We start from the raw sequence: 57050 nt of genomic DNA on the forward strand, positions 1-57050 counted from the left end.
CAGGCACATTACACCACGCAGGAGAGTGAGGTGGCGGAAACGGGAGACGCGCCGCTTCAGGCCGGGGAGCAGGGCGTTGAAAGTCCGGTTTCCGGCAACCTTTGGCAGGTTCAGACGGCAGCAGGGTGCCGCGTGAAGGCGGGCGATACGCTGGTGGTGCTGGAGTCGATGAAAATGGAAATTCCGCTGCTGGCCCCCTGTGACGGGGTGATTCAGCAGGTCAGCGTGCAGCCGAGCAGCGCCGTGCGGGCAGGACAGCGGGTAGCCATCATTCTTGAAGATCGGTCTTAACAGTCCTGCGTGACAGGGTCACCTGTCACGCAGAACACTTCTTAGCCTGCGCCCGCTTCACGCAGCCAGCCGATCAGCGCCTCGCTGCCCGGCTGACTCAGCGTGCGCTGCGGCCAGGCAAGATAATAGGGTTTGCTCAGCGGCAGACTGAAATCGTCGACAATCACCAGTTCGCCCCGCGCCAGTTCCGCCGCGATCAGGCGGCGCTGCCCCAGCAGCAGACCGGCCCCCGCCACGGCAGCATCAATTGCCAGCGAGGTCAGATTGAAACTGAATGCGGGCTGCGGAGCCGGTTCATCCACGCCTCTGGCCTGAAACCAGCTTCGCCAGTCCGGCAGGAACCGGCCCTCATTGCCCCAGTCGAGGTGAATTAAAGGTGCCTGACGGAAGATCGTTTCTGACGTATAGCGCTGGAGTAAGGCGGGGCTGGCAACCGGCAGCACCTCATCATGGAATAACCACTGTTTGTCCAGCTGCGGATAGCGATCTTCGCCAAAGCAGATGACGAAGTCTGCAGGCATCGCTGTGAAATCAACCTGCGCGTGCGTGCCGTGTAACGACAGATCGCTATCGGGGCAACAGGCGCGCCAGCTCGCCAGCCGGGGCAACAGCCATTTGGACGCCAGCGCTGGTAAGGCATAGAGCGTGAGTGTCGGCGCTTTCGCCGCATGGCGGATATTCTGCTGACCCAGGTGCAGGATATCAAAGGCTTCGGTGACGTAACGCAGATAGGCCTTGCCGGTGTCAGTCAGCATCACGCCACTCTGGGTGCGTAAAAAGAGCGCACTGCCGAGCTGCTCCTCCAGCTGACGAATCTGCTGGCTCACCGCCGCCGGCGTCAATGCCAGCTGGGCCGCCGCTTTCGCCAGGCTGCCCAGTTCGGCGGCCACTTTAAAGGACTGGATAACACTGATTTTGGGCAACCGGGGTGAGTGGGCAGGCATTAACGCTTCCTTATCAGGGTATTAAGTTTTTATCGTTTCACAGGCTTAGCAGGCGACAGGTAGAGTAGCATCACTCCTGCTCATGATGAGAACTGTTGCTATGACTGACTCCCTGGTTCGTCTCGATCTTCATCCGCTGGCCGATCGTGGCTGGCGTCACCGCTGTCGTGAACAATTGAACCACGCTGGCGCGCTGGTCCTGCGTCAGTTCTTACAGACCGCCGCTCTGGAAGCGATAGTTCAGGAGGGCAACGCGCAGCGTCACCTGGCTTATCACACGCTCAGCAAACATAACGTTTATCTGATGAAACCTGATGCGGCCTTCAGCGCCGATCATCCGCGCAATCGTGACGTAATCAGCACCAAAGGCTGCATTACCGATGACGCTATTGCGACCGACTCCCCGCTGCGTCAGCTTTATACGGATGAGCTGTTCAAACAGTTCCTGTGCGACGTGCTGGGAGAGGACGCGCTCTATCCCTATGCCGATCCGCTTTCGTCGATCAACCTGCATTATGCGCCTCACGGCCAGGAGCTGGGCTGGCACTTTGACAACTCCTCTTTTGCTATCACCCTGCTGGTGCAAAAACCGCAGGCGGGCGGAGTGTTTCAGTATGTGAAGGATCTGCGGGATGCCGATGCCGGTGAGATGAATTATGCAGGCGTCGCGGCGGTGCTGGATGAACGCCAGCCGGTCGAGGCCCTGGCGATTGAGCCCGGCGATCTGGTGCTGTTTCGCGGGCGCAACGCCCTGCACCGCGTGACCCCGACCGAAGGTGAGGTGACCCGCATGCTGGCGGTGCTGGCTTACAACACGCAGCCCGGCATTGCGCTATCCGAAACCGCGCGGATGACTTTTTACGGCAGACTGTGAAATCAGGGCACGCCAGCCGCGCTCAAAGATTTGTTGCGTGCGGAAAGCCACTAACGCCCGCCAGTCTGCATCGCAGGGCAAGAATCCTTCGACAAGGTTTGCTTTGATCCTCTGGCCCTCTGCACTGGCGGTGTCGCCAGAGAGATGAAGCCAGTGATCGTCCCGCACCCGCCGATGCATCTCTTCTGCTTCATAAGTTACCCTCTGACGGACGTGAACCGCTGATGCAGAAAATCGATAAACAACGTACAGGATGCAAACGAACCTGAGAGGTTCGTCTGAAGCGCATGACTGCCTGTTAATTCAAACGCTGTTATGAAATGATTGCCAGAATTGATGAATTAAAAGGAAGGTGGCCATTGATACATGAACTCTGGGTCGAGCCTGATGGATGTCAGACCTTTTGTCTGAAAGGCGTTCGGGGAAACGATGCAAGATCGTTATTAGAATCAGGTGCAAAACTTGTATGGGAAGTTGATGCTGTCAGCCATTATGAAGCAATGACACGCTATTATGAATATATGGGCTGGGGTCGATATAGCACGTCTTTTCCTGACGTGGATAGCAGAAGTTATCATGAATTGGGCTGGGAATAGAGCAACTCAGCCAGCCATCATTATTTCCTTCCTGTTACTTCCTGACTTTGGCTGGCTTAATCACGATAAAAAACACCCTTGATGTGCCTGAGCAGGTACTTAACCTTACCGACACTCATATGCGCATAATCTATCTTATGTTAAATAAAGTCTCTAAGACATTCAGGGGGGGCGATGCGACATCAACTCACCTCCTGTTCAGGTTCTTTAATCACATGGAGGCAGTAGCGTCACTACTCCGGAAGAGTTTTTATGATTAATTTCAGCGGTGATGTACTCAGTTAGTCCGGTCAAAATTAGCTTTCTGGCGGCTCCCGCTCAGATAAGAGCGTAATAACATCCCGTGAGCTATGCAGAAATCTTTCTATACGTACTTCGCAATCCATCACCCTGAACACAATAAGATATCGTCCGTAAGCACAGCTTCTGACGCTCTGACCCAGTTCCGGTCTTTCCCGGTAGATAGCTGGTGACTCCGCTATCAGCAGACACTGCTGATACAGTTCTTCCATAAAACTTATCGCACGAATCGGGTTATCCTGCGCAATATAGTCACCGATGGCCTCCAGATCCTGTTCTGCCAGAGGCGACAGACCCAGTTTCATTACGCTTTACCACCTTCGGCCTGCCGCCGATATTTCTGCGAAAGGCGACTAAACACCTCTTCGGCGTTTTTACTCTCGCCGCTCTCTATGCCAGCGCTGACTGCTTTTTGCAGAGCATCAAGTTTCATCTGTTGCTCACGTTCTTCAAGCGCTCTGAGTCCAGCACGGATCACTTCACTGGTGTTGTTATATCGCCCGCTTTCTATCTGGTCTCGTATAAATGCTTCAAAATAAGGGCTTAGGGCTACGCTTGTTGGCATGATGACACTCCCTCCGGGTTACTATCAGTTAATAACTATTAGTATTTCAGAGTTATCTTTCCCCATCAACTTTCGGCTTCATGAGTTCCGGCAATTTTGCCGAATAAGTAACTTTGCATCGGCCAACGGTGTGCTCTCGCAATGGCACTGCTGATACATAACGTTAAACCCCGGCAATTTAGCCGGGGTCAGAATCACGCGTTACTCTTTCGCGATCGGCGTCTCACTCTCGTCAATCTTCGTCTCGCCCTGAATGCTCCTGATGCGTTTCTCAACGTCAGTGACCTGCTCGCTGCTGTGCAGCAGGGTGTAAGTCAGATCAAACGCGGTGCTGGCACCCGGCTGCAGCTGCTTCACGCGCTTCTGCTCACGTTCAATCGTCACCGGATAGGCATAACTGGTACCAGGTTCAATGCCGGTGACATAACCCTGTTTCAGGGTGTCGGTATTTTTCCACAGGGTCAGCAGCGGCAGCTGGCGGGTATCAAACTGAATTGAGGCACCGCCCGTCCCGGCTTTATTGATGACTGCGGCAACGGTCTGGTGATTGCTGTCCGACAGCGGCTTAATGTTAAACACCATCTCATCAAAATCTTTGGTCGGACCTTTATAGGTCTGCCACTCTTTTAATCCGGCTTTGGCATAGTCGTTGAACGGACTGATGCCGGACATCGGTGCCAGGAAGCGTGCGCCCTCTTCCAGAATCGGCGTGCCGAAGTTGCTGTGATAGATGATCTGATAGTCATGCGGATAGTCAGCATGGTTGGTCAGCACATCATGCAGGCTGAAGCTGTTACTGCCCGGCACATAGCGCAGTTCGGTCAGGGTCTGCAAATCGGCTTTCTTAAAAGTGCTCTCTTTAATCAGACCCCGAATGCGGATCTCATGGGGTGCCGCATCAGCCACTTCAACTTCCAGCTGAGAGACAGGTGTGTTACCGGCTTTGCCGTGCAGCGTATAAATGCGCCCTTCGTCCGTCACCGGATGACCGGTCCATTCATAGCCGCAGCGCACCATCATCTCATTAAAGCCATCCAGCCAGCCCAGGCCATTACGGCTTTCAAGGTTGATGTAAGCCGGGTTGACCACCTCTTTCACGGGAGAGTCCCAGCCCATACGGGAACCAAATCCTTCCACGCGCAACAGATTCATCCCGCGGGTCGGACTCAGCGTAATGGTCAGGCCATCCTGACTGCGAATCGTCAGGATCTTACTGCCCTCCTGCTTACCGCCATGAAGCACTTTCTGTTCGATGCTGAACGGTTTGCCCTGCAACTTCAGCTCACCGCTGGAAATCTGCCAGTTTCCCTGCTCAGTGCCCTGTTCAGCACTCGTCAGCACCCAGGTTTTTGCCGCAGCAGAACCTGAAACCAGCACCGCCAGTACCGTTAACGCCAGTTTAATCTTCATTCATCGCTCCGTTAGCTGAATCGTTTTTTCATAACATAAGTAAAATTTACTGACTGAAGGTTAAAAGAAACGTGACGATGCTCACCTGACGTGAAATGGCTCTGTTTTAGCGACAGTAATGCGGGCTGAATCACATAAAAAGCGTCCGGAAATGAATAATCACGACGGATTTTGTGAAACAGAACAGGCCTGGCTTTACTCGATTCAGCGAATGAAACCCACTGTTCGCATAACCGGCAGATAACAGTGGATTAAAAAAACGATAAAAAAATTTTCAGACGCCGCAACTTTTTCCGTTTTTGAACGAACCTGTTAACAGGGACGTCAGACAACCCCGTCTGATCGTCAATGGAGAGAGTAAAGCCAATGAAAAAGACCCTGAAAACCCTGGCTGTCGCGACGCTGCTGGCCCTGAGTGTTCCGGCAACCTCCGCCTTTGCGGCATTACAGGCTGGAGAGAAAGCGCCAGATTTTAAGCTGGATGCGGCCCTGGCGGGTAAATCCACCACCTTTTCACTGCAACAGGCCCTGAAAAAAGGCCCGGTTGTGCTCTACTTTTTCCCTGCTGCCTTCAGTGCGGGCTGTACGCTGGAAGCGCACGATTTTGCTGAAGCGACCGACGAGTTCAGTAAACTGGGTGCGACCGTCATTGGCGTGACCGCGGGTAACACCGATCAGATTGCGAAGTTCTCTCAGCTTGAGTGCCGTGACAAGTTTACCGTTGCCGCCGATCCGGGTGCAAAAGTGGCCGCAGAGTATAAGAGCACGATGGAGATGAAGGGGCAGAAGGTGTCAGACCGCACCTCTTACGTCATCGCGCCAGATGGGAAAATCCTGCTGAGCTACACCGATAAAAACCCTGACGCGCATATCCAGAAAGCCATGGATGCCGTTAAGAAATATCGTCAGGCCAACCCGGCATAACTTCATCATCTGAGCAGGTAAATCATGCTGACTGCGATTGCAGCCGCCTTTCTGGGCGGCATTATTCTGAACCTGATGCCCTGCGTGTTTCCGGTGATTTCACTGAAAGCGCTGAGCCTGATCCGCCATCACGCCACCCCTTCGCACGCCAGGGCGGAGGGCGTGGCGTTTCTGCTGGGCGTCGTGGTGACCATGGTTGCCCTGACGGCGGTGCTGCTGCTGGCACGGGCAGGCGGTGCATCGGTGGGCTGGGGCTTTCAACTGCAATCGCCACTGGTCATCGCTGCCCTGATTCTGGTGATGCTGGGTTCGGCGCTGAACCTGCTCGGACTGTTTGAAGTCGGGCTGTCGATACAGCGGGTTGGCGGCGTGGGAAGCGACCGCGGGGGTCTGGTGGGGTCGGCACTGACCGGCGCGCTGGCTATTATCGTCGCCACGCCCTGTAGCGCACCTTTTATGGCGAGTGCAGTAGGCTATGCGCTGACGCAGCCCCCGCTGGTCAGCCTGGTGATCTTTATCGCGCTGGCGCTGGGCTTCGCTGCCCCCTTCACCCTGATCTCCTTTTTCCCGGTGCTGGCGCGGATTCTGCCAAAACCGGGCGCCTGGATGAACACGCTCAAACAGGGCCTGGCCTTCCCGATGCTCGGCGCGGTGGGCTGGTTGATCTGGGTGCTGGAACGTCAGGCAGGCTCAGCCGCTCTGGCCGCGATCCTGGCCTGCTGCCTGCTGCTGAGTTTTGCAGCGTGGCTGTATGGCATGGCGCAGAAACGCCGTATGATGGGTCAGCGTCACGGGATGCTGCATGTTGCCACCGCGTTTTTCCTCGCGCTGGTCGTGGTGCCTTTGATGAACCTCAACAGTTTTGCCGCCGCGCCTGCCGACACAGATACCGCCTCACAGGCGGCCGCTGCCGTTGCCTGGTCACCGCAAAACGTTGACGCGATCAAAGGCCAGGGCAAGCCTATTTTAGTGAACTTCACGGCCTCCTGGTGTATCACCTGTCAGGTCAACGACCGCACCTCGCTGTCGACGCAGGCGGTAAAAGCCGCGATGGCGCGCACCAGTACGATCTACATGGTGGCGGACTCCACCCAGTACAATCCTGATGTGGAACAGGCTCTGAGCGACTTTGGTCGTGGCGGACTCCCGCTCTACGTGGTCTACCCGGCTGACGGGGGGAAACCGGAAGTGCTGCCACAGGTGCTGACGCCGGGAATTGTCATATCAGCGCTGGATAAGGCGACGGAAAAAGGAAAGAAAACCTGAAACGACTGAACCAACACGCGCCTGGGGCGCTGACCGGCTGATGTCCGATGCCAGAAACTGATCGGCGCGCCCAGCAGTGGCCAGCGCTGATGGCACGCGCACAGGCAGGCGACAGAGCGGCCTATAACCAGTTACTGAAAGCGATGGTTCCGGCCATCCGGGCACTGGTGTGCAAAAAAATCCGCGACGAGGCCCTGGTTGAGGATGTGATTCAGGAGACGCTGCTGGCGATCCACCGGGTGCGGCATACCTACGATCCGCAGCGGCCTATCCTCCCCTGGATAGCGGCTATCACCGCTGCCCGGACCATTGATGCGCTGCGTCAGCACGGCCGACGTCAGGAAGTCCAGGATGAGGAGGTGCTGCACCGCCAGCCTGCTGCCGGGGCTGACAACGCCGCCGATGCCGATATCCTCTCGGGTTATCTGGACACCCTTCCGCTGCGTCAGCGGGAAATTGTTGAATCCGTACATCTGCGTGAGCAGAGCCTGGCGCAGGCGGCCGCTGAAACGCATCAGTCGCTCTCTGCGGTTAAATCCCTGTTGCATCGCGCAATGGTTAATCTTCGTAAATATGGACGGGGTCATCATGAAAAATCATGACCAGTTAATCAATCAGCTCAGCGCCTCTGCACAGCCGGTACGACGGGTGTGGCCAACACCCTGGCGGGTGGCGGGCTGGATCGCGCTGGCCCTGCCATGCGGTGCGCTGAGCAGCTGGGCATTTCACACCAGGCAGACAGACTGGTCACAGCCCGGCGCGTTACTGGCGCTTGCCGGCCTGGTGCTGTCACTTATCATCGCGGGCAACATGCTGGCGGCAGCCTTTACACTGAGCATTGCGGGAAGGAAACCTCTCAGCCTGCGCGGTTCGGCGGTGCTGACGGCGATCTGGCTGGCGCTGAATCTGATTAACATGTCATCGTCAGAACCGCCAGCGGCAGCAGGCCGGTTTGGTGAAGGGATACACTGCTATCTGTTTATGCTCTCTGCCAGTGTGCCGATGATGCTGATCTCCGTGGTTGCCCTGCAGCGTACCCGATCACTCCATCCGGCGCGCAGTCTGGCCCTGACCGGCTGTAGCAGCGCATTCACCTCATCTATGCTGCTGTCGCTATGCCATGAAACCCATCTGCATGCCATCGACTTTTCCATGCATCTGGCCGCAGGCCTGACCATCGTGGCTCTGACGGTGCTGGCGGGCCGCCGCTGGGTCAGGCTGCAAGACTGACGGGTTCAGAGATGCGCGGTGAACCACGCAATCTGCGCCTTGATGACTGAAGCGAAGTGGTCGCCACTGTAGAGATCATAGTGACGGGCATGCTCAGCGACAAAAAATTCTTTTTCCGCTGCCCCGGCGGCTTCAAAGAGTGCGCGCCCCTGTTCAGGGGGATTTACGCTGTCCTGACCGGCAACCACCACCAGTGTCGGACAGTTCACTTTTGCCGCATTGACGGCAGGCTTATAGCGCAGCGTTTCCAGCACGGTTAAAAATGGGATTTTGATATCCATTGCGGGAAACTGCTGCCGGTTCTCCTCAAAGAACGTTTTAGATTCGTCATCATTCAGCATACGAGTGATGGCAACGAACATCTCTTTGCCACTGCTCTGGCGTTTCTGGTCCATTTTCTCCAGGGTTGCGATGAAAGCAGCCTTTTCAGCCGCATCCAGTTTCCCGGTAACAATCTCTTCTCCGTCAGCGAAGGCAAGCTGACTGACCAGACATTTCACATCAGGATTACCGGCTGCAGCACCAAAGATATGACAACCACCGAACGACGTTCCCCACAGACCTGTTCTGTTCGCATCCAGCGCCGGTTGATCTTTTACCCACGCCAGCACCGAAAGAATGTCAGCAATCTGCAGCGCCGGAACCAGGCGACCGCGTTCACCCTCGCTGTCACCAAATCCGCGATAGTCGAAGGTTACCGTCGCAAAGCCCGCCTGCGTAAACGCTTCTGCGAAGGCGGGTAACAGAATGCCCTGAATACCACAAAAGCCGTGGCACAGGATAATGACCGGGGCAGGCTTTTCTCCTGCTGGCTGACGCAACGTCAGCGCGATACCGTCAGTCAGCTTATGCGTTGATAATTCCATCATAGTTAATGCTCCTTGTTGAATGAAAGTTAACGTCATTGAAAACAGGGCACCATTTCACAGCGAAAGCATTTTTTCCCCGATCGAGATCAGGGTGATAAGACTTTTTCTGCTGATTAACAACAAATCCGACGCGAAGGCTGCCAAACCCCCGGTTCTGGCGTAGGCTGAAAGCTGGCTGGAATTACGACACGGGAGAAGGCAATGCACGAAGAACTAACGGCTCAATGCCACTGTGGCGCAGTGGCATTCAGGGTGACGCTGAAAGATGGGTTTAACACGGTGCGCCGCTGCAACTGCTCATTTTGCCGGATGCGCGGCGCAGTCGTGGTATTTGCCACCCACGTGGCGTTAACGCAGGGTGACGCGCAGCTCACCGAATATCGCTTTAACAGCAAACAGGTGGGACACTACTTCTGCTCGGTCTGCGGCATCTACACCTTCCATCAGAGCCGCTCGCAACCCGATCAGTTCGGCGTGAACGTCGCCTGCCTGGACGGGGTTTCGCCCTTTGATTTCACCGACGTGCCGGTCTCCGATGGCATGAATCACCCCAAAGATGGCGGTGCCGGTGGGATCGCGGGTCATCTGGTTTACACGCCGACCCGCTGAGCCAGCCGGGAAGCACTATTCCCGGCTCGGTTTGCCGCTGAAACGGGTGATCGGTTTCTCCTCTTCCCTGTCGATCTGCTGAGAGAAGACATCCAGCGCCGTCAGGAGAGGACGCAGGCCGCGCCACAGCTCCTCATCATTAAGCAGACGGATGATGCCGCGAATGCCCGGCGCGGCTTTTTCCTGACGTGCCTCTTCCCGCGCCGGTTTGACGGCCATTGCCGCATCACGGATCGCCTGCAACAGATGATTGAACCGCTCAGGCGGCACACTGCCCAGCGTCATCATCAGCAGCGAAATGTTCTGAAGGGCATTCTGCGTGCCGGGCTGATTAAGGCCCGACACCAGAATCTTACCCACCTCGCTATTCGACTTCACCAGATCGTTCGCCAGGCGCAGAAAACCGTGCTGGTGGAGATTTTCAATCAGCTCATCCATCGCCTCTCTGGCGGTCGGTTCGGTTCGCGCAGGCGTAACCTGATATTTTATCCGTTCAGCCATTAAAATTTCTCCGGTTTTTCAACATGTTCAGGCGGCTCACGATAGCCAGCCTGCTGCCACTTTTGCTCAATCGGCAGATGATCGAGTGGGGTCCGGCTGCCGTGCCGGAAGTTGTGAAGCGGTATCGGGTCGGGCTGCGGACGGCGGTCAATACGCTTCATATTGACGGCAATCTCTTTATAGGCGGGTGTGTTGACGTCAGGATCGTGATGTTCCCCGGTCAGGGCATTAACGCCATCCTTTCCGTGGTGGATTGGCATAAAGAGAATATGACCGGCCACGCGTTCGGTAATGACAACCGGCACATCCACCGAACCGCGCCGCGAGGTGATACGCACCCACTCCCCTTCGGTCAGGCTGCGCGACGCCGCCAGCGCCGGTGAGATCTCCACAAAGGCGTTGGGCGAGAGTGAGAGCATGCGTCCGCCCTGCCCGGTCTGATTCATCGACTGAAAATGCTCCAGCATCCGGCCGTTATTCAGCAGCAGATTATATTCCGCATCCTCCTGCTCGGCGGGAGGCTGCCAGCTCAGCGGATAGAGCCGGGCTTTGCCATCCGGGAAGTTAAACCGCTCGGTATAGAGCCGCGGAGTGCTTTCGCCCGCCGCGCTCACCGGCCAGAGCTGCGACTGCCAGCCAACCAGCTGTTCATAGCTGACGCCCGCAAAGATTTCTGCAATCCCTGCTGCCTCCGCCATGATCGCACCGGGATTTGGATAGTGCCACGGGTGGCCCAGACGGGCGGCGAGTTCGGTAAAGATCTGCCAGTCAGGTCGGCTGTCACCCAGGGGTTTCATCGCCGGAGAGAAGTGCTGGATACGCCGCTCGGTGTTGACATAGGTGCCCTCTTTTTCGACGCTCGGGCAGCCGGGTAAGACGACATCGGCAAATTCAGCGGTGCGCGACATAAAGATGTCCTGCACCACCATAAATTCCAGTTTAGTGAAGGCAGCATGCACCGACGCGGAATCGGCATCGGCAAACGCCGTATCCTCCCCGGTGATGTACATTGCTCGAATCGTGCCCTCACCGGCCTCTTTCACCATTTTAAAGTTATCGGCCCCCGCTTTGTCGGAGAGCGCATCCGGTGCCACGCCCCAGGCACGCGCCCATTTTTCACGCATTGCCGGATCGGTCACTTTCTCATAGCCAGGGTAGAGATTACTCAGACAGCCAAAGTCACTGGCGCCCTGCACATTGTTATGGCCGCGCATCGGATAGCCACCGGTGCCGGGCCGGCCATAGTTGCCGGTGACCAGCAGCAGATTCGACAGTGCCGTGCTGGTGTCAGCGCCGTGGCTGTGCTGCGTGATGCCCATCGCCCATAAAATACAGGCACTGCCCGCCTGGCCGATCATCTCTGCGGCTTCGATCAGCGCCGGTTCGCTCAGGCCACAAATCTCGCTGGCAAAAGCCAGGGTAAAGGGAGCCAGTGAAGCCCGGTACGCCTCCACCTGATTAACCCGCTGCGCCAGAAATGATTCATCGGCATAACCGTGGTCAAACATATATTTCGCCATCGCTGAGGCCCACACCAGATCGGTGCCGGGACGGATGCGCAGATAGCAGTCGGCACGCTCTGCCATTTCATGACGGCGCGGATCGACAACCAGCAGCTTCTGACCGCGATGTTTGTGACTCTGTTTGATGTGAGAGGCGATGACCGGGTGGTTTTCAGAGAGGTTACTGCCTACCAGGACTATCAGTTCCGTCTGCTGCAGGTCTGCAATCGTTCCGGCGTCACCGCCATAACCCACCGTGCGAAACAGTCCCTCTGTCGCCGGGTTCTGGCAGTAACGGGAGGAGTTGTCGACGTTGTTAGTGCCGAAGATCAGCCGGGCAATTTTCTGCGTCAGATAGGCTTCTTCGTTGCTGGCTTTACTGGAGCCGATAAAGCCAATCGCATCCCCGCCGTGACGCCGAGCCACGGCCTGCAACCCCTCCGCCACCCGTTGCAGCGCCTCATCCCAGCTGGCGGGCCGGAAACGTCCGTTCTCACGGATCAGCGGGGTGGTCAGTCGTTCAGGACTGTTCACGAAGTCCCAGCCGAATTTGCCTTTCACGCAGGTGGAAATACCGTTGGCGGGGGCCTCTGCCACCGGCTGAATTTTCAGGATGTGGCGATCGCGGGTCCAGATTTCAAAACTGCATCCGACGCCGCAATAAGTACAGACCGTTTTAGTCCGTTTGATTTCCGACTGCCGCAGTGCCACATCAATTTTTGAAACGCCGGTGATCGGCTCCATGCCGATGCTGTTCTCCAGCGCTTTGACGAAGTCGATAAGCGGGCGCTTCAGCCCTTCATCCATCGCCGTGAACGGCCCCGCATCGGGCTGCATGGTTTTTTCCAGTAGCGCATTGCAGGGGCAGACGGTGACGCAGTGACCACAGCTGACGCAGCTGGAACCGGCGATTTCGGTGCCGCCATCCCACAGCACACGCGGATGCGCCTGGGTGTAGTCAATGGAGAGCGTCTCGTTAACCTCGACATTCTGGCACGCTTCAACACAGCGACCGCACAGGATGCACTGGTCAGGGTCGTAGGTGTAAAACGGATTAGAGTGATCTTTCGCGTAGGGCTTGGGCTGATGAGGATAGTACTGAATCGGAATATGCATATCGGCCACGGCGTTATGCAGCGTGCAGTCCCCGGTATTGTGTTCGCAGACGGTGCAGTAGAGTTCATGACGGTTAAGCAGGCGATCCATCCCCTCCTGCTGCATCGCCTCCAGCACCTGGCCTTCACTCTGCACCGTTAAGCCCTCTTCGGTTCGCAGCGTACAGCCCCGCACCCGCTCACCGTTGGCTTCCACCCAGCAGACATCACAGCTCTGTAATGGCGACAGCGCCGGATGGTAACAGACATGAGGCAATTTTTTTCCCTGGGCATCCAGAAAATCGATCAGCGGCTGGTCGGCCAGGCCCTGCATCCGTTCACCATTGAAAACAATAGTGCAGTAATTTTCACTCATATAAGCCCCATGGCGACATTGCGAATAGCTTCCGGCTGGAAAAATACCCCTGAATTTATAGGGTTGCCTCACAAGCTTAGTGAGGATTAGCCACTACGCCATCTGTACGGCTACGCTTATCCGGGTTAATCACTGACAGTTAAGGCTTTTTTTAAATGTAATGACTTTTTACCGTACTCATTCAGGGGCCGATTACGCTGATCTCCTCCTGCAGGCTGCCCGACTTTTCTGCACAATGCCTCAGTGGGCTGATGATAATTTTAAAGTATGTTGTAACTAGAAACATGAAAAGCTCATATCTCCGCATTCGATGATGAATGAGAAAGGTCAACCGACTTTAGCCTGCAACAGATTGCTGCTTAATCTGCTCGTCTCTGAACTACTGAATTCAGGACAGAGTCTGCAGGGGCGAAAGTCATACAGGTGCTACCCTCTCATAATGAATCCCGAATACCGGATTACTATTGATGATGCAGAGTCTTAACCGCCGGCATACAGACTAAGAGGCGTTTTCAGCAGTTGAGCATCACGTTAAAGCTTTATCAATTGCGGGCGGAAGGCCGACCCGTCTCAGCGGGTGGTGGCCCCGGTTTAACGGGCGCATCACCGACATATCATCCATCACGTCAGACAGAGGGCAATATCATGAGCACCTTTAAAGCAACCGACGGCACGCAAATCTATTTTAAGGACTGGGGCACCGGTAAGCCTGTTTTATTCAGTCACGGCTGGCCGCTGGACGCGGATATGTGGGATAGCCAGATGAACTTCCTGGCCGGGCGCGGTTATCGCGTGATTGCCTTTGACCGCCGCGGTTTTGGTCGCTCCGATCAACCCTGGAACGGCAATAATTACGACACCTTTGCCTCAGATATCAACGATCTCATCACCCATCTGGATCTGCAGCAGGTGACGCTGGTCGGTTTTTCTATGGGGGGCGGCGACGTGACGCGCTACATCGGCCAGTATGGCAGCGATCGCGTGGCGGCGCTGGTGCTGCTGGGTGCCGTTACACCCATCTTCGGTAAAACGGCAGACTATCCGCAGGGTGTGGATATGTCGGTCTTTGAAGGTATCCGCGACGGCCTGCTTAAAGATCGCGCCCAGTTTATTAAAGAGTTTGCCACCCCCTTCTATGGCACCAACGCCGGGCAGACCGTTTCCGAGGGCGTCCTGACGCAGACGCTGAACATTGCCCTGCTGGCCTCGCTGAAAAGCACCGTGGATTGCGTGACGGCCTTTGCCGAAACCGATTTCCGTGCAGACGTGGCGAAGGTGAAGGTGCCAACGCTGGTGATTCATGGCAGCAACGATCAGGTCGTTCCGTTTGAGTCCACCGGCAAAGTGGCGGCAGAGATGATTGAGGGGGCGGAACTGAAGGTTTATGACAATGCGCCACACGGTTTTGCGGTGACGCATCAGGATCAGCTGAATCAGGATCTGCTGGCCTTCCTGAACGCACTCTGACCCACACAGGGCGCAGCCGCAACTGCGCCCTTTTCACCCGCCTGCGCGCCTTGCCAGCGGCAGCCGGTTCATGCCGGATTGTCCCCCGCTGTCGCTTCACCTCCCGTCATTGTGCCGGAATCCGCATCTTTAACCACTGGCCCGCACCACCAGCTCAGCCGGCATCACTACCCGCTGCGGCGGCACATCGGGCTGGGCAATTTTTTGCAGCAGCAGCTCGCAGGCCCGGCGCCCCATCACGCCTGAAGGCTGTGCCAGGGTCGTTAACGGGGGTGACACCATCTCCGCCAGGTCGCTGCCATCGAACCCCACTACGGCAATATCCTGCGGGATCCGCAGGCCCGCCTGCTGGATCGCCGCCATCGCCCCTGCCGCCAGCGTGTCAGACACGGCAAACACCGCATCGGGCCGCGTCTCCCCGGCCAGCAGCGCAAGCATCGCCGCTTTACCGGCGCTGAAACTCAACGCGCTGGCGCAGATGATGGTCTGCCATTCCCGCTGCTCCTCTTCCAGTTGCCGGAGGTAGCCCTGCTGCCGCAGCCGGGCATATTTGTAGCTCAGATCATGATTGATCAGCGCAATACGCTGGCGTCCCTGGGCGGCCAGATGTCGCACCACAGCCTGCGCGGCACGCTGATCGTCAATGCCGACGCAGGAGACCCACCCCTCATCATCGTGTTCGGCGCACTGCACCCAGGGCGCAGCGCCAATCAGCTGACTCAGCTCCGGCAGCTTACTGAAAGCGTCCATGGTGATGATGCCATCCACCATCTTGCCGGAAAGCAGTTGCAGACTGGAACGGGATCGGGCGATATCGGCCCCCGAATTACAGAGCAGAATGCGATACCCCTGTTGCTCCGCCTGCGCCTCAATGCCTTTCACCACTTCAGCGCAGAAGGGGTTAGAGATATCGGAGACCAGCACCAGAATCATCGAGCTGCGGGCGGTGCGCAGCTGTCGCGCCAGCAGATTGGGCTGATAGCGGCTCTCTTCTATCGCCGCCAGCACTTTCTCCCGGTTGGCCGGTTTAACCCGGTCGCTGTTATTCAGCACTCTGGAAACCGTGGCGACGGACACCCCGGCCATCCGGGCGATTTTCTGAACAGACATAGCGCTCCCTGTTTTAATCCTGTGCGGTTCCGGTTATCCGCGCACATCACGCGTCGCGATCCAGCCCCAGCTGCTGACGCACTGACGGGCGGTTTTCACCGGACGCGGCAAAATCATCAAAGGCGCGATCGGCCACCGGAATAATATGACGCTGGATAAACGCCGCACCTTCCCGCGCGCCCGTCTCACCCCCCTTCAGGCAACACTCCCACTCCAGTACCGCCCAGCCGTCATAGTCATACTGCGCCAGCTTACTGAAGATGCCGCCGAAGTCTATCTGGCCGTCGCCCGGCGAGCGAAAACGCCCGGCGCGCGTCAGCCAGGGCTGATAGCCGCCATAAACCCCGCTACGCCCGTTAATCCTGTACTCCGCATCCTTGACGTGAAAGGCTTTGATGCGTGAATGGTAGTGGTCGATGAACTGCAGATAATCGATGTGTTGCAGGTGAAGATGGCTGGGATCGAACAGGATATTGCAGCGGGGATGATGATTGACCTCAGCCAGAAAACGTTCAAACGTGACACCGTCATGCAGATCTTCGCCGGGATGGATCTCATAACAGAGATCAACACCGTGCTGGTCAAAAACGTCCAGCAGCGGCAACCAGCGGCGCGCCAGTTCGGCAAAGGCTTCTGCAAACAGCGCGGCATTGTGGGGCGGCCAGGGATAGAACCAGGGCCAGGCAAGCGAGCCGGAGAAGGTGGCGTGAGCGCGAAGGCCGAGCCTTTCCGACGCGGCTGCGGCACGTCTGAGGCTGGTCATCGCCCACTCCGTGCGCCGGGCCGGATCGCCACGCAGCGTTGCCGGTGCAAAATTATCGAAAGCGCTATCGAAGACGGGATTGACGGCAATCAGCTGCCCTTCGAGATGCGTCGACAGTTCGCTGATTTCGAGGCCAGAATCGGCCAGCACCCCCCGCACCTCATCACAGTAAGTCTGGCTCACCGCCGCCTGTTCGAGGTCAAAAATGGCGGGCTGATGGCAGGGGATCTGCAGCGCCCGGTATCCCAGTCCCGCCGCCCATTCCGCCAGCCCGGCCAGCGAGTTGAACGGAGGCTGAGAGGTAATGAACTGTGACAGGAAGAGCCCCGGCCCTTTAACTGTTTTCATCTGTCGCTCCTGCGCGCCGCCAGCGCTTATTCACGGTAACGGAATGAGAAGAAGAAAATAATCGCGATCAGCGCGGCGGCGCCCGCCGGGATCCACCAGAACAGCGCCCAGTTCTGCGCACTCACCTGACCCGCAACCAGATGGTTGTAGAGCGCGCCGGAGATTTGCGAACCCAGCAGCATGCCGATGCCATAGGTGAACATCACCACCATGCTCTGCGCCTGTCCCTTGACCTTTTCACCGGCGATGCGGTCGGTGTAGATAAAACCCACCACAAAAAAGAAGTCGTAGCAGACACCATGCAGCAGAATGCCGAGGTAGATCAGGGTGCGCGTCTCATCACTCATGCCCAGTGCAAACAGGGCATAACGTACAAACCACGCTGACATGCCAATCAGCAGCATCGCCTTCACGCCAAGGCGGCGAAACAGCAGCGGGATGATCAGCATGAAGAGAATTTCAGACATCTGGCCCAGTGACATCAGTGTGCTGACGTTGCGGACACCGGCATCCGCCAGCCAGGAGGCGGTGAAGGCGTAGTAGGTGCCCAGCGGAATCGAGATCAGGGTGGCGCACAGCGCGAAGACAAAGAAATGACGCTGTTTAAGCAGGGCAAAGGCATCCGCGCAGAAGAGATCGCGGACTTTCAACGGCAGACCTTTAGCCGGCGCTGGCGTGTGCGGCAGCGTCAGGCTGTAAAGAGCGAGCAGCACGGAACAGAGTGCGGCCAGCTGGAACACGGCCACACTGTCGGCAATCGCGGCGACGCCAATAAAGATCCCCGCCGCAATCCAGCCGATCGTGCCGAAAACCCTGACGATGGGAAAACTCTTCTCACTGCTGGCGAGGCTGTGAAAAGCGATGTTGTTTGCGAGCGCCAGCGTCGGCATAAAGCAGAGCGTGTAGCCAAATAAGAGCGCGATCAGCAGCGCCCCGTTCTCTGCCATAAGTGCCTGTGGCACAAACCAGAGAATCATCGCACCGGCCAGATTCATCACCGCCATCACCTTCTGGGAAGGGAAAAAGCGATCCACCAGCATGCCGAGCACAAACGGCGACAGAATCGAGGCGATAGGCCCGGCAGAGAAGGCATCCCCGATCAGCAACGGCATGTTGTGGCGGGTCATGACCAGGCCCAGCGTCACCGACCAGCTGCCCCAGATAAAGAACTGCATAAACATCATCAGAGAGAGGCGCGGAACCAGCAGCTTATGCTGCACCCGCTGGCCTGCACTCTCCTGCACCGTTGCAATCATAGGAACCTCACTCGTGAGTCATCGATTACCTTGTCTGAGTGTAAAAGTAATCGATTACAAAATGAGCTTCTCTCGCCGGGATCACAAATTATTAACGCTGCGTTATCATTACGCGCTTTACACACGCGCAGGACGCTGCAGATCACGAGCTGACATTTGCCATCTGCGTTTTGCGGAAACGGTAACGCTCATAGAGCACGGTGTAAAGACCCCCTGTTACCACCAGGATCGCACCGACCACGGTGGCAGAGTCCGGCAGGTTGCCCAGCAGCAGATAGCCCACCGCCACCGACCAGATCAGGGTGGTGTAGTCAAACGGGGCCAGTAGTGAGGCCTCGGCGTAGCGCAGACTCAGCGTCATCAGAATCTGGGTGATGCCGCCCAGCAACCCGCAGCCCACCAGCAACGCCAGTTGATTGCCCTGCGGCACCTTCCATCCGGCAGGCAGCGTAACCAGCGACGTTAAGGCGGTGGTGATGGCGAACCAGAAAGCAATAGCGCCCGGTTTCTCTTTGCCGTTAAGAAAGCGGATCTGAACCAGCGCGCAGGCGGTACAGAAGGCCGCCATTAACGCCAGCAGGATCCCGGCCGACGCGGAGAGCGAGAAGCTGCCCTGCTGCGTCAGCGAGAGATGCCCGGAGAACATGACCAGAATGCCGGTGAATCCCATACACACGGCAACCCAGCGGTGATGACGGACTTTTTCACGCAGCAGCAGCGCCGCCAGCAGCACGGTAAACAGCGGCGCGGCATAGTTGATCGCGGTGGCATCGGTCAGTGAGATATAAAGCAGCGAAAGATAGCTGAAATAGAGCCCACCGGTCCCCGCCAGCCCACGCACAACGTGGCCGCGAATGTTACGGGTGCGGATGCCGTCCAGCACGCTGCCCTGGATACGCAGCCAGATGAGCAGCGGCACCAGCGCCAGCAGCGAGCGAAAAAAGATCACTTCGCCAACCGGTATCGCCCCATCCAGTTGTTTCACACAGGCCAGCATCAGCGTGGAGCTCAGCGCAGCCATGACCTTCATTGCGATGCCAGCAGAGGCGTTCATAGAGCAGATAACCTTCCGGGTGGTAAACGTCAGCAGGAGAAGTTCTTTGCCTCTATAGTCGCACAGCCATAAACGGCTATCTGCCGCGATAAGCCTGCTGACGGCATTTTATCTTTTTTTCTCACCGTTTTACGGCATGAAGAGGTCAGCGGCTCATCCGCTGTCAGGAGGGAATGGCTTAATGACCGGCTTCAGAACGCAAAAAACCCGCACAGGGCGGGTTTTTTCAATCATCAATGCTCGCTTAACTGCTCAGGCTGTTGCCGTCATCGCTATCGTAAGCCGCATTGATCATCAGATGTTACATCGGGACAACGTTTGCCGCTGATGGGCCTTTAGCGCCGTTTTCAATGGTGAATTCGACCTGCTGACCTTCATCGAGGGTTTTATAATCGTTGCTCTGAATGGCAGAGAAATGAACGAATACATCTTTGCTGCCATCCTGCGGGGAGATAAAACCAAAACCTTTGCCCGCATCAAACCATTTTACTAAACCAGTCATTTTATTCGACATCGATACTTCCTTAATAATGAGCCACGAAGTGGCAGAGATGGACTGTCTTCCAGAAATAAACTTACCAGGATTTTAGGAGGAGACTCACGAAGAAGGGGTATCTTGAGATATCGCTTGCACTGAGGACTGCTTGACTAAAACTGCTTTGATAAGGTCTGTGTTCCAAACCGATGACGCTATTAAGTCATGCCTGCCCGACATTAGCAAACATTATTTTAATTTAATTTTAACATCCAGACGGCCAGGCATCTTTACTGATTTGTCTGTCCTTTTTTATTTCCCGGATGGCGGAAAAGATAACGAACGCTGCATTTTTAAAGCCGCAACCCGGTTCTGAGGCTGGCTGCACCCCGTTTCCCACAGGTCTCAGTCAGCCCCGCGCAGCGACAACCCCGGCTGCCGCTGCGCCCTGCCCGGCGGCTGTCAGGCCAGTTCAGCCTGCTGACGGGCGGCATGCCGCGCCGTCATCACAAAGACTATCAGGCCGCCGACCCCCAGCGCCACGCCAACCCACGCCGTTGACAGCCAGCCATAACCCAGCGACACCGTCAGGCCACCGAGATAGGCGCCCATCGCATTGGCGATATTCAGCGCCGAATGGTTCATCGCGGCTGCCAGGGTCTGTGACTCATTGGCAACATCCATCAGGCGGATCTGCAGTGATGGCAGCAGCACTGAACAGGTGCCGATCAGGAAGGTCGCCAGCAGGCCGGTTGCCACATGCTGGACCAGCACCGGGAAGGCCAGCATCACCAGCACGTTCCAGAGCAGTGTCCAGCCGATAATGTTCAGCACCGGCCCATCCGCCAGACGGCCACCGACCAGATTACCGATGATCATCCCCAGCCCGAACGCCACCATCGCCCATGGGATCAGTGAGGGAGAGATACCCGCAATATTGATCAGCGTCGGGGCGATATAGCTGAAGATCGCAAACATGCCGCCAAAACCGACGGCGCCTACCAGCAGAGTCAGCAGCACCTGTGCGTTTTTCAGCGCACCCAGTTCACGCAGCGGATGAGCCTCTGTATCGCCGGGTGTATAAGGCACATAGCGACCAATCAGCAGACAGGTCAGCAGACCAATCGCGCCGACAAAGGTGAAGACCACGTGCCAGCTGAACAGCTGACCTATCCAGGAGCCGAGCGGCACGCCAATCAGGGTGGCCACCGTCAGTCCCAGCATCAGCGAGGCCAGCGCACGCCCCCGCCGCGCCGGCGACACCAGTGACGCCGCGACCAGTGAGGCCACGCCAAAGTAAGCGCCGTGCGGCAGGCCGGTCAGAAAACGCGCCACGATCAGGCCGTGGTAACTGTCGGCCATCGCGCTGGCGACGTTGCCGATGCTGAACAGTGCCATCAGGATGAGCAGCAGCGATTTACGCGCCATCCGCGCCGCCAGCACCGCAATAAATGGCGCGCCAACCACCACCCCCAGCGCATAACTGGCGATGGCGTTGCCCGCCTGCGGTTCGGTGATGGCGAGCGAGCGCGACACGTCCGGCAGCAGACCCATCATGATGAATTCGCCGGTTCCGATGCCGAAGCCGCCCAGTGCAAGGGCCAGCAATGCCCAGCGGACAAAACCGGCATCGTCGGTTTTATGATCTTTTCTTAACAAAATGGATTCCCAATGGCCTGAGCTGAAAAACTGAAGTGAGCCGGAGGAAGGAAGCAGAGCGTGTTCCGTCCGGATGAAGCGGCCAGACTATAAAAAGTCAGGCCGCGCATGGCAACCCATTTTGTGATCTGGCGCACGTTCAATCCGCACAGGCGACTTCGGCATGCCGGTATTCACCCGACGGCCGATGTCTTTCAGCTGGGAATACTTCTCCAGCAGCTGAGGGCCATCATCGAGGCTCATGGCAAACATCCACATATAGGTCATCACCGAATAGATGTGACCCGCGCTGGTGCCACCCCGGCCCGCCATTAACGCGATGGTGCCAGCAAACAGCAGCGCGGCCATGCTGCCGATGGCCAGATAACCGCAGGCTTCCCGATTAGAGAGACGGATACGCAGGCTGGCTAAAACCCCATAGTGACGGCCGAGTGAAGCGGCGTTCGCATGGGTAACGAAATTCACCTCTTTCTCCAGCCGGTTGTTAAGTCGATTAAACAACGCATCATTTTTGCGGGTAAAGCCTGGCAGAAAACAGGCGAAAAACAGCAGGATCGCCAGACACCCTGCGCCAGTCCAGAACTCAATGGCCAGCAGCATCACCGCCGCCCCGGTCATCGACGCCAGCGAGGTAATCAGCACCGGCAGATGCTTCTCAAAGAAATCGACAAACTCGCGTGATAACGCCACCCTTGCCGCAATCGTCGACGCGCTCTGATTTTCGCTGCGCTGCGCCACAATCACTGGCACCGCCAGCTCCGCATAGATGCGGGCAAAGGTGTGGGTGTCGACGCTGCGCCGGGCTGCGCCAATCGCCCACATGGTAAACACCATCGCCGCATAGAGTATCGCCTGCCAGGTTCTGCCGGAGAGGATGGCATTGATAGCAAAGCCCGCCAGCAGCGGATAAAGCAGATACATGACATTTTCCGCGACCACCAGCAGCAGCGTGAAGAAGAGCTTGCGGCGATGGCTACGGCCAGGCGCTTTCAGTGTCAGAATAGCGCTGCGGGGAGCCGCAACGGGAAGGACAGGTATCCGTGACGGCGTCACTGACGGGACTCTGCGCTGCGCCGATGTTGCCCGCACCGCCAGGCAGATCAGCGCCATGCTCAACGGATATGCCGACTTACTGACGGTTAATCCCTCAGAAGCGAAGGCGCGTGAAGCGCTGGCGGATTTAAACCAGTTTATAGATTGTGTGCTGGGATAAAGGGATTTAAACGCGCACTGACCCAACTGCAACGGGACGTTTTTAATTAAATGTTAAAAAAAGGTTTATTATTTTAATTGGTCATTACATCTATAGCGGGATATATGCAGCTTCGCTAATTAAACTGTCTTATGCTTTTTCTGTCTGAAAAGTGCCCTTTTTGATAGCGTTTCGGCTCCGAAACAGCTGTTTACACAGATTATTATCATTGACTTAGCACAGGCTGTGAGCTGTAAGCCGGTGTTTTTTCGCCATTTATTATTTAACCATTAGCGAAGCGGCAGTAAAGCATGCGGTCACAAACTCAACAACTGGTTGATAACTATAGCAAAGAAGTACTTTTTTTCTGATCAAATTAATCATTGAGTCGGACCTTAAAAACCCCTATATTGGCCGCGCTTTAAACATACCCATGACTTTTTTAATTCATTTATTCAACTGAGACGTTACTCCCGTCGCGGTTGTAGGAGAGATATGATGACGGATAAAGTCCGTATTGACAGTTCGAATGCACAGACATTAAACGCAACCAATGAGACCTATTTAGCCCGTCAGGCCGAATTTGAATCTAACGTTCGAAGTTATCCGCGCAAATTGCCGTTCGCGATTGCGAAAGCACAGGGTGTCTGGATCACCGACGTCGAGAACAATCAGTATCTTGATTGTCTTGCGGGTGCCGGAACGCTGGCATTGGGCCATAACCACCCAGACGTTCTGCAGAGCATTCAAAATGTCATTACCAGCGGCTTGCCGTTACATACTCTGGATTTAACCACGCCGTTAAAAGACGCGTTTTCTGAGTACCTGCTCTCCCTGTTACCAGGCCAGGGCAAGGATTACTGCCTGCAGTTTACCGGCCCGTCCGGCGCCGACGCCGTGGAAGCAGCGCTGAAGCTGGCGAAAAAGCACACCGGCCGTTCCGGTGTTATCAGCTTCTCCGGTGCCTACCACGGTATGACCCATGGCGCGCTGTCAGTGACCGGCAACCTGTCACCGAAAGAAGCCGTTGACGGCATGATGCCGGAAGTGCAGTTCATGCCTTATCCGCACCTCTACCGCTGCCCGCTGGGCATTGGCGGCGAAGCGGGCGTGAAAGCGCTGACCTACTATTTCGAAAACCTGATCAACGACGTTGAGAGCGGTGTGCGTAAACCTGCGGCGGTCATTCTGGAAGCCGTTCAGGGTGAAGGCGGCGTGAACCCGGCTCCGGCGGAATGGCTGCAGCGCATCCGTAAAGTCACCCAGGAGCACGGCATCCTGCTGATCCTCGACGAAGTTCAGGCAGGCTTTGCCCGTACCGGTAAATTCTTCGCCTTCGAGCACGCGGGTATTGAGCCAGACATCATCGTGATGTCCAAAGCTGTGGGTGGTGGTCTGCCACTGGCCGTGCTGGGCATTAAGAAAGAGTTCGATGCCTGGTCACCGGGTCATCACACCGGCACCTTCCGCGGAAACCAGCTGGCGATGGCAACCGGCCTGACCACGCTGAAACTGCTGAAAGAGAACAACATCGCAGATAAAGTCGCGGCACAGGGCGAACTGCTGAAAGGCAAACTGAACGAACTGCAGCAGCGCTACCCGGTAATTGGCAACGTCCGTGGCCTGGGTCTGATGATCGGTATCGAGCTGGTGAAACCTGACGAAGCCGCTGATCACATGGGCAGCTTCCCGGCTGACGGCGAGCTCTCTGCGCTGGTACAGAAGAAATGTTTCGAGAACGGCCTGATCCTGGAGCGCGGCGGACGTCACGGTAGCGTATTGCGCCTGCTGCCTTCCCTGCTGATCACCGATGCTGAACTTGACGTGTTTATGGATAAATTTGAAAACGCCCTGCTGTCAGCTGGCGTAAAACCAGTATAAGTGGAGTGAATGCAATGTCCCGGTTAAACCCAATCCTGGCGGCCTCATCTCAGAGTACCGAGGCCTACCAGCAGGCGATCGCCCAGAGTAGCGCGGCGGTCGTTAAGTGGCTGGAACAACCTGAGATGTATCAGGGAAAAACCGTCGCAGAGCTGCGCGAGCGTATTACGCTGGACTTCAATCCTGACGGCCTGGGCAACCAGGCTGCGATTGAACGTGCCATTGAGTACTTCCTGAAAGACAGCCTGTCGGTGCATCACCCACAGTGCGTGGCGCACCTGCACTGCCCTAGCCTGGTGATCAGCCAGGCGGCGGAAGTACTGATCAACGCCACCAACCAGAGTATGGACTCCTGGGATCAGGCTCCCTCTGCAACCCTGATTGAGATGAAGCTGATCGAATGGCTGCGTACCCAGGTGGGTTATCAGCCGGGCGATGCCGGTGTCTTCACCAGTGGCGGCACTCAGAGCAACCTGATGGGCCTGATGCTGGCGCGTGACGCGTGGTATGCCCGTCAGGGTCATTCTGTTCAGCAGGATGGCTTAACCGGTGACCTGAAGAAGATGAAAGTCTTCTGTTCAGAAAATGCGCACTTCTCCGTTCAGAAGAACATGGCGCTGCTGGGTCTGGGTTATCAGTCCGTCACGCAGGTGAAAACCGATAGCTTTGCCCGCATGGATATGGATGACCTGCGTCACAAGCTGGCCGCAGCTAAAGCCAACGGCGAGCATATTCTGGCGATTGTTGCCACCGCAGGCACCACCGATGCCGGTGCGATCGATCCGCTGCGTGAAATTGCCACGCTGGCGGCTGAAGAGAACATCTGGGTTCACGTGGATGCTGCGTGGGGCGGTGCACTGCTGCTCTCCGAGCTGTATCGCGACTATCTGGACGGCATTGAGCTGGTGGACTCCATTACGCTGGACTTCCACAAGCAGTTCTTCCAGACCATCAGCTGTGGCGCTTTCCTGCTGAAGGAAGCACGTCACTACGAGCTGATGCGTTACCAGGCTGCGTATCTGAACTCTGAGTTTGACGAAGCGCAGGGCGTACCGAATCTGGTGTCGAAATCCCTGCAGACCACCCGCCGTTTTGATGCACTGAAACTGTGGATGGGTCTGGAAGCCCTGGGTCAGAAACAGTATGCCGCCATCATCGACCACGGTGTGACGCTGGCACAGGACGTTGCAGCGTATGTGGATGCGCAGCCGGCGCTGGAGCTGGTAATGAAGCCGCAGCTGGCGAGCGTGCTGTTCCGCTACCGTCCGGCGCATCTGGCGCACCTCAGCGACGCGGATATCGCGCTGCTGAACCAGCGTATCGGGGATGCCCTGCTGGAGTCGGGCCGCGCTAACGTCGGCGTGACCGAGCACGATGGCGTGACCTGTCTGAAGATGACGCTGCTCAACCCGACCGTGACGCTGGAAGACATTAAAATCCTGCTGACGCTGGTAGAAACCACGGCTCAGCAGCTGGTTTAACGGTTCTGCTAAAACTCTGAAGGGCGCCTGAAGGCGCCCTTTTTTTATGCCGCTGTTTCCCCTCTTTTCCCGCTTTCCGGTCAATTCAGTATCAGGATCAAAGAATGCGATCCCGCCATCAGGCACTCTCTATGGGTGTTGTAATTAAAGCCGAGCTGGCCAGCCGTTACGGCCCCGGTATCAGACCTCACTGAACTGTCAGGAATACACATTTACTATCATGCGTAAAATTTTCATCCTCCTTCTGGCGTTAGCGATGGCCGCCATCATCCTGATCGCCGATAGTCACGGGACTAAGGTTCACAACCGCGATCAGATTTTCAGCCTGAATGCCCCCTCCGGGCGCTGAGCCTGCGGTCACCCCTCATCCAGCGCTCGCTTATGATCGTCTTTGTTCAGCGTCATCAGCGCCACAATACTGACCAGTGCGGTCGCCATGACATACCAGGCGGGAATATCGGGATTGCCCGTCTCTTTAATCAGCCCGGTGATGATCAGACCGGCACAGCCGGAGAAGAGCGCGTTAGAGAGTGAATAGGCCAGGCCCAGACCGGTGTAGCGCACCCGCGTCGGAAACATCTCTGACAGCATCGCCGGTCCCGGCCCGGCCAGCAGGCCCACCACACCCCCTGCGATAAAGACCACCAGCCCTTTCAGCCCGGTTGCGGTGTTCTCAGCCTGCAACAGGTTGAGCAACGGCAGAGAGAGCACCAGCAGCAGGATCGCCGCCGAGACCATCACCGTCCGGCGGCCTATCCTGTCGCTCAGCATTCCCGCCGGAATAATCGTGACGGCAAAACCGAGGTTCGAAATCACCGCAATCAGCAGCGCCTCATTAAAGCCGGTGTGCAGTGAGGCCTGCAGGTAGGTCGGCATGATCACCAGCCAGGTGTACCCGGCCGCCGACCACACCATCAGCCGGCAGATGCCGAGCAGAATCGTTTTCAGGGTGTCACTCAGGCTGGCGGTCACTTTTTCGCGGGGCTGCGCCTGCTGCCGGATAAACGCCGGAGTCTCCTCCATGCCAGCCCGCAGCCAGAGCGCGATACCCCCCAGCGGCAGAGCAACAAAGAACGGGATGCGCCAGCCCCAGCTCTGCATCTCTTCCGGCGTCAGCAGCCGCGAAAGCAGCGCAACAATCGCTGCACCCGCCAGCAATCCCAGCGCAACGGTAAAGGATTGCCAGGCACCATACAGGCCACGCCTGCCGGGCGGAGCAAATTCGGTCATCAGCGACACCGCCCCGCCATACTCGCCTCCGGCAAACAGCCCCTGCAGAATACGCAGCCCGGTAATGATCAGGGGAGCGAGCACGCCCAGCTGGGCATAGGTCGGCACCAGGCCGATAGCCGCAGTGGCCAGCGTCATCATGATTAGCACAAAAATCAGGGTGGGCTTGCGCCCAATCCTGTCGCCCATCCGGCCAAACAGCACGGCGCCAAGCGGACGGAAGAAAAAGGCGATGGCAAAAGAGGCGTAGGTCAGCAGGATACCGGTCAGCGCGGATTCGCCCTGAAGCCGGAAGAAGTTCTCCGCAATCAGGGTAGCCAGGAAGCCATAAACGGCAAACTCATACCATTCAATGAAATTTCCGACCGAACCGGCAATCAGGGCACGTTTACGGCGGGGGGAGCTGAGCAGATCAGTATCGGAAGCGGACATGGCAGGCGATCCTCAGTCAATCATGGGTCGCTTATGATTAGCACAATCGCTGCCCGGCTGCGCACGCTTCTGCCCGTCACGTTAGCGCGGACACGAAAAAAGGGTGATAGCACGGTGTGACAGACCTTTTTCATCCTCAGCCCTTGCACATCCGCTTTACCGTTGTCAGGATGTGCGCCATTGACTGAATCAGGCGAAAAGATAATGAACGCGCACACCTCAAAAGATCCTCTGCACGGCGTCACTCTGGAAAGGCAGATCAACCATTTAGTCGCGCAGTATGGCTGGGCGGAGCTGGGAAACCGGGTCAACATCAACTGCTTTAAAAACGATCCCAGCGTGAAATCGAGCCTGAAGTTTCTGCGACGCACCCCCTGGGCGCGGGCGGAAGTGGAAGCGCTCTATCTCGCCTCGCTAAAAGCGTAACGCGGCACACTTGTTTCTCTGAAGCAGAGCCGGGGTAAGTCTGAGCTTATCCTCTGTTGTTACTGATGCTGCACCTCCCGGCATGAACAAGCCCGCGGGTGAGCATTATGCGCAGCATCACTTTCAGCGATAGCCCGAACAAGGGCAATCCTTCGCCCTGACAATCTTAATCCTGACGATGAGCTGTCTCTCTGGCTTTCCACAACGCGAATAGCGTAATCGCCAGCGCGAAACTGACGTACAAAGAGACCCACAGCGTGCTGCCCATTTCTTTAAATAACGTGGTGATGATCAGGGGCGCAAAGCCCCCTCCGACAATACCCGCCAGGGTATAGGCCAGGGATGAACCCGCGTAACGCACATGTCCCGGAAACTGCTCAGTGACAAATGCGGCCTGCGGCCCGTACATCATCGCATGGATCAGCAAACCGCCAATCACTGCCAGCACGATCAACACCGGATGCGCGCTATCAAGCAGCACAAAGAACAGAAATGACCATACAATTGCCAGCAGCGCGCCGGTCATGTAAACCGGGCGTCGTCCCCACCTGTCTGAAAGCGCACCAAACATCGGCACCGTAATCGCGTTAACTATTGCGCCCAGCATTGTAGCCATCAACGCCAGCGGTCGCGGTAATTGCAGCACGGTGGTGACGTAGGTCAGCGTAAAAACGACTACCAGCGCGTAAAGGACATCAGAGCCGATACGCGATCCTCCGGCAATAAATAGCTGTTTCGGATAGTTTACGAAAACCTCTTTTAACGGGGTGTGCGTGGTTTTCTCCTGTTCCTGCATTGCGACAAAGGTGGGTGTCTCTTCCACACCGCGACGCAGCCACAGGCCAAATATGACCAGTACCAGGCTTAGCAGGAACGGAATGCGCCAGCCCCACGCCTGAAACTGATCGGCGCTCATCATCACCGTAACCAGCGTAATAAAGCCCGTGCCGATCAGCGTGCCGCAGGATGGACCAACCTGCGCAAAGGAGGCGTTGCGCCCGCGTTTATTCGCGTCGCCATGCTCCATCGATAACAACACGGCCCCTGCCCATTCGCCGCCCAGCGCGATGCCCTGCACAAACCGCAGTGCGACTAACAGAACCGGACTCCAGATGCCCCAGACCGCATAGCCCGGCAGCAGGCCCATTAGCGCCGTGGTCACGCCCATTATCACCAGCGTGATGATCAACACCGCTTTGCGCCCCGCGACATCGCCAAGGTGGCCGAACACAAAGCCCCCCAGCGGACGTGAAATATAGCCTACCGCGTAGGTCGAAAACGCCAGAATGGTGCCGACCAGCGGATCGAAGCTGGGGAAAAAGATATGGTTAAACACCAGCGCGGCCATGATGTTGTAAACGGTAAAGTCGTACCACTCAAGCGCGGTGCCAATCGAACTGGCAGCAGCCAGACGCCCGGTCTTCGATTTGGTGCGCACGGCGCCTGCTGCATGTTGCAGAGAATCGGTATCAGCCATGGGTCAGCTCCTGTTTTGTTAACTGCCAGTTGAGGGCATAACGCTGTATCTCTCCCGCAAACACCTGTGCCGCGTCCGCAGCGAGGCGATCGCAGCTCCGTGCATCGCTGCAATGAATCAGCAGCATCGGCTGCATTTTTCGCTGATCCTGGCTTTCCTTCGGTAACGGCGAACTCAGGATGCTGTCTGGCATCAGCACGCAGGAGGAGATGTAGCCCGGCGTCTGGCTTATCTGCTGCTGCCAGGCGCTTAGCGCACTGCCATCGATCGCCTGCAGCGTCAACACCGCTAACTGATTGCCCGTGCCTTTGCCATGCTTGTGCACGACCGTGCTCACCCGGCGCATGGGGTTAACCATTTTTTGCAGATTCTGTACCGACCATGCCGTCTGGTGCGTGAATGCGGCGTGATAATCGGCGCTGGTAAAGGCGTCCAGCGAGTCGGTTTCATATAAACCGAGATATTGATACTCAGCGTTAACTGCCTGATAGCGTGTACCGCTCAGGAATCCCGTAATGGCTACACGCTCCTCTACGTGTTCATGGTCATACCACTGGTTAAAGTCAGCCTCATCTTCAGCGCCAATGTTGGTGGCGACATACAGCATGCCGTGGGGTTGAGTCATCATCAGGATCTCCGGTTAAGGGCAGTTTCCACGGCAAGCGACCAGCTGATTAAGCGGGCGTCATCACCATGAGTCGAAGCAAGGCTCAGGCCAACCGGAGCAGAGCCCGGTTGATGGCAGGGTAAAGAGAGCGCACAGCCGTCCAGCATGTTGATAATGCTGGGGTTGCGCAGCATCAGCGCGTTGATCTCCATATAGCGCTGCGCATCACTGAGTGACGCGATAGTGGGCGCGACAAGCGGAACGGTTGGCATGAGTAACGCATCAAAATCCCCTAGCGCTGCGTTGATGCGCTGTTGCCATGCAGCACGCTGCTGGTAAAGCTCGGTGGCATCCTGCACGGTGAGATGGCTGCCACGCTGGATGCGCACCAGCACCTGGGGATCGTAAGCTTCAGGGTGTGCCTGCGCGCTTTTTTTATGCCATTGCCAGGCTTCATAAGCCGTAATGCCGCCACGCGCATTCATAGCATTCAGCTCATCCAGCTCAGGCAACGTGATGTCGGTAACCATCGCACCCGCCTGCTTCAGAAGCGTGATGGCATGCTGCCAGGCCTGCGCCACATGCTGATCCAGACCATCCAGTACGCGCGTTTGTGGCACAGCAAAGCGCGCGTTTCGCACATCCAGCGACTGTAACGCCAGCGGCCGATCGGCAATGACGCTATCCAGCAGCCAGCAGCTGCGTACGTCGTCCGCGATCACCCCGATGCTGTCGAGTGAGGTCGAAAGCGGCAACGTTCCCCGCTGGTTGATGCGCTTTGCCGTGGGTTTGAAGCCGGTCAGGCCACAGAGTGCAGCAGGGATCCGCACCGAACCGCCGGTATCGGTGCCAACAGCAGCCAGACACATGCCCTCAGCAACCGCCACGGCCGCGCCAGAGGACGATCCGCCGGGGATACGCTGCTGTTCGCGCTGCCACGGATTGACTGGCGTGCCGTAATGGGGATTGATGCCTAAGCCGGAAAAAGCGAACTCCGTCATCGTGGTTTTACCAACGATGGCGGCGCCCGCCAGCAGTAGCTTATCGACGACGCTGGCATTGGCAGCCGCCACGGGCGCATCGGCCAGTAAGCGTGACCCGGCCGTGGTCGCCTCTCCCTCGACATCGAACAGATCTTTAATGCTGACTGGCAGTCCATCGATGGGACTTAGCGCCTGCTTTGCCTGCCAGCGGGCGTTTGCCGCGCTACAAGACGCGGCGTAGCGTTGCGTGAACACCAGAGCACCCTGTTGTTCAGGATCCTGCGCGGCCTGCAACGCGGATTCAGTAAAGGCTTCGGGCAGAGCATCGCCGCTCTGCAACTGCTGACTGGCTTGCCAGAGTGTGGTCATCGGCGCTCTCCTCATGCCACCACCGGCAGCGCGCCGGTGGTGTAAGTGTGTTCCAGCGTGCGATTAAGCACCGGGTCGTGCAGCGCCATGCGGAACTGGCTGGATGGCCGGATGCCGCCAATGGCGCCCAGCGTGCCGCAGGACATAGCAACGCCCTCTTCCACGACACCGCCAGCAAAATAGCGCGCAAGCAAATCCTGTGGTGTCAGCAGTGAGGCCAGCGTGCCCTGCTGATAGATGACCCATTTACCCTGCTCTTTAATCCATGAGCTGAGTTCAAGCACATCCCAGTGTTCGGTAACGTCGCTCATGCGCCATGCGGCGCTGGCAACCGGCTTGATACACGCCTGCTTAGAGAGCGCAACGCTGAAGGTTTCCAGATGGCGGTCGGTATGATCAGACGTGAGGGACACCCATAATTCGCCGCGATGCGAGAAAACGAAGGGTTCGGCTTCGCCGGAGGTCTGCTCGCCTACCACTTCAAGCTCTGATTGCTGGCTGAGCTGATTAACCGCAACCCGGTAAAAAAGCGGTACTGCACCGGGTGCGGGCACGCCGAGGGCTTCTAATTCACGAATATGGTGCAACACGGCTTCCTTATCGCGGCCGGCCCAGCCAGCAATAATGAAATGCGTAATGTCCACGTTCAGTGTGGTCGCGGCTTTGTCGCCCGTAGAGAATCGCAACTGCATGAGAAAACCTCCGATTGAAAAATCACAGTGAAATTTCACAGTAATTTTAAACTAGCGATTTTCATGCCAGATTTTTGTGTAAGATGTCTTACAGGTAAAAAAAGGAACGTGGTGATGAGTGAATCAGTGGCGGAAAATGTGAACCCAGGCAGTGCAGATAAAAGCCTTTCTCTTAATGAACAAGCCTATCTGGCTTTCAGGCACAAGCTCATTACGTTGCGCTACAAACCTGGTGAATACCTTAATACCGCTCAGGTGATGGATGATCTGGCGATAGGCCGTACACCGGTTAATCAGGCGGTTCATCGCCTCGCAACCGAAGGTTTACTGCAAATTATCCCGCGTAAAGGTGTCATGGTGGCGCCATTATCGATTGATGACGCACTGGAGTTGATTGAAGTACGGCTGGTAAATGAAACGCTCTGTGTTGAGCTTGGCAGCCAGAAGGTGACGGAGGCGCAGCTTGAACGTCTGCGTCATCTTAATCAGCAAATTGATGAGGCGAGCCAGTTACGCAGCCGCGAACAGATGATGCTGCTGGATCGCGAGTTTCATCAGGTCCTGGCCGAGATTGCCGGTAATCGCCATCTTGCCGATATCCTTAGCGTGATTCATGCACAAGCGCAGCGCTTCTGGGCCACCACCCTTTCCAACGTGGCGCATATGGATGAAGTGATCGCTGAGCATAATGAAATCATTGCCGCGCTGAAATCAGGCGATACGCAACGTGCAGCCGAAGCCGCACGTGCGCATATTTTCTCATTTAAGCGCGCCCTACTTTCCGCTTAAAGACCAGGCCGCGAGCCGTCACAAGCCCCCTTTCTGACAGCGCCTGATCGATTTCAGTTTATGCAAGACCCGGTTGCTGCGGGCGGCGCGCTAATGATGGCTGGCGGCTGATATCGTTTTCAGGGGATCAGCGGCTTTCGCGAACATGATATGTCCGTTGGGGAGTGTTGCCGGTTCGCTGTTTAGCCTGGGGCAATCGCGTTGAAGCGGGGGCATATTCGCTTGGTGCCAGAAGCGGACGATGCTTGCGACATGGTATGTTAGTTTACGGAGGGCTGGTCAAAACGGATCATCCTCCCGCACCACCTGTCTCAATACTGTGGCGGAAGTAATATGTGAAAGTAATTAGCAGGCTACCTTCACCGTACAGATTTAAACAAATTTCAGGACCATATGAGATCCCTGGGTTTTTTTGACTGCTTCATCAATATAATGCTGGCGAACAGCATCAGTCACAGGTTCACTTTCATAGGGGGGTTCAAACTGTTTCATGGTGCTTTTTTCAGCCACAAAACCACCCACGACCATTTCACCTTCTGCCCTGATTTTTTTGCCCTCGATATCAAGCATCACATATGAACTTGTGCCTGTAATTTTCATGTCAGTTATCCCTTACAAAAATGACTTTTTCCGTCTGTGATATCGGATCGATTGTACTGATTTTCGTGACATTATCATTGCCCATCAGGCGCGGTAACTCAACGTTTTCCCATATATTACCTTCACGCAGGGACTGCCCCACTACGGCCCTGACTTCTCCAGAGACCTGTTTTGCATAAGACGCGGAGACATCCTCCCAGGCCTTGATGCTCTGCGGGTTATCGAAATCCCATTCAGGCATTTTAATATTTTTATCTTTGATTATGGATTCGAGCGTGACACCGCCCCGGGACTTCGCGATGGCTTCTGCGACGTCAGGACCGCCGACACCTTCAGTACGTCCTGACCAGAAAAAGGCACTGTCCGGATCAGTGGCCAGTTGGGGTTCTATTTCTTTAAGGTTTATGAGGCTCTTAGGCGTGTTACGCCACGCATTAAAGGCTGCGCCTCCTTTTGCACCTGCAAGGCCGCCTGCAAACGCACCGCCTAATGAAAGCCACTTCTGACCGTCAGAGCCTTCTCCCCATAATTTCCCGCCTATGTAAGCGCCGCCATAACCTCCACCAAGACCTCCCGCAAAACCCAGCAGGGCTATCGCCGGTCCTGCCAGAACGGTCGTGGCCGCAAGGCCCACGCCCAGCAGTACTCTGTCCACCCAGTCAGGAATTTCAGGACTGATTACGTCAGTCTGCTCTTTAATGCCACCAATAATGACGTTAGTAGATCCGCCGCTGATGACCCCACTGCAAGTCAGGCGGTCCCCCATCCTGGCAGCGGGTAGTCCGTTGATACAGACGCGTGAAGATCCTTCTGCCACCCGCTGTAAAGCCGGGCCATGCTCGTCACAGTCACCTACAGACATATGCGACATCACCGCCGGTCTTCCGTTGATGAATACGTTTGATGAACCAGTAACCAGATGGCCGGTTTCGTGGTGGGGTGCCCATGACATACTGCCGAGAACTTCTCCCAGTCCGCCGCCGCCAGCCGCGCCTGCGAGCGTCGCGGCCAGGACTACTGTTCCGACGCCCCCCGTGGCCAGCGTGAACGCCGCACCGGCAATGGCCCCGCCTATCAGACCGAGCACCAGCCAGCCTTTAGAGGCGGAGTGTTCTATGCCGTCCCCCACGCGTGCAGCGGAAAAAGCTTCAGCGGCACCACTCATTTTTCATTTATCCGCTGGCGGAGGTAAGCCTCAACGACTTCAGTGGTATCAAGGCCGTCAATACCCCGGACAGTTCTGGCCAGAAGCAAACTTGATATCAGTCCAGGTCTCCTGGTACCTGCCATCTCCCACAGCGCAAAGCGGCCAGCATGCTCGCCATCAGGTATCGGAGACAACATCAGTGGTTCACCGACAGCGTCAAAGAACAGATAGTTGCCGTTCCTGGCCCGGCTGAGATCAATCGATGAGTAGAGGTCAGAAATTGAAGGGAACACATTCAGTTCGCGGCTATCACGGTCAAAGCTAAAGAAGAGTTCCTGGCTGTCGGCGGGGATCTGGCTCCCCCTTGCGGTAGAATCTGGTGCATCGTCCGGAAAGGTAATGCTGTCCGTGATGTTGTCATAGATACGGCCATGGTAATCGTCAAACGCATCCGGGCAGGTGCCAATGAAACAGAGCAGCTTTTTACCCGTATTATTTTCAGATGTCAGTACCACCCTCTGCTTCTGAAAGATGATTCTTTCGCCAGATTTGAAACTGTAAAACAGTTCCAGGGCCTGCCTGCCATTCAGTTCAGTGAGCCGAGCATGATTGAGTGAGAGATCCTGCAAAGTCGCCTGCAGTTCGGAAGACAGTCTCTGGGATACTGACTGAAGCGTGTCTTCTGCAGCAGCGGTTGCACGTGAAATCACAAAGGTGAATTCATTGGCATTCGTATGGCTTAGGGTAAAGAGGTTCATGGTGCGATCGCGAAATACGTCAGGCACCGTAATGTTGCAGTCCTGCAAGGTATATTCAGACATGTAAAGCTTCTCCGGTCCGTGAGTCCGGACCAGAATATCAACGTTTATTAAATGATCCCCAGGTAATACTGATTTAAGTTTGATCTAATTCAAAGGTGTTCTTTACACCTTCTGACCTGCTACCTGATAATTCACACAGAAGGCTGTTATCAATGTCCGCTTTTCGCTCATAGCGGACAATAAACTGCAATACCTTTAGTTTTTAAAAAAGTTACTGATTTCTAATAGAAATTCTCCTGCGTGTACAATGTAAAGGTGACTTTGCCGCTGTTGTATTCCTCAGGTATTTCACCGTGTTCGAGATAACTCAGCAGGATGTCTACTGACAGCTGCGCATGTCGTGCCGTGTTTTGATCCAGCGTAAGGGCCAGTGCGTTTCTGGCAAACAGTGCTTTAGTGGTAGAATACAGTTCGTGAGTTATGAGTGTGCAGGCCTGCGTCAGACGATGTCTCGCCAGAGCCTCGCTGATTTCGGTATTCCCCAGGCCGGTATTGTAAAGCCCCACCACCTTATCTGACTGCACCAGCTCTTTTTCGAGCAGTTTGCTGATGGTTATTCGACTTTCCTGACCCGCCAGCACCTCCCGCAATGTCACGTTGGGAAAGCGCTTTTCAAGGACATCGCGGAAGCCCTGAATACGCTGCTGATGGGCGCGGTATTCACTGCGTCCACTCACCACAATAACATCGCCTTGCGGTCTGATCAGGCTGCCCATCATCAGCCCGGCTGTGCGGCCTGCCTGTAGCTGGTCAATGCCAACATGACACAGCCTGTGCGCGCCAGGCAGATCTGTGACGAGGGTCACCACTGGCACTCCGCGCTGTCTGCAGCACTGCAGTGCCTGATAAACAGCGGGATGTTCATGGGCAAAGATAATCAGGGCGTCACGTATTTTGCTGCGTTCTTCAATGAGCACAGCCAGTCTGTCCGGGCAGGACTCCGGCACAAAAGTGCGGTGCAGCACTACGCGGCGATAACCCAGAGCATTGGCGATGGCGGAATAATCGCTGGCAAGCTGTCTGAAAAAAAATGCGTCATCGCCACTCAGCAGTACCTCGATCTGCCAGGCATGACGATGCTCTTCAGGCAGAATGCGCTTCAGGCCGGCCTCACGCGCGGATTCGAGCACTTTCTGTACAGTTTGGGGCGAGACGCCGCCCCGCTCATTGAGCACGCGGTCGACCGTAGCCAGACTGACGCCCGCCCGTTCTGCCAGCATTTCAAGAGTCAGTGATTTCATCAGGGCTCCTGCTGAGGTAATTCCCTCAAAACATACATTTCTCAGGGTATGCAGGCAGGCTAATTTGGCAACGTCTTTATTGCTGAACTTTGACCTTCAGACAGGAAATTATCATGACGCAGAAAAAACGTTTTGCCCTGATTGGCTGTGGCTTTATCGGACAGGTGCATGCCACAAATCTCGCGATGCATCCTGATGTTGAGCTTGCAATGCTGACCGACCTGGATTCGGTCCGCGCCACAGCACTGGCCGGACAGATGAAGTGTGCGGCGGGCGAAGTCAGCACCGCTATCAATAGTGACAATATAGATGCAGTGCTGATTGCCAGCGCAACGCCGTCACATGCTGAACTGCTTGAAGCCGCAGCGCGGGCAGGTAAAGCCGTCTATTGTGAAAAACCGATCGATTTGTCGCTGGCAAGAGCAGCCCACGTCGCTGAAAACGTTCTGCCACTGAAGACAAAAATTACGGTCGGCTTCAATCGCCGTTTTGACAGCAGCCATCAGCAGTTAAAGCGTCAGCTGGAACAGGGAACTGTCGGGCGTCCTGAGTTAATCCATATGGTCTGCCGTGCGTCGGAACTTCCGTCGCTCAGCTACCTTAAATCTTCCGGCGGTCAGATGCGTGACCAGGCGATCCATTTTTTCGACCTGCTGCGCTGGCTGACAGGCGATGACGTTATTTCAGTGGGCGCTATGGGTGCCGCACTGGCAATGCCTGCCATCAGCGAGTTCGGCGACGTGGATACGTCGGTGCTGATTATGCAGATGCAGCAGGGCGCGCTTGCGCAGCTCGATAACACGCGTCGAACGGGCTATGGCTATGATGAAAGGATCAGTGTGATGGGCGAAAAAGGACTGGCAGAGTCAGGCTCCCAGAGCCCGCCGGGGATGACGCTTTACCAGGGAAAGGCCATTATAAAGCAGGGCCTTTATGCAGACTGGTTCAGCCGTGTCCAAGGCACCTACTATCGGCATCTTGACGCGTTTGTCCGCTCTCTGAACGGGGAGGATGTGGCTGATTTACCCGGACTGCTGGATGGGATTCAGGCGCAGGCGATCGCAGAAGCCGCGACTAAATCCCTGACAACCGGAATGTTCTGCCCGGTCAACAGGATGTTGTGATAAAGGTCCGGGGCCGCTCCTGTCAGGATATGGCTCCGGAAGCTACGGATACTCAGCCCTGGCTGCTGCAGATTTCAGCGCTCTTCATTGAATACGATCCCGAGCTGTCCCCTCACCGTATCCATCGCTGTCAGAGTACTGAGTACAACGGACAACGGGCGAATGGGCGAGTCGTTTAACCCCTGCCCCACGCACCATGAAAAATGCCGGATTTCATGACAGAGCTGTGCGTAACGGCTGGCGGTTTCTTCCCAGCACAGCGTGTGGCTACCCTGGCTTGAGGTCAGCACAAATCCGCCGGGTGCATAAAACTGTCCCGCCAGAACCAGAGTGGCATCGCGTCCCGCAATCACCGCACTGCCGGGCGTATTACTGAACAGGGTCGTGTTCAGCACCGAATGCATGCCACAGGCATGTTCGAACAGCATAGAAGCCTGCCCGTTAACATTCCGTTCTGCCGGTTGTCCGCTGGACTGGATGCGGACCGGCGCACCTGCCACCATCACGCTCAGTGAAACCAGATAACTACCTAAATCCAGCATCGGACCTCCGGCCAAATCGGCATTAAAGATGCGGTGATCCTGCGTAAAAAACTCGCCGTGATCGGCAGTCAGGGTATGAAGATCACCCAATACCCCGTCGTTTAAAAGCTGACGCAGCACATCGTATTTTGGCGCGAAATCACACCACATGCCTTCCATACATAGCAGACCTTTCTGACGGGCCTTCGCCTGCAGGGTTTTCGCCTCTCCGGCATTCAGCGCCAGAGGTTTCTCAATCAGAACATGTTTACCTGCACTGAGTGCTTTCATGCCATCCGGAAAATGATGGTTATGGGGTGTGGCGATATAGATGGCGTCCAGATCCTTCATTGCCAGCATTTCATCTGTGCTGCTGAAGGCCACGGGAATGGCCCAGCGCTCGGCGAATGCCTGTGCTTTTACTTTATTTCTTGCTGATACTGCAACCAGCTGCTGTCCGGTGTGCGCTTTCAGCGCACGGGCAAAGTGTTCAGCTATCCAGCCAGGGCCAATGATGCCCCAGCGCAGTACGGGTATCGACTTTTCAGATGGTAATCGCGGGACGGGCAGGGAAGAGGGAAACATAGTGATTCCTTTTAAGCATTCTTCTGGCGGTTGCCTGCAACTGCAACCCACTGACGGGATATAATGGACTGCTCTATGGCGGTCAGGATTTGCTGGTTCTGCAGGCCAAATGCAAAGTTCGGATAACAGTCGCCGTCGCTGCAGACCCCCTGAACCAAGTCATGAACTTCGATGACTTTGACATCAAAATACCCGAGCCCGCCGCCACCAAAATCGAATCCGAAGAAGCCGGAATAGGCCGGGATCTGGCTGCCTGCATACAGAATCTTGAAGCCCCGATCGTGTCTGTCATCACTGAAGCGATAAACCTGCAGCTCATTGAAACGTTCGCCGTCCATATAAAGTGTGCCCTCTGTACCGGAAACCTCCCAGAACACACCAAAAATGCGACCGGCTGCCAGGCGTGAGGCTTCAATCACGCCGGTGGCCCCGCTTTCAAAGCTGACGAGACATTGAACCTGGTCGTCATTTTCAACTTCACGCCATTCTGCCTGTTCATCAATGCGACTGGCATAACCGGCGTCCACCTGAGGAACAGGACGCTGCCGGAGGTAGGTTTGCGCGCTGGCCGTTACCTCGCTGATCTCCCCCATAAGAAACTGCGCGATGGAAAGGGTGTGAGCCCCCAGATCGCCCAGAGATCCGCTGCCGCCCAGGCTTTTAGAGCAGCGCCATGACCAGGGCAGCGCCGGGTCATTGTAAAAACCCTGGTCAAAGGTGCCGCGAAAGCGGATTGGTGTGCCGATATCGCCGCGCTCAATAATCTGTTTTGCCAGCAACGCTGCTGGCGTTTTGATGTTGTTAAAGGCCACCATCGTTTTGACGCCGGCTTGCTCTGCTGCCAGCGTCATCTGCAGTGCCTCCTGCGAACTGACGGCCAATGGTTTTTCACAATACACGTGCTTGCCTGCCGCAATCGCTGCCAGCGCCATTTCAAAGTGCAGATGGTTGGGTGAGGTGATATCGACCACGTCAACCTGCGGGTCGTTAATCAGGTCACGCCAGTCCCCATAGGCTTTATCGGCCCCGAAGCGTACCGCATTCGCGTCGGCTAAAGCCTGAGTCTGATCGGCCAGTGCATAGAGACGAGGGCGCTTCGGCAGGTCCGGATAAATCATTGCTGCGCGGCGGTAGGCATCAGCATGCGCCTGCCCCATGAATCCCGAGCCGATTAAACCAATATTGAGATTGTCTTTCATTGGGCAGTTTCCTCTGCAGAATGAGACTGTGAAAAAGTGTCTTTTGCCCAGCGAAACGCCCGGGAAACAGCAGCAGACGGCTCTTCTTTTTGCGGGTCCTGCTCCGCCTCGACTATCAGCCAGCCCTGATAGTCTGAGTACGCAATGAAGCCAGTCAGCGGAGAATAATCAATGCAGCCCTCCCCCGGCACCGTGAAGAGTCCCGCACGTACCGCATCATTGAAGCTGAGGTTGTTCTCCCGTACCCGATGCAGCACATCAGCCCGGACGTCTTTCAGATGTATATGCACTATACGATGACCAAATTTTTCTGTTATCTGAGCCAGGTCAACACCAGCCGCGAAAGCATGTCCGGAGTCCAGAACCAGTCCGACACTGTCAGAAGTTTTAGTCAGAAACTCTTCCAGTTCATGATGCTGTTCAACCAGCATCATCAGATGATGATGATAGGCAAGTTTCAGGCCGAACCTGTCCATCAGAATATCGGCAAACCTGCTCACTTTGCGGGCATATTCATCAGCATCCAGGCTGCTCAGGGACGGCGAAAGAGAAAGGGGCTGGTCCAGCGGATGACTGCCCGGCATACAGCCGCATTCGCCGTAAACCATAACTTCTGCCCCTGATGCTCTGAGAAGTCCGGCATGGGATTCCACGGCCGTGATTTCATCAGCAACGCTGCGTTCGGCAAGGAAACCGCTGTGCCAGCCCGAAGCGAGCTGAAGTCCGGCCTTATACAATAGCGGGGCTAACTCCGCATGGGTACGGGGGAATTTTCTGCCCAGTTCAATCCCCTGATAACCGGCAGATGCAGCCTGTGTCAGGCAGGTTTCAAGGGCAATACTGTCGCCCAGATCGGGCAGGACATCATTCGTCCAGCTCAGCGGGCTTACACCTATTCGAATACGTGAAGTCATCAGGATACTCCTTCTTTCAGGTCAGTCTGAGAGCACTATAGAAAAGGTGTAAGCAGAATCGTTACCGGTTCAATGAGGTAAAAACCTCAACCGGAGAAAATATAAAGTCTGCTGTTTCACATTGTTATTTACCGGAAGAAACTTGAATGTTAATCCGCTCTTTAGGTTAATAAGTCGCCTCGCTCTTCTCCTTTTACCTCTTACCGTCCTGCGGCCGGAAATCGTCAAAGGTAAACCGCAGGGCATCCACTTGATGCCGGGCGAATAAATAAGGGGCTAGAATATGCCTACCTTGTGATAATCGGGAATAACGTCTGGATAGGGCTGGGGTCTCTGTTCTTCCCGGCGTCACACTTGGCCCGGATAGTATTATCGGCGCCGGCGCGGTCGTCCTCAGGAGTGTACCTTAAGGCGTACAGGTAGCAGGAAACCACGCGAGACTTGGCAGATAAACAACTGAAGGAATCAAACGACGAAACGTCTGAACAGCTTTGCCTTAACTTTAATAGCGGACGCAAAGACCCTTATATATATGTTTTTATCCAAAGGTCCGCTTTTCGCTCAAATCAGACATCCATCACCTGCAACCACCTCAAGCCTTTAAAACACCCTCTTTGCCTGACACTAAACGCAACTGCTCGCCTGCCGGGAACCCGTAACGTGGCAAGCCGTCAGCCTCAGGCACTGAACAGCATGCAATAAAAAAGCCCGCGCAGGGTGACCCGCGCGGGCTTTTCACATCAGGACGCGATTACAGCGCCATGTCGTGTTTGGCTGAAGGCGCTGCCTGCTCAGGCTGAGCCGCTGGCGCCGGTGCTGATTTGCCATCCATGTTGATCACAGGCGGCGTGGTCAGCTGCAGGGTTGCCGCAGTGTCATTCCAAACCTGCTGCAGCAACGGCACGTTGTCGTTCAGCTTCTGGCCATAGCCAGGGATCATTTTGTGGATCTTGGCCTGCCACTCTGCTGACTTAAACTCTTCCGGGAACAGTTTCTGCATCACGCTTAACGCGATCGGAGCAGCGGTTGACGCGCCCGGCGACGCACCCAGCAGGGCTGCGACAGTTTTCTGCTGATCGGTCACAATTTCTGTACCCAGTTTCAGCACGCCACCTTTCTCAGCATCTTTCTTGATGATCTGAACACGCTGACCGGCCTGAATCAGTTTCCAGTCCTCTTTCTTCGCGTCCGGATAGTACTCTTTCAGCGCGTCGAAGCGATCTTCATCACTCAGCATCACCTGACCGATCAGGTATTTCACCAGATCGAAGTTATCAATACCGACATCGGTCATTGGCACGATGTTGTGGGTCGTGGTGGTGCTCAGCAGGTCAAACAGCGAGCCGTTTTTCAGGAACTTGGTAGAGAAGGTCGCAAACGGTCCGAACAGCACGACGCGCTTGCCATCCAGATAACGGGTATCCAGATGCGGAACAGACATCGGTGGTGCACCGGTGGAAGCCTGACCATAGACTTTCGCCAGGTGACGATTCGCAATCGCGCTGTTTTCGGTCACGAGGAACGAGCCGCCAACCGGGAAGCCCGCGTAGTTGTCCGCTTCCGGGATGCCGGTTTTCTGCAGTAACTTCAGCGCGCCGCCACCGGCACCGATAAAGACATATTTCGCATCGACCGCGCGCTCGCTGCCATTTTTGACATCTTTAATGGTGACGTGCCAGGAGTTGTCGCCGTTGCGCTTGAACTCGGTAACTTCAGAGGAGGTTTCCAGACGGAAGTTGTTATTCTTCTTCAGGCTGCCGATCAGCTGACGGGTAATTTCACCGTAGTTAACATCGGTGCCGACCGGGGTCCAGGTTGCCGCGACTTTCTGCTGCGGATCACGACCTTCCATAACCAGCGGCGCCCACTGTTCGATCTGCTTGTGATCGGTGGAGAATTTCATGCCCTGGAACAGCGCGGTTTTCTGCAGTGCAGCATAGCGCTTGGTCAGGAAGTCGACGTTGTCGCCCCAGACGAAGCTCATGTGCGGTGTAGAGTTGATGAAAGAGCGCGGATCGTGCATCACGCCCTCTTTGACCTGTGCGGTCCAGAACTGGCGTGAAACCATAAAGGCTTCGTTGATTTCCAGCGCTTTGGACACGTCGATAGAGCCATCTTTACGCTCAGGCGTGTAGTTCAGCTCCATGTTAGCAGAGTGACCAGTACCGGCGTTGTTCCAGCCGTTTGAGGATTCCAGCGCCACGCCATCCAGCTTCTCAACCATGATCTGTTTCCAGCCAGGCTGCAGCTCTTCCAGCATGGTGCCCATGGAGGCGCTCATGATGCCGCCGCCAATTAACAGAACATCGGTTTTTTCTGGTGAGGTTTCAGCGTGAAGTGCGGATGAAACTAACAGGGCCGCAAGAGACAGCGCGGGAATAACTTTTTGTGAATTCATCATTTTAATCTACAGCTCGGACCGTACTGGTTAAAAAAAGTCCTCAAAGTTTAAAATAATGTTATTTACGAGTTAATGCGAAATTAGTTATAAAATTAAAAATAGCAATTTAGCCTTAATTTAATTACAAAAGGCTTACTTTATTGAGCGATTATTTTAACCACACATTAAGGGTGTCCTTTGAATTATACAATCCCCTAACACAAATATTCTTACTGAAACCGACGGCGGTCAGGCCGCTAAAACTGTACTGATGCGGCGAGTTAGCGTATGTTTCCCGGCGATCTCCCATCCGTACTGAAAGCCTATGACAAGCCAACCACAAAACCGACACGCCGTGACGAAACGACCCATGAAACTCAGTACCCTGACCACACTGATGATGACCGCGGTTATCTTCACCGTACTGCTGGCTGTCCACCTGCTCTATTTCGTTCAGATCGATAACTTTGCCCAGTCGCACCTGAAAGATAAGGCGATGGCGGTCGCCCGAACGCTGGCGGACAGCCCGGAAATTCAGCGGGGATTGCTGTTGCCTGATGGCAGCAGCCAGATCCAGCCGCTGGCCGAGGCGGCGCGTAAACGCAACGGCCTGCTGTTTGTGGTGGTGACGGATATGCGCGGCATTCGCTTTTCGCATCCCAATGCTGCGGTGATCGGCAAGCACTTTGTCGGTAACGATATCTATCCCACACTGAGCGGTCGGGAGAATGTGGCGGTCAATCATGGTGTGCTGGTGGAAGCGTTACGGGTCTTTACGCCGGTGTTTAACGCGCAGCATCAGCAGATCGGCGTGGTGGCGATCGGCATTGCGCTGAATGATGTGGCGGCGCAGATTGCGAAAAGCCGCTGGAACATCGTCTGGACCAGCCTGTTTGGCGGCGTGGTCGGGCTGCTGGGTATCCTGATTCTGGTCCGGCGGCTGAAGACCATCCTGCTGGGCCTGGAGCCACACGAGATTTCCAGTCTGTTTGAGCAGCGCCAGGCCATTCTTAACTCCATCAAAGAGGGGGTGATCGCGGTAGACGATCACTCCCGCGTCAGCCTGATCAATCAGGCCGCGCAGCAACTGCTGCATGAGACCACACAGAAAACGCCAGCCAGCGGCGATCTGATTGCTGAAGAAAGCGTGATGCACCGCCACCAGCAGGATGCGCTGCATGCGGGGAAAGCCTGGTATGATGAAGAGCTGACGCTGGGAAATCGCATCCTGATCACCAACACTGTACCGGTGCGCAGCCGTGACCGGATTATCGGGGCGGTGACCACCTTCAGGGACAAAACCGAGATCAGCCAGCTGATGCAGCGTCTGGACGGCATGGTAAACTATGTAGATGCGTTGCGTGAGCGGTCCCATGAATTCATGAACAAACTGCATGTCATTCTGGGCCTGCTGCATATGAAGAACTATGCGCAGATGGAAGAGTACATTCTCAAAACCGCCAATGCCTATCAGACGGAGATCGGTTCACTGCTGCAGAAGATCAAATCGCCGATCATTGCCGGTTTCCTGCTCAGTAAAATCAACCGGGTTACCGATGAGGGCCATCAGCTGATTATCAATGAGGCCAGTTTTTTGCCCGACTGCGGCAGTGAGGAGCAGAGCGCGGTACTGATTACGGTGCTGGGCAATTTAATTGAGAATGCGCTTGAGGCGCTGGACCCGGAGACCGAGGGTGAAATCCATCTCATGCTGCACTATCAGAATGGCTGGTTAGCCTGCGAAGTGAGTGATGATGGTCCCGGCATTGATGCCGCGCAGCTGAACACCATCTTTGAACGGGGCGTCTCCACAAAGGGTGAGGATCGCGGTGTCGGACTGTTTCTGGTCAGACAGCAGACCGAAAGCCTGGGGGGTAGCGTCAGCGTCGAGTCAGAACCTGGCGTCTTTACCCAATTCTTAGTACAACTTCCGTGGGAGAGAGGAATGATTACCCAATGATTAATGTGTTAGTTGTCGATGATGACGCCATGGTCGCGGAGCTGAACCGCTGCTATATCGGGCAGATCCCGGGATTTACCTGCTGCGGAACGGCCTCGACGTTACAGCAGGCGAAAGAGCGGCTGGCCCAGGCCGAGCCACAGGTGGATCTGATTCTGCTGGATATCTATATGCAGCAGGAAAACGGCCTCGACCTGCTCCCGGAGCTGCGCAGCGCAGGCCGTCCGGTTGACGTGATTATTATCTCGTCTGCTGCCGATGCCGCCACCATCAAAACCTCACTTAACTACGGGGTGGTCGATTACCTGATCAAACCTTTCCAATTTGCCCGGTTTGAAGAGGCGCTCACCGGCTGGCGACAGAAGAAGTCGCTGATGGATAATCATCAGTTTTACCAGCAGTCAGACGTGGACCAGCTTCTGCATGGCAACCCGCCGGGGGCCAGCGAACAGAAACGCCTGCCGAAGGGACTGACGCCGCAGACGCTGCGGACGCTCTGCCTGTGGATCGACGCCCATCCGGGTACCGAGTTCTCGACCGACGAGCTGGCAACCGAGGTGAATATCTCCCGCGTCTCCTGCCGCAAATACCTCATCTGGCTGGCGCAGATCAATATTCTGTTCACCAGTATTCACTATGGCGTCACCGGTCGCCCGGTCTATCGCTACCGCCTGCAGCCGGAATATCACACCCTGCTCAAACAGTACTGTCAGTGAACCAGCCGGTAATCGTCATCCAGCAGCTGAAACGAAAAGTGATGTTGTGACGAACAGATGACCCGCCTGTCGCGGGTCACAAACAGGGCTTCAATACCCGGTTTGTCCGCCAGACAGGCAATGCCCTGTTCCACGCCCAGACCATACAGCAGCGTGGTGTAGATATCGCCATCCAGCGACCGGTCAGAAATGACGGTAACGCTCAGCAGTTCGTTATCCAGCGGATATCCGGTACGCGGGTCCAGAATGTGGTGATAACAGATCCCGTTCAGCTCAAAGTAACGTTCATAGATGCCGGATGTCACCACGGAGCGATTGTTGACGCCAATCACGCCGATCAGCTCGTCGGCTGCGCCAAACGGTTTTTTCAGTCCGATTGCCCACGCCTGTTCATCAGGGGGGGCCCCCACGGTCTGCACGTTGCCACCCAGATTGATCAGCGCATGGCTGACCTGCTGCTGGCGCAGAAAGGCCTGCACAAGATCGGCGATATAGCCTTTGGCGATGGCCCCCAGGTCAATCTCCATGCCCGGTCTGGCCAGCATTACGCTGCGGGCGTCGGCGTCAAGAATGACCTCATGGGGATCGATGAGCGCCCTGCGAGCCTGAAGCTCCGCTGGTGACGGCACGCTGTGCCCCTGAAAACCGATTTTCCAGCACTTCACCAGTGGACCGATCGCCAGATTAAACAGGCTGTCGGGCAGCAGGCTCACCGCATGCGCGCAGGCGATAAGATCGAACACCGGCTGGCTGACCACCACCGGATGCTGCCCTGCCGCATGGTTGATCGCCATCACCTCAGAGGCGGCGCGGTTCACGGTGAAGAGATTCTCCTGCTGTCTGATGAGCCGGAAAACCTGTGCGGCCAGGGTCTGATTGTCTTCGAAGAGTTTGAGCAGGATGGGTGACCCCATCAGGACGGCGGAGTAAGCATAGACACGCGCTTCAGTTAACATAGGCGACTCTGCTTCAGAAAGGGAAAACCGGCACCCGCTAGAAGCGGATGCCGGAGAGGACCGTTAACGTCGGGCGTAAGCGGCGGCGTTACCACCGGCCAGAATACCAAAGATGATGATATCGGCGACGGCGTTCCCGCCGATACGGTTCGCGCCGTGGATACCGCCAACCACCTCACCGCAGGCCCAGGCACCGTTGATTACCTGTTTCTGAGTGTCCAGCACCGCTGTCGTGGTGTCGATGGTCACGCCTCCCATGGTGTGGTGAACACCCGGCGCGATACGAATCGCGTAGAAGGGGCCTTCACTCAGCGGGTGACGCAGCGCGGTCTGACGACCAAAATCTTCGTCTTTCTGCTGGATAACAAAGTTGTTGTAACGGGCCAGTGTCGCTTCCAGGGTGTGATGTTCGCCCATGTTGAGTTTCACCGCCAGCTCCGCCACGGTAGGCGCGCTGATGACAAAGCCTTTAGCGATATATTCGTCGGCCGCTTTGTTATTCATCCGCACCTGTTCGTCAAACACAATCCAGGCGCTCTTCTCAGGCAGGGCGATAATCTGCGCCGAGACTTTGTCGCGGGTTTCCATTTCATTATAGAAGCGTTTGCCCGCCTGGCTGACCAGGATAGCCCCGCCGCCGCGAATGGATTCAGAGACCAGATAAGAGGTGGTCTGCTCCACCGTTGGGTGAATCTGGATCTCGCCCATATCCACCGTGCCCGCGCCGATTTTCTCCAGCATAGCAATCCCGCTGCCGGTAGCGCCTTTATGGTTAGTGGTGACAAAGCCATCGAGTTCAGGACGGTATTTCACCACCAGCTCGCGGTTGGCACTGAATCCGCCGGTCGCGACAATCACGCTTTTCGCGTAGAGGATGCGGCTGTCATTGTACTCATCGACCACCTTCACACCGGTGACCGCGCCATTTTCATACAGGATTTCTGCGACTGAGGTCTCCAGCAGGACTTCGATGTTACGGCTGTTGATGTTTTTCACCAGACCGCTGATCAGGAAGCCCCCCACTGCGGAACGGTCAGCCGGACGGTGAGTCCGGTCAATGCTCATCCCGCCGGTAATGGTAATGTCGTTGAGTTCGATGCCGTGGTTAGCCAGCCATTCGATCGCTTCCGGTGCCAGATCCACAAACTCACGCAGCAGCACCGGGTTGTTTTTGAACTGACCGCCCTTCAGCGTCTCTTCATAGAACAGCTCTTTGCTGTCCTCGATGCCTTTGAGTTTCTGGAAGCGGGTTTCGGCAGCATTCATACCGACCGACGCCTTGATGGTGTTACCCCCGATGGTCGGCATCTTCTCGATGATGACAACGCGAGCGCCCTCGTCGTGCGCCTGAATCGCCGCAGCCAGACCTGCCCCGCCACTGCCGACAATCACCACATCGTAATTCTGCGGTGCATTCGGGTTGCCCCCCTCTTCAATCACATGCGCTTTGCTGGAGGTGGTCATGGCGCGTGAAACCGCTTTTTTCAGCGCCTCACTCTGGGTGGTTGCGCCGGTAATGGCGTCGACGTGCGGGCTGTTTGCTACCAGAATGCGGTTACGCAGGCTTTCAAACGTGGTGGTGAAATCGACATCCAGGGTGTCATCCGGCACCAGTGAAATGTCGGTGATACGGTCCGTGTCTAGCGTCACGTTGATTTTCAGCTTCAGCGCTTCTGCTTCCACTTTTTCCTGATAAACGCCCGCTTTGTATTTACGGCCCGATTCGCTCATGTCGCGGATCATCGCGTCGACCAGCGAGAAGCGCCACAGCGGTTCCGGGATCTGCAGCTCTTCGCGTTTGTTGCTGTCGATATAGAGTTCAAGGTGCTCGTTGTTGATGATCCGATCAGCCCAGTTCGGGTAGGCAATACAGGCTTTACCAATCGCCACCAGATCGTAGCCTTTCTCCAGCGCCATCTCGGCATCGGCCCGGTTCACAACGCCGCCAACGCCAATCACCGGCACTTTTGCCAGTTCAGGCGACCGCATGGCGAGGTACTTCTCGATCAGCGGCGTCGGGTCCTGGGTATCCACAATCGACGGACGCAGCAGCTGGCCCACAGAGAAGTGGACATAATCCAGGCCACGCGCGGCCAGTTTTTCCAGCAGATAGAGGGTGTCGTCAAAGCGAATGCCGGGCACTTCGATCTCTTCAGGCGAGAAGCGATAGCCGATGATGAAGGAGTTGTGGGCGAAGCGCTCCGCCATCTTGTGGGTGATTTCCAGCACTTCCAGCGGGAAGCGGGCGCGGTTGTCGCGGCTGCCGCCCCACTTGTCATCGCGCTGGTTAGAGTTGGGTGAATAGAACTGCTGGATCAGATAGGTATTGGCGCCATGAATTTCCACGCCATCGAAACCCGCCTTGATTGCACGGTTCACCGCATCACCAAATTTGGTGATCATGGTGTCGACTTCTTCAGCGCTGAGCGCCAGCGGTTGGGTGGCACCTTCACGCGGCGCCGCGATGGCGCTCGGCGCAACCGGGGTTTTCCCGCCAATCAGCTCCGGCTCGACCATACGGCCGCCGTGATAGATCTGTAAAATGGCGGTAGAACCTTCAGATTTGATCGCGTCCGCAATGCGTTTCAGACCGGGGATTTTATTGTCGCTGTCGATGGCAATGGCACCCGGAAAGGCCGGGCCGCGGTTATCGATAAAGCAGCACTCGACAATCACGGTTCCGATGCTGCCTGCCCGTGCGCGATAGTATTCAACCAGTTCACTGGTGACCGTGCCGTCATAGAAACCGGTACAGGTGGTCATCGGGGCCATCACCAGTCGGTTTTTTAACACGGCGCCATTTGGCAGAGTCAGTGGATTAAGGATGGGAGTGAGTGTATTCATTGCGATAAACTCCAAGATTTAAAAGTCTGGAAATTTTTTAGCGGACGCAAATTATCGCTTAATTAAGTGGTCCGATGTCATGCTGTTAATATACGCCTTTCTTTGCTTACGTAAGCGATAAATTTACTTATTTAACTTTTAAAGCATCTGGAGTTTTTATTTGCTGAATGGCGGAACTAAAGTTATATTTATTGTTAATCAATGGTAACCAAAAATCAACCATTTGTTTACATTGAAATAAAGTTTTTCATTATCAGAATGTTATGTGATAACCTCCTGCTTTTCCGCCCTGCTCATTTGTTGACCCGCTTCACAAAAGTGTCAGAATGCCGGTGGCAGAAATATAAATAGAAAATAAATGTTAAAAAATCGCGAATAATGAATTAATTTCTTTGATCTGGATCAAAATTTATATTTGCAGAAATCGCATCATATTTACAGGCTTTTAAAAATGCTGCTCAATCCTCAGGCAGCGGATTAAAAAAATCAGTGCATCGCGGTTTATTCACACTATCAAGAATAAGAACGAAATTCATCAGTGAAGGTCCGGGGCGCAAATCGTATTCTTCTTAACTTGCAGATAAAACACTATGAAAACACTCTCAGCTGTAACTGAACCCCCAAAAGCCGCACCTGCGGGTGCGGGGAAAAAGAAAGCGATCATGCTGGCGCTGCCGGTGCTGGTGGCCGTGCTGCTGTTGCTGGTGCCGACACCTGCGGGCCTTGAACCCTACGCCTGGCACTTCTTCGCCATCTTCGTCGGCGTCATCGTCGGCCTGATCTTTGAACCTCTGCCCGGCGCCGTGATCGGCCTGACGGGCGTTGTCGTCATCGCGCTGTTCAGTCAGTTCCTGCTTTTCAGCCCGGCAGAGCTGGCTAATCCGAAATTCAAAGTCGCCAGTGAATCCTTTAAGTGGGCGGTCAGCGGTTTCGGTAACTCCACGGTCTGGCTGATCTTCGGTGCCTTTATGTTCGCCGCAGGGTATGACAAAACGCAGTTTGGTCGTCGCCTGGCGCTGATCCTGGTCAAATATCTGGGTCGCCGCAGCCTGACGCTGGGTTATGCCATCACCTTTGCTGACCTGTTGCTGGCACCCTTTACCCCGTCGAACACCGCGCGCAGTGGCGGCACCATCTATCCGATTATCGCCAACCTGCCTCCGCTCTACGGCTCTAAACCGAATGACCCAAGCGCCCGCAAAATCGGTTCCTATCTGATGTGGGTCGCCATTACCGCCGCCTGTATCACCAGCTCTATGTTCCTCTCTGCACTGGCACCCAACCTGCTGGCCCTGGCGCTGGTGAAAAGCATCATCGGTTTTGATATCTCCTGGGGCATGTGGTTCCTGGCCTTCCTGCCGCTGGGTCTGCTGCTGATTCTGACCATGCCGCTGCTGGCTTACTGGTTCTATCCGCCTGAAGTCAAAATCAACGATGAAGTGCCAAAATGGGCGATGGCTGAACTGGAGAAACTGGGCAGACTGACCCGCAATGAGATCCTGCTGCTGGTGTTCGTGGTCTGCGCCCTGCTGATGTGGATCTTCGCGACCTCGTGGATTGAGCCCGCCCTGGCGGCACTGCTGGTCGTGGTCCTGATGTTATGGACTGGGGTGCTGAGCTGGAACGATATCACCAGCAATAAACCCGCCTGGAACACCTTTGCCTGGTTCGCTACCCTGGTGGCGCTGGCGGACGGTCTGGCTCGCGTCGGTTTCATCACCTGGTTAGGTAAAGAAGGTGGCATGCTGCTGCAGGGCTATGACCCGCAGATTTCAGCCGTCGTCCTGTTAATCGCCTTCTTCCTGCTGCACTACCTGTTTGCCAGTACCACCGCGCACACTACTGCGCTGTTACCGGCCATGCTGACCATTGCCGCCTCGATTCCTGGCATCAATATGCCGGTCTTCTGCCTGATGCTCTGTACCTCTCTGGGTGTGATGGGCATCATCACCCCTTACGGCACCGGCCCAAGTCCGATTTACTACGGCAGCGGTTATCTGCCGACTAAAGATTACTGGCGTCTGGGTACCATCTTCGGCGCTATCTTCCTGGTCTCCATGATGGTGATTGCCTATCCGTGGATGGTGTGGATGTTCTGACGGATACAACATGCAGATCAACGCGTTATAAGATACCATTCCTGCACTTCCCCGCGGCACCCGCGGCGGGGAAGGATAATAAACGATTAATTCGCCTATGATGTTGCGCCCCGCAGCCTGCTCGCGGTGGTTCAGCCGGTCATTAAGTGAGAAAAAATGTCGAACAAACCTTTTGTCTATCAGAACCCTTTTCCGCTGTCCCACGAAGAAACCGAATACTATCTGCTGAGCCGTGAACATGTCTCAGTCGCCGAATTTGAAGGTCAGGAGATCCTGAAAGTTGACCCGCAGGCGCTGACGCTGCTGGCTCAGCAGGCCTTCCACGACGCCTCTTTTATGCTGCGTCCGGCTCACCAGCAGCAGGTTGCCTCAATCCTTGCTGACCCGGAAGCCAGCGACAACGACAGATATGTCGCCCTGCAGTTTTTACGCAACTCTGAGATTGCCGCCAAAGGCGTGCTGCCAACCTGTCAGGATACCGGCACCGCTATCATCATGGGTAAAAAGGGTCAGCGCGTCTGGACCGGCGGCGGGGATGAGGCCGCGCTGTCGCAGGGTATCTATAACACTTACATCGAAGATAACCTGCGCTACTCCCAGAACGCCGCACTGGATATGTACAAAGAGGTGAACACCGGCACCAACCTGCCTGCGCAGATTGACCTCTACAGCGTGGATGGCGACGAGTACAAATTCCTCTGTATTGCCAAAGGGGGCGGTTCTGCCAACAAGACCTATCTCTATCAGGAGACCAAAGCGCTGCTGAGTCCCGGCAAGCTGAAAAATTACCTGGTGGATAAGATGCGCAACCTGGGCACGGCCGCCTGTCCGCCGTACCATATCGCATTTGTTATCGGAGGCACCTCAGCGGAAAGCACGCTGAAGACGGTTAAGCTCGCCTCGACCCACTACTACGATGGTCTGCCGACCGAAGGCAACGAACATGGTCAGGCATTCCGTGATGTGCAGCTGGAGCAGGAACTGCTGGAAGCCGCGCAGAAGCTGGGTCTGGGCGCACAGTTTGGCGGCAAATATTTTGCGCACGACATTCGCGTGATTCGCCTGCCGCGCCACGGTGCCTCCTGCCCGGTCGGCATGGGCGTCTCCTGCTCCGCTGACCGTAACATCAAGGCGAAGATCAACCGCGAAGGCATCTGGATTGAGAAACTGGAAGCCAACCCGGGCCGACTGATCCCGGAAGCGCTGCGTCAGCAGGGCGAAGGTGAAGTCTTACAGGTTGATCTCAACCGTCCGATGGAGCAGATTCTGGCGCAGCTCTCCGCCTACCCGGTCTCTACCCGTCTGTCTCTGACCGGCACCATTATTGTGGCGCGGGATATTGCGCACGCGAAGCTCAAAGAGCGTATCGATAATGGTGAAGGGTTGCCGCAGTACATTAAGGATCACCCGGTCTATTATGCAGGCCCGGCCAAAACGCCTGAAGGCTACGCCTCCGGTTCACTCGGCCCGACCACCGCCGGACGTATGGACTCCTACGTGGATCTGCTGCAGGCACACGGCGGCAGTAAGATCATGCTGGCAAAAGGCAACCGCAGCCAGCAGGTGACGGATGCCTGTCAGAAGCATGGCGGCTTCTATCTCGGCAGCATCGGCGGCCCGGCAGCGGTGCTGGCGCAGCAGAGTATTAAGAGTCTGGAGTGCGTGGAGTATCCGGAGCTGGGGATGGAAGCGATCTGGAAGATTGAGGTCGAGAACTTCCCGGCCTTTATCCTGGTCGATGATAAAGGTAACGACTTCTTCCAGCATATTGAGCGCGCGCACTGCGCGAAATGTGTGAAGTAAGAGATGCGTTAAGTTATGAAAAAGCCCCCGGTTTCGGGGGCTTTTTTTCTGCAACGATCCCTGAAGGCATGCTGGCTGTGGTAGCGAGCCTGCGCAGGGAACGGGGTCAGATCGGAAAGACGCAAAAGCCGTCATCCATGACACGCTCGGCCCGCGCCGTCCTGGCGCGGGACGCTTTCCTCCTCTGACCCCGTTCCCCGCGCCCTGAGCGAATTTACTGCTGTCAGATTCACCCTGCTTTGTCTTCAGCGTCGGTCTGCAAAAAAGGCTATCGAATCCTTTTTAGTCGCGCTGCAACCGCTGCAACGCCTCATCGATCGGGCTGTCGCCCTGAGTCAGTTCGATGATCTGATATTTAATGGCTGGCTGTTCGATCAGCCCGACCAGGGTTGCCGCCACATCTGCCCGCGGCACCACGCCATAGGGGATCGCCAGGTCGGCATGAATCCGTCCGCTGCCCGCTTCGTCAGTCAGCGTGCCAGGGCGCAGGATCACCCACTCCAGGCGGCTCGCCACCAGCTCAGCATCAGCCTGTCGTTTGACCCGCATGTAGTTCTCAAACCCCTCTGAAGGAGTTTTGCCGCGACCTGCATCGGGAAAAGCTGAAACCAGCATAAAGCGTGGAACAGCTGCCTGCTCTGCTGCCGCCACGGCCAGTGTCAGCCCCTCACCATCAATGGCATTGGTCAGCGCGATTCCGGCACCACCGGCCCCCGCCGTAAACACCACGACATCATGCTCAGCCATCAGCTGTGCCAGTTCTGCGGCGCTCAGCTGCTGAAGGTCGCCTGACACAGCCTTTGCGCCTGCCGCCTGCAACGTCTCAGCCTGCTCCGGTTTGCGGTGCAGTGCCGTTACCCTGTGCCCTTTGCTGCTCAGCTGACGGGTCAGCTGCTGACCCACCTTGCCCGCAGCCCCGATAATGAAACATCTCGCCATGGGTTCTGAACCTCCATTGAACGATCAAATATGCCGGAAACAAAACAGGCGCCGGATAGGGCGCCTGCAGGTTTTTACTCAGGGATCACTTTTTCCGCTTTCAGCTTATCGAACAGCTGGGTGAAGGAGTCCAGCGTGCTGCGATAGCCGGTAAAGCCCGCTTTGCGGCTCTTACTCATGTCGGTAAAGGCTTCCATCGGACGTCCCAGATCGGCATCAGTGTGCCACCAGGAGGCGAGTTTATTGATATCCGCCTCACGCAGCTGATGCTTCTCTGCAATCGCCTGCCATGCGCTGGCAGCCTCATCCATCCGCCCTTCCAGCGGCATCATCTGCGCCGGATAGTCCGCCGCCTCGATACCAAAGTATTCTGCCAGTTTCGGCCACATCCAGTTCCAGCGGAAGACATCGCCGTTTACGGCGTTAAAGTCCTGGTTAGCGGCATTAGGCGAGGTGGCGGCCCAGAGCAGCTGCTCAGCCAGCAGACCCGCATCGGTCATATCCGCCACACCGTTCCACTGCTCAGGCGAACCCGGGAAGATAAACGGCCAGCCCTTCTCTTTACACAGGGTGGCGTAAACGGCCAGCGTCTGCCCCATGTTCATCGCATTACCTACCGCATAGCCGATGATGGTGTGCGGACGATGCACGCTCCAGCGATAGTCATACTTTTCAGCGCCCGCAAACAGTTCATCTTCCTGTGCGTAGTAGAAGTTATCAACCGCCTGACGGCCCTGCTCTTCGCGGAATGGCGTAACCGGCACCGCACCTTTACCGTAGGCTTCAAACGGGCCCAGATAGTGTTTCAGTCCGGTGACCAGTGCCACGTGAGAACCCTGCAGGCGGTCACCCAGTGCTTCGATCACGTTGCGCACCATGCCGCCATTGACACGGATATTCTCTTTTTCATTCTCCTGACGCGCCCAGACGCTGAAAAACAGCGCATCCGGTTTGACCGATTTCAGCGCGTCACGCACCGCATCGGCGTCGGTCAGATCGGCGGTCAGGCTGGTCGCGCCCGCTGGCACGGCACCACGGCCGCGTGACAGGCCGCTGACCTGCCAGCCTTCCTGCTGTAATTTGTCTGCCAGTGCGCGACCGATTACGCCGCTGATGCCCACAATCAAAGCGTGCTTTTTCATTTGATTTCTCCTCAATTTGCGTAATGCTAAGCCTAATAGAGAATTCAGTTCTTATCTCTGTCATTTATTCACATCATTCTCAACCTGAGTTCACGAATCGATGCACGATCATCGCCTTAAAGACATTCTGCCGTTTGTTGCCAGCGTCGAGTGCGGCAGTTTCACCGCGGCGGCCGAACGTTTGCATGTCACCGGCTCGGCGGTCAGTAAAAGCCTCAGCCGGCTGGAAACACGCTTAGGCTCGCGTCTGCTGGAACGCACGACGCGCAGTCTGCAGCTGACCGACGCGGGCAGCGCCTATTATCAGACCTGCCTGCGGGTGCTGGAGGATCTGGCCGAAGCAGAAGCGGTGCTGGCGGCGCAGCGCACCATTCCTTCCGGCCGCCTGCGGCTGGCCGTGCCGACCACCTATGGCCGCCTTAACGTCATGCCGCTGCTGATGCCCTTTTGTCAGCAGCACCCCGAACTGGCGCTGAGCCTGAGTCTGTCCGATCGCTTTGTTGACCTGTTTGAAGAGGGGGTGGATGTCGCGGTACGGATTGGCGGGGCACCTGACCTGCCTGCCTCTCTGGGCTGGCGCAATATGGGTCGCGAGAAGATGCAGTTCTGTGCGTCACCCGCTTATCTGGCACGTGAGGGACGCCCGGAAGATGAGGCGGCGCTGCTGAATCACCCCGCCATCCTTTATGAGCGGGTAGATGGCAGCACCAAACCCTGGCTGTTTACTACTCAGGATGGGCAGGCGCACTGGCGGGAGGTGCCCTGGCGGCTGGCTGTCGGGGACGTTGATGCGCAGTTGCAGGCGGTTATCGCCGGGCTGGGTGTCGCACAGATGCCATCCTGGCTGATCCAGCGCGCCGTGGACGCGGGTGAGCTCGACATTATTCTGCCGGAACTGCAGCCTGACGGGCTGACGCTGAGCGTGGTATGGCCACGGCGCAAACAGTTTCTGCCCAAAGTGGATGCGCTGCTGTCGGCGCTGAATGAACTGACCATCCGCTAATCTCTCTTCGTGCG

Annotated in this window: 49 protein-coding genes and 2 pseudogenes; 19 read left to right on the forward strand and 32 right to left on the reverse strand. The window is 56.1% G+C overall.

From position 1 onward, the window contains the following. The coding region (locus tag CKF42_RS00005) for an acetyl-CoA carboxylase biotin carboxyl carrier protein subunit (protein WP_199559844.1) at positions 1-291 on the forward strand (291 nt) is incomplete at its 5' end. A 41-nt stretch (positions 292-332) separates the two neighbouring features. Here the strand turns inward: CKF42_RS00005 and CKF42_RS00010 are convergent. After that, positions 333-1235 carry a LysR substrate-binding domain-containing protein gene (locus CKF42_RS00010; RefSeq protein WP_111207116.1) on the reverse strand — a complete coding sequence of 301 codons (903 nt, stop codon included), beginning with the start codon at positions 1233-1235 and terminating at the stop codon, positions 333-335. Between the two features lie 100 nt (positions 1236-1335). On the opposite strand from CKF42_RS00010, the gene CKF42_RS00015 reads away from it, so the two are divergent. Further along, positions 1336-2109 (forward strand): 2OG-Fe(II) oxygenase family protein, encoded by a 774-nt coding sequence (locus CKF42_RS00015; RefSeq protein ID WP_009092982.1) that lies wholly within the window; start codon positions 1336-1338, stop codon positions 2107-2109. On the opposite strand, the pseudogene CKF42_RS00020 reads toward CKF42_RS00015, so the two are convergent. The 4 genes and pseudogenes from CKF42_RS00020 to CKF42_RS00040 all read right to left on the reverse strand — a co-directional run. Beyond that, positions 2068-2307 (reverse strand): annotated as a pseudogene (locus CKF42_RS00020) (DUF2817 domain-containing protein); the annotation flags it as partial. The gene CKF42_RS00015 and the pseudogene CKF42_RS00020 sit on opposite strands and share 42 nt — an antisense overlap. Before the next feature lie 694 nt (positions 2308-3001). Next, on the reverse strand, positions 3002-3310 hold the full coding sequence (locus tag CKF42_RS00030) for a type II toxin-antitoxin system RelE/ParE family toxin (protein ID WP_111207118.1): 309 nt from the start codon (positions 3308-3310) through the stop codon (positions 3002-3004). Continuing rightward, on the reverse strand, positions 3310-3570 hold the full coding sequence (locus CKF42_RS00035; protein WP_009092989.1) for a type II toxin-antitoxin system ParD family antitoxin: 261 nt from the start codon (positions 3568-3570) through the stop codon (positions 3310-3312). The genes CKF42_RS00030 and CKF42_RS00035 overlap by 1 nt, the downstream gene beginning before the upstream one ends. Before the next feature lie 201 nt (positions 3571-3771). Further along, positions 3772-4980: an aldose 1-epimerase family protein gene (locus tag CKF42_RS00040; RefSeq protein WP_111207119.1), complete on the reverse strand. Its 1209-nt coding sequence runs from the start codon at positions 4978-4980 to the stop codon at positions 3772-3774. A 366-nt stretch (positions 4981-5346) separates the two neighbouring features. On the opposite strand from CKF42_RS00040, the gene CKF42_RS00045 reads away from it, so the two are divergent. The 4 genes from CKF42_RS00045 to CKF42_RS00060 are packed head-to-tail and all read left to right on the forward strand — an operon-like array spanning position 5347 to position 8400. Then, positions 5347-5904, forward strand: a complete 558-nt coding sequence (locus tag CKF42_RS00045) for a peroxiredoxin (RefSeq protein WP_009092991.1) — start codon at positions 5347-5349, stop codon at positions 5902-5904. 24 nt (positions 5905-5928) lie between these two features. Next, the gene (locus CKF42_RS00050) at positions 5929-7170 is read left to right on the forward strand and encodes a protein-disulfide reductase DsbD (protein ID WP_046102650.1); all 1242 of its coding nucleotides are present in this window, start codon (positions 5929-5931) and stop codon (positions 7168-7170) included. Between the two features lie 47 nt (positions 7171-7217). Then, positions 7218-7772 carry a sigma-70 family RNA polymerase sigma factor gene (locus CKF42_RS00055; protein WP_111207120.1) on the forward strand — a complete coding sequence of 185 codons (555 nt, stop codon included), beginning with the start codon at positions 7218-7220 and terminating at the stop codon, positions 7770-7772. After that, positions 7759-8400, forward strand: a complete 642-nt coding sequence (locus CKF42_RS00060) for an NrsF family protein (protein ID WP_111207121.1) — start codon at positions 7759-7761, stop codon at positions 8398-8400. Before CKF42_RS00055 ends, CKF42_RS00060 begins: the two co-directional genes overlap by 14 nt. Before the next feature lie 5 nt (positions 8401-8405). Here the strand turns inward: CKF42_RS00060 and CKF42_RS00065 are convergent, their stop codons facing one another. Beyond that, positions 8406-9266, reverse strand: coding sequence for an alpha/beta hydrolase (locus tag CKF42_RS00065; RefSeq protein ID WP_111207308.1), 861 nt, complete (start codon positions 9264-9266; stop codon positions 8406-8408). Between the two features lie 204 nt (positions 9267-9470). Between CKF42_RS00065 and CKF42_RS00070 the strand changes: the two genes are divergently transcribed. After that, a complete protein-coding gene (locus CKF42_RS00070; protein WP_111207122.1) occupies positions 9471-9878 on the forward strand; it encodes a GFA family protein in 408 nt (135 codons plus the stop codon). 15 nt (positions 9879-9893) lie between these two features. Here the strand turns inward: CKF42_RS00070 and CKF42_RS00075 are convergent, their stop codons facing one another. Both CKF42_RS00075 and fdhF read right to left on the reverse strand, forming a co-directional pair. Then, complete coding sequence (locus CKF42_RS00075; RefSeq protein ID WP_111207123.1) at positions 9894-10379, reverse strand: DUF1641 domain-containing protein; 486 nt, start codon at positions 10377-10379, stop codon at positions 9894-9896. Then, positions 10379-13351, reverse strand: a complete 2973-nt coding sequence (fdhF, locus tag CKF42_RS00080) for a formate dehydrogenase subunit alpha (protein ID WP_111207124.1) — start codon at positions 13349-13351, stop codon at positions 10379-10381. The genes CKF42_RS00075 and fdhF overlap by 1 nt, the downstream gene beginning before the upstream one ends. 645 nt (positions 13352-13996) lie before the next feature. On the opposite strand from fdhF, the gene CKF42_RS00085 reads away from it, so the two are divergent. Next, positions 13997-14818 (forward strand): alpha/beta fold hydrolase, encoded by an 822-nt coding sequence (locus tag CKF42_RS00085; protein ID WP_046102644.1) that lies wholly within the window; start codon positions 13997-13999, stop codon positions 14816-14818. Between the two features lie 129 nt (positions 14819-14947). Here CKF42_RS00085 and CKF42_RS00090 read toward each other — a convergent pair whose 3' ends face one another. From CKF42_RS00090 to CKF42_RS00120, 7 genes are all read right to left on the reverse strand, one after another. Continuing rightward, a complete protein-coding gene (locus CKF42_RS00090) occupies positions 14948-15928 on the reverse strand; it encodes a LacI family DNA-binding transcriptional regulator (RefSeq protein WP_111207125.1) in 981 nt (326 codons plus the stop codon). Positions 15929-15974: 46 nt separating this feature from the next. Then, positions 15975-17039, reverse strand: coding sequence for a sugar phosphate isomerase/epimerase (locus CKF42_RS00095; RefSeq protein WP_111207126.1), 1065 nt, complete (start codon positions 17037-17039; stop codon positions 15975-15977). A gap of 26 nt (positions 17040-17065) precedes the next feature. Further along, positions 17066-18295, reverse strand: a complete 1230-nt coding sequence (locus tag CKF42_RS00100) for an MFS transporter (RefSeq protein WP_111207127.1) — start codon at positions 18293-18295, stop codon at positions 17066-17068. Positions 18296-18437: 142 nt separating this feature from the next. Next, entirely contained in the window at positions 18438-19349 is a 912-nt protein-coding gene (locus CKF42_RS00105; protein ID WP_111207128.1) for a DMT family transporter, read from the reverse strand. 301 nt (positions 19350-19650) lie between these two features. Further along, positions 19651-19863, reverse strand: coding sequence for an RNA chaperone/antiterminator CspA (gene cspA / locus CKF42_RS00110; RefSeq protein WP_003855207.1), 213 nt, complete (start codon positions 19861-19863; stop codon positions 19651-19653). 423 nt (positions 19864-20286) lie between these two features. After that, a complete protein-coding gene (locus CKF42_RS00115; protein ID WP_111207129.1) occupies positions 20287-21483 on the reverse strand; it encodes an MFS transporter in 1197 nt (398 codons plus the stop codon). Between the two features lie 87 nt (positions 21484-21570). After that, entirely contained in the window at positions 21571-22593 is a 1023-nt protein-coding gene (locus tag CKF42_RS00120; protein WP_233501004.1) for an ABC transporter six-transmembrane domain-containing protein, read from the reverse strand. Positions 22594-23170: 577 nt separating this feature from the next. On the opposite strand from CKF42_RS00120, the gene CKF42_RS00130 reads away from it, so the two are divergent. Then, positions 23171-24556, forward strand: a complete 1386-nt coding sequence (locus CKF42_RS00130; protein ID WP_009093017.1) for a diaminobutyrate--2-oxoglutarate transaminase — start codon at positions 23171-23173, stop codon at positions 24554-24556. Positions 24557-24570: 14 nt separating this feature from the next. Continuing rightward, on the forward strand, positions 24571-26037 hold the full coding sequence (locus CKF42_RS00135; protein WP_111207130.1) for an aspartate aminotransferase family protein: 1467 nt from the start codon (positions 24571-24573) through the stop codon (positions 26035-26037). Between the two features lie 357 nt (positions 26038-26394). On the opposite strand, the gene CKF42_RS00140 is transcribed toward CKF42_RS00135, so the two are convergent. Further along, complete coding sequence (locus CKF42_RS00140) at positions 26395-27699, reverse strand: MFS transporter (protein ID WP_111207131.1); 1305 nt, start codon at positions 27697-27699, stop codon at positions 26395-26397. Between the two features lie 204 nt (positions 27700-27903). Here CKF42_RS00140 and CKF42_RS00145 point away from each other — a divergent pair. Continuing rightward, positions 27904-28116 (forward strand): annotated as a pseudogene (locus CKF42_RS00145) (VF530 family DNA-binding protein); the annotation flags it as partial. 175 nt (positions 28117-28291) lie between these two features. On the opposite strand, the gene CKF42_RS00150 reads toward CKF42_RS00145, so the two are convergent. Genes CKF42_RS00150 through CKF42_RS00165 form a run of 4 tightly spaced genes read right to left on the reverse strand, consistent with a single transcriptional unit; the run spans position 28292 to position 32253 of the window. Beyond that, entirely contained in the window at positions 28292-29602 is a 1311-nt protein-coding gene (locus CKF42_RS00150; RefSeq protein ID WP_111207133.1) for an MFS transporter, read from the reverse strand. Continuing rightward, on the reverse strand, positions 29595-30230 hold the full coding sequence (locus tag CKF42_RS00155; RefSeq protein ID WP_199559845.1) for a DUF4286 family protein: 636 nt from the start codon (positions 30228-30230) through the stop codon (positions 29595-29597). The genes CKF42_RS00150 and CKF42_RS00155 overlap by 8 nt, the downstream gene beginning before the upstream one ends. Next, the gene (locus CKF42_RS00160) at positions 30230-31561 is read right to left on the reverse strand and encodes an amidase (RefSeq protein WP_111207134.1); all 1332 of its coding nucleotides are present in this window, start codon (positions 31559-31561) and stop codon (positions 30230-30232) included. The genes CKF42_RS00155 and CKF42_RS00160 overlap by 1 nt, the downstream gene beginning before the upstream one ends. Positions 31562-31572: 11 nt before the next feature. Beyond that, positions 31573-32253: a DUF2848 domain-containing protein gene (locus CKF42_RS00165; RefSeq protein ID WP_009093024.1), complete on the reverse strand. Its 681-nt coding sequence runs from the start codon at positions 32251-32253 to the stop codon at positions 31573-31575. Positions 32254-32367: 114 nt separating this feature from the next. Between CKF42_RS00165 and CKF42_RS00170 the strand changes: the two genes are divergently transcribed. Beyond that, positions 32368-33042 carry a GntR family transcriptional regulator gene (locus CKF42_RS00170; RefSeq protein ID WP_111207135.1) on the forward strand — a complete coding sequence of 225 codons (675 nt, stop codon included), beginning with the start codon at positions 32368-32370 and terminating at the stop codon, positions 33040-33042. A gap of 372 nt (positions 33043-33414) precedes the next feature. On the opposite strand, the gene CKF42_RS00175 is transcribed toward CKF42_RS00170, so the two are convergent. The 4 genes from CKF42_RS00175 to CKF42_RS00190 form a co-directional block, all read right to left on the reverse strand. Continuing rightward, entirely contained in the window at positions 33415-33642 is a 228-nt protein-coding gene (locus CKF42_RS00175; protein ID WP_111207136.1) for an Imm74 family immunity protein, read from the reverse strand. Position 33643: 1 nt separating this feature from the next. Further along, positions 33644-34807, reverse strand: coding sequence for a PAAR domain-containing protein (locus tag CKF42_RS00180; protein ID WP_111207137.1), 1164 nt, complete (start codon positions 34805-34807; stop codon positions 33644-33646). Then, positions 34804-35610 carry a DcrB-related protein gene (locus CKF42_RS00185; RefSeq protein ID WP_046102947.1) on the reverse strand — a complete coding sequence of 269 codons (807 nt, stop codon included), beginning with the start codon at positions 35608-35610 and terminating at the stop codon, positions 34804-34806. The genes CKF42_RS00180 and CKF42_RS00185 overlap by 4 nt, the downstream gene beginning before the upstream one ends. 221 nt (positions 35611-35831) lie before the next feature. After that, positions 35832-36851, reverse strand: a complete 1020-nt coding sequence (locus tag CKF42_RS00190) for a LacI family DNA-binding transcriptional regulator (protein WP_046102930.1) — start codon at positions 36849-36851, stop codon at positions 35832-35834. Between the two features lie 113 nt (positions 36852-36964). Between CKF42_RS00190 and CKF42_RS00195 the strand changes: the two genes are divergently transcribed. Further along, positions 36965-37975 (forward strand): Gfo/Idh/MocA family oxidoreductase, encoded by a 1011-nt coding sequence (locus CKF42_RS00195; RefSeq protein WP_111207138.1) that lies wholly within the window; start codon positions 36965-36967, stop codon positions 37973-37975. A 74-nt stretch (positions 37976-38049) separates the two neighbouring features. Here CKF42_RS00195 and CKF42_RS00200 read toward each other — a convergent pair whose 3' ends face one another. Genes CKF42_RS00200 through iolE form a run of 3 tightly spaced genes read right to left on the reverse strand, consistent with a single transcriptional unit; the run spans position 38050 to position 41197 of the window. Then, the gene (locus CKF42_RS00200) at positions 38050-39081 is read right to left on the reverse strand and encodes a Gfo/Idh/MocA family protein (protein WP_111207139.1); all 1032 of its coding nucleotides are present in this window, start codon (positions 39079-39081) and stop codon (positions 38050-38052) included. 11 nt (positions 39082-39092) lie between these two features. Then, positions 39093-40280, reverse strand: coding sequence for a Gfo/Idh/MocA family protein (locus CKF42_RS00205; protein ID WP_111207140.1), 1188 nt, complete (start codon positions 40278-40280; stop codon positions 39093-39095). Then, on the reverse strand, positions 40277-41197 hold the full coding sequence (gene iolE, locus CKF42_RS00210; protein ID WP_046102926.1) for a myo-inosose-2 dehydratase: 921 nt from the start codon (positions 41195-41197) through the stop codon (positions 40277-40279). The genes CKF42_RS00205 and iolE overlap by 4 nt, the downstream gene beginning before the upstream one ends. A 311-nt stretch (positions 41198-41508) precedes the next feature. Between iolE and CKF42_RS00215 the strand changes: the two genes are divergently transcribed. Then, positions 41509-41604: a hypothetical protein gene (locus CKF42_RS00215; RefSeq protein ID WP_072052761.1), complete on the forward strand. Its 96-nt coding sequence runs from the start codon at positions 41509-41511 to the stop codon at positions 41602-41604. 341 nt (positions 41605-41945) lie between these two features. Here the strand turns inward: CKF42_RS00215 and mqo are convergent, their stop codons facing one another. Then, positions 41946-43595, reverse strand: a complete 1650-nt coding sequence (gene mqo, locus CKF42_RS00220; RefSeq protein WP_046102922.1) for a malate dehydrogenase (quinone) — start codon at positions 43593-43595, stop codon at positions 41946-41948. 349 nt (positions 43596-43944) lie between these two features. Between mqo and CKF42_RS00225 the strand changes: the two genes are divergently transcribed. Then, positions 43945-45534: a sensor histidine kinase gene (locus CKF42_RS00225; protein ID WP_233501005.1), complete on the forward strand. Its 1590-nt coding sequence runs from the start codon at positions 43945-43947 to the stop codon at positions 45532-45534. Continuing rightward, entirely contained in the window at positions 45531-46250 is a 720-nt protein-coding gene (gene dcuR / locus CKF42_RS00230; RefSeq protein ID WP_009093030.1) for a two-component system response regulator DcuR, read from the forward strand. Before CKF42_RS00225 ends, dcuR begins: the two co-directional genes overlap by 4 nt. On the opposite strand, the gene CKF42_RS00235 is transcribed toward dcuR, so the two are convergent. After that, positions 46244-47206: an FAD:protein FMN transferase gene (locus CKF42_RS00235; RefSeq protein ID WP_111207142.1), complete on the reverse strand. Its 963-nt coding sequence runs from the start codon at positions 47204-47206 to the stop codon at positions 46244-46246. The two genes, dcuR and CKF42_RS00235, sit on opposite strands and share 7 nt — an antisense overlap. A 63-nt stretch (positions 47207-47269) precedes the next feature. Beyond that, positions 47270-50050 carry a flavocytochrome c gene (locus CKF42_RS00240; RefSeq protein WP_111207310.1) on the reverse strand — a complete coding sequence of 927 codons (2781 nt, stop codon included), beginning with the start codon at positions 50048-50050 and terminating at the stop codon, positions 47270-47272. Between the two features lie 590 nt (positions 50051-50640). On the opposite strand from CKF42_RS00240, the gene CKF42_RS00245 reads away from it, so the two are divergent. Both CKF42_RS00245 and fumA read left to right on the forward strand, forming a co-directional pair. Then, a complete protein-coding gene (locus CKF42_RS00245) occupies positions 50641-52149 on the forward strand; it encodes a DASS family sodium-coupled anion symporter (protein WP_033736769.1) in 1509 nt (502 codons plus the stop codon). A 156-nt stretch (positions 52150-52305) separates the two neighbouring features. Beyond that, positions 52306-53952, forward strand: a complete 1647-nt coding sequence (fumA, locus tag CKF42_RS00250; RefSeq protein WP_111207143.1) for a class I fumarate hydratase FumA — start codon at positions 52306-52308, stop codon at positions 53950-53952. Positions 53953-54234: 282 nt separating this feature from the next. On the opposite strand, the gene CKF42_RS00255 is transcribed toward fumA, so the two are convergent. Further along, entirely contained in the window at positions 54235-54891 is a 657-nt protein-coding gene (locus tag CKF42_RS00255; protein WP_111207144.1) for an NAD(P)H-binding protein, read from the reverse strand. Positions 54892-54965: 74 nt separating this feature from the next. Further along, positions 54966-56033 carry an SDR family oxidoreductase gene (locus tag CKF42_RS00260; protein WP_111207145.1) on the reverse strand — a complete coding sequence of 356 codons (1068 nt, stop codon included), beginning with the start codon at positions 56031-56033 and terminating at the stop codon, positions 54966-54968. Positions 56034-56133: 100 nt separating this feature from the next. Here CKF42_RS00260 and CKF42_RS00265 point away from each other — a divergent pair, with 100 nt between their 5' ends. Further along, entirely contained in the window at positions 56134-57036 is a 903-nt protein-coding gene (locus tag CKF42_RS00265) for a LysR family transcriptional regulator (protein WP_009093037.1), read from the forward strand. The last annotated feature ends 14 nt before the right edge of the window (positions 57037-57050 follow it).

It is taken from the genome of Pantoea sp. ARC270, from assembly GCF_003236725.1.
GTDB lineage: Bacteria > Pseudomonadota > Gammaproteobacteria > Enterobacterales > Enterobacteriaceae > Pantoea > Pantoea anthophila.

Excerpts from the sequence above, each read along its gene's own strand:
- CKF42_RS00010 (WP_111207116.1), bottom strand. The coding sequence starts at position 1,235 with ATGCCTGCCCACTCACCCCGGTTGCCCAAAATCAGTGTTATCCAGTCC.
- CKF42_RS00015 (WP_009092982.1), top strand. The coding sequence starts at position 1,336 with ATGACTGACTCCCTGGTTCGTCTCGATCTTCATCCGCTGGCCGATCGT.
- CKF42_RS00030 (WP_111207118.1), bottom strand. The coding sequence starts at position 3,310 with ATGAAACTGGGTCTGTCGCCTCTGGCAGAACAGGATCTGGAGGCCATC.
- CKF42_RS00035 (WP_009092989.1), bottom strand. The coding sequence starts at position 3,570 with ATGCCAACAAGCGTAGCCCTAAGCCCTTATTTTGAAGCATTTATACGA.
- CKF42_RS00040 (WP_111207119.1), bottom strand. The coding sequence starts at position 4,980 with ATGAAGATTAAACTGGCGTTAACGGTACTGGCGGTGCTGGTTTCAGGT.
- CKF42_RS00045 (WP_009092991.1), top strand. The coding sequence starts at position 5,347 with ATGAAAAAGACCCTGAAAACCCTGGCTGTCGCGACGCTGCTGGCCCTG.
- CKF42_RS00050 (WP_046102650.1), top strand. The coding sequence starts at position 5,929 with ATGCTGACTGCGATTGCAGCCGCCTTTCTGGGCGGCATTATTCTGAAC.
- CKF42_RS00055 (WP_111207120.1), top strand. The coding sequence starts at position 7,218 with ATGCCAGAAACTGATCGGCGCGCCCAGCAGTGGCCAGCGCTGATGGCA.
- CKF42_RS00060 (WP_111207121.1), top strand. The coding sequence starts at position 7,759 with ATGAAAAATCATGACCAGTTAATCAATCAGCTCAGCGCCTCTGCACAG.
- CKF42_RS00065 (WP_111207308.1), bottom strand. The coding sequence starts at position 9,266 with ATGGAATTATCAACGCATAAGCTGACTGACGGTATCGCGCTGACGTTG.
- CKF42_RS00070 (WP_111207122.1), top strand. The coding sequence starts at position 9,471 with ATGCACGAAGAACTAACGGCTCAATGCCACTGTGGCGCAGTGGCATTC.
- CKF42_RS00075 (WP_111207123.1), bottom strand. The coding sequence starts at position 10,379 with ATGGCTGAACGGATAAAATATCAGGTTACGCCTGCGCGAACCGAACCG.
- fdhF (WP_111207124.1), bottom strand. The coding sequence starts at position 13,351 with ATGAGTGAAAATTACTGCACTATTGTTTTCAATGGTGAACGGATGCAG.
- CKF42_RS00085 (WP_046102644.1), top strand. The coding sequence starts at position 13,997 with ATGAGCACCTTTAAAGCAACCGACGGCACGCAAATCTATTTTAAGGAC.
- CKF42_RS00090 (WP_111207125.1), bottom strand. The coding sequence starts at position 15,928 with ATGTCTGTTCAGAAAATCGCCCGGATGGCCGGGGTGTCCGTCGCCACG.
- CKF42_RS00095 (WP_111207126.1), bottom strand. The coding sequence starts at position 17,039 with ATGAAAACAGTTAAAGGGCCGGGGCTCTTCCTGTCACAGTTCATTACC.
- CKF42_RS00100 (WP_111207127.1), bottom strand. The coding sequence starts at position 18,295 with ATGATTGCAACGGTGCAGGAGAGTGCAGGCCAGCGGGTGCAGCATAAG.
- CKF42_RS00105 (WP_111207128.1), bottom strand. The coding sequence starts at position 19,349 with ATGAACGCCTCTGCTGGCATCGCAATGAAGGTCATGGCTGCGCTGAGC.
- cspA (WP_003855207.1), bottom strand. The coding sequence starts at position 19,863 with ATGTCGAATAAAATGACTGGTTTAGTAAAATGGTTTGATGCGGGCAAA.
- CKF42_RS00120 (WP_233501004.1), bottom strand. The coding sequence starts at position 22,593 with ATGGCGCTGATCTGCCTGGCGGTGCGGGCAACATCGGCGCAGCGCAGA.
- CKF42_RS00130 (WP_009093017.1), top strand. The coding sequence starts at position 23,171 with ATGATGACGGATAAAGTCCGTATTGACAGTTCGAATGCACAGACATTA.
- CKF42_RS00135 (WP_111207130.1), top strand. The coding sequence starts at position 24,571 with ATGTCCCGGTTAAACCCAATCCTGGCGGCCTCATCTCAGAGTACCGAG.
- CKF42_RS00140 (WP_111207131.1), bottom strand. The coding sequence starts at position 27,699 with ATGTCCGCTTCCGATACTGATCTGCTCAGCTCCCCCCGCCGTAAACGT.
- CKF42_RS00150 (WP_111207133.1), bottom strand. The coding sequence starts at position 29,602 with ATGGCTGATACCGATTCTCTGCAACATGCAGCAGGCGCCGTGCGCACC.
- CKF42_RS00155 (WP_199559845.1), bottom strand. The coding sequence starts at position 30,230 with ATGATGACTCAACCCCACGGCATGCTGTATGTCGCCACCAACATTGGC.
- CKF42_RS00160 (WP_111207134.1), bottom strand. The coding sequence starts at position 31,561 with ATGACCACACTCTGGCAAGCCAGTCAGCAGTTGCAGAGCGGCGATGCT.
- CKF42_RS00165 (WP_009093024.1), bottom strand. The coding sequence starts at position 32,253 with ATGCAGTTGCGATTCTCTACGGGCGACAAAGCCGCGACCACACTGAAC.
- CKF42_RS00170 (WP_111207135.1), top strand. The coding sequence starts at position 32,368 with ATGAGTGAATCAGTGGCGGAAAATGTGAACCCAGGCAGTGCAGATAAA.
- CKF42_RS00175 (WP_111207136.1), bottom strand. The coding sequence starts at position 33,642 with ATGAAAATTACAGGCACAAGTTCATATGTGATGCTTGATATCGAGGGC.
- CKF42_RS00180 (WP_111207137.1), bottom strand. The coding sequence starts at position 34,807 with ATGAGTGGTGCCGCTGAAGCTTTTTCCGCTGCACGCGTGGGGGACGGC.
- CKF42_RS00185 (WP_046102947.1), bottom strand. The coding sequence starts at position 35,610 with ATGTCTGAATATACCTTGCAGGACTGCAACATTACGGTGCCTGACGTA.
- CKF42_RS00190 (WP_046102930.1), bottom strand. The coding sequence starts at position 36,851 with ATGAAATCACTGACTCTTGAAATGCTGGCAGAACGGGCGGGCGTCAGT.
- CKF42_RS00195 (WP_111207138.1), top strand. The coding sequence starts at position 36,965 with ATGACGCAGAAAAAACGTTTTGCCCTGATTGGCTGTGGCTTTATCGGA.
- CKF42_RS00200 (WP_111207139.1), bottom strand. The coding sequence starts at position 39,081 with ATGTTTCCCTCTTCCCTGCCCGTCCCGCGATTACCATCTGAAAAGTCG.
- CKF42_RS00205 (WP_111207140.1), bottom strand. The coding sequence starts at position 40,280 with ATGAAAGACAATCTCAATATTGGTTTAATCGGCTCGGGATTCATGGGG.
- mqo (WP_046102922.1), bottom strand. The coding sequence starts at position 43,595 with ATGATGAATTCACAAAAAGTTATTCCCGCGCTGTCTCTTGCGGCCCTG.
- CKF42_RS00225 (WP_233501005.1), top strand. The coding sequence starts at position 43,945 with ATGAAACTCAGTACCCTGACCACACTGATGATGACCGCGGTTATCTTC.
- dcuR (WP_009093030.1), top strand. The coding sequence starts at position 45,531 with ATGATTAATGTGTTAGTTGTCGATGATGACGCCATGGTCGCGGAGCTG.
- CKF42_RS00235 (WP_111207142.1), bottom strand. The coding sequence starts at position 47,206 with ATGTTAACTGAAGCGCGTGTCTATGCTTACTCCGCCGTCCTGATGGGG.
- CKF42_RS00240 (WP_111207310.1), bottom strand. The coding sequence starts at position 50,050 with ATGAATACACTCACTCCCATCCTTAATCCACTGACTCTGCCAAATGGC.
- CKF42_RS00245 (WP_033736769.1), top strand. The coding sequence starts at position 50,641 with ATGAAAACACTCTCAGCTGTAACTGAACCCCCAAAAGCCGCACCTGCG.
- fumA (WP_111207143.1), top strand. The coding sequence starts at position 52,306 with ATGTCGAACAAACCTTTTGTCTATCAGAACCCTTTTCCGCTGTCCCAC.
- CKF42_RS00255 (WP_111207144.1), bottom strand. The coding sequence starts at position 54,891 with ATGGCGAGATGTTTCATTATCGGGGCTGCGGGCAAGGTGGGTCAGCAG.
- CKF42_RS00260 (WP_111207145.1), bottom strand. The coding sequence starts at position 56,033 with ATGAAAAAGCACGCTTTGATTGTGGGCATCAGCGGCGTAATCGGTCGC.
- CKF42_RS00265 (WP_009093037.1), top strand. The coding sequence starts at position 56,134 with ATGCACGATCATCGCCTTAAAGACATTCTGCCGTTTGTTGCCAGCGTC.